This window comes from Lysobacter sp. CFH 32150 (genome assembly GCF_022758295.1).
Lineage (GTDB): Bacteria > Pseudomonadota > Gammaproteobacteria > Xanthomonadales > Xanthomonadaceae > CFH-32150.
Genome location: NZ_JALDWJ010000002.1, coordinates 460,275 through 516,851, shown reverse-complemented (window position 1 = coordinate 516,851; position 56,577 = coordinate 460,275). Strand labels below are relative to the sequence as shown.

Sequence of the window (56,577 nt, the reverse complement as noted above, 5' to 3'; positions counted from 1 at the left end):
GCTGTCGTTGGCGGTGGCGTCGCGCGGTGTGATCTCCGCGAATTCGCCCTGCAGCGGTTTTGGTTGCGAGGCGCAGGCGCTGAGCAGGGTTGCAGCGATGGCGAGTGCGGGAATACGGAAGTTCATGTCAGGCCTCCCGGTTTGGTCGATGTGCGCGCAGATCGCGAACCAGGCTACGGGCCACGGCCGATCCGCCAGTGGATGCAGCGTAGCGCCATTCGGCGAAACGCGCGCTGAGCGCCGCAAGCGCGGTAGCCTGCGGTCGTGCCTGCAGCACTCTCGTCGCCCAGTCGCCGGCCGGTTCGTGTGGTCCACGACCAAGGCCGAGCTTTGCGTAACGCGCACCAAGTCGATGCCAGGCACGCAGCACCGGATCGGGTTCGCGCGCCTCGCGCGTCACCAGCCACAGTGTGACCAGCAGCGCGAGGATGGCGACCAGGGTGAAGACCAGCAGCAACTGTTGCGGATCGATGTTGTCGATGCCCAGCGGCCGCAGCATCTGGCGCTGGCGCGAGGCATTGAAGCCGAGCACGAAATCGTTCCAGCCGCGTCGCATCCAGTCGCCAATTTCGAAAATCGGCGTCAGCTGCGCCATCACTCCGCCGTCCGCGGCAACGCGATCGGCGAGAGTGTCGAACACGCGTTCAGGTGCGACCGCCGCAGTCGGATCGACCCGCGTCCAGCCACGCCGCGGCAGCCACACTTCGGCCCACGCATGTGCGTCGGAGCGACGCAGGAGCCAGTAATCGCCGATTGGATTGCGATGGCCGCCGACGTAGCCACCTACGACCCGTGCTGGGATGCCAGCGGCGCGCATCAGCACGACGAATGCAGAACTGAACTGTTCGCAGTAGCCGGCTTTCTCCGTGAACAGGAATTCGTCGACTGCATGGCGGCCGGCGATTGGCACCGCGAGCGTGTACGCGAACTCTGCGCGAATCCAGCTCAGCGCGCGCTGCACAATCGCCTGATCATTACTGCCCGCGTCGTTACGCCATTGCCGCGCCAAGGCCAGCGTGCGCGGGTTGAGGCCGGGTGGCAGTTCCAGCGCAATACGCTGCAGGTTGCGATTCAGTTGCGGCTCGAAGGCGACCGGAGGCGCGGATTGCATGCGCCAGCGGGACAACTCCGCCAGCGGTTTGCGCACGCGCAAGCCGTAGTCGCTGGTGAGAATGGTTCCTGCTGGTGCGTCGATCGGCAGATCGAGTGCGACAAGGTGGCGGCGGTCTGTCGGTTCGAGTTCGAGTTCGTAGTCCCAGCGCATGCGGCCAGGACGTACCGGGGGCACTGAGCTATGGAGTTGCCAGCCCGATTGTGACCACGTGCGGCCGTCGAAATGCAGCATGACTGGCCCGCGCCAGTACATCTGATCCTCACGCGGCACCGGCCCGAAAAAACGCACGCGCGCCGCAGGGGTATCGTCGGTGAGCATCTCGGCCCATTGCCCGGGACTCATGCTGTCCGATAACCCGGGTCGCGCCTGCGCGCGTTCCGGTACACCCCACAGCGGTGCGGCCATGCGCGGGAACAGCCAGAACGCGGCCAGCGCCAACGGCAAGCCGATGGCGAGCATGCGTCCCACGACCATCAAGCGTCGCCATATCGGCAACGGCCGTTGGCCATCGCCGGATTCGAGCTCGGCCAAGCGCTGCAACGCGGCCAACGCCAGTGCCACCGCGAGCAGGCCGAGCAGTAGCGACAGTGGCCCCTGATCGAGCAGGAACGTGGCGAAAGGCGCGTACAGCGCGAACCCGACCAGACTGCGCGCATCGCGTAGGCCGACGGTTTCCGCAGGCTTGATCGCCAACATCGCTGCGAGCATGGCGCAGCCGGTATCGCGGCCGAAATTGACACCCATCACTGCCAGCACGCCTCCAACCGCTGCCAGCACCAGCAGCACGCGCAGCAAGGACGGCAGTGGTCGTCGCCAGGTCAGCACGGAGATGGCGAGTCCCGCTGCGCCTATCCCGATCGCCAGGCGTGGCTGCAACTGCAGCAACAACGGCAACAAGCACGCGCCGGCAGCGAGTAGGACCCAGGTGCGGCTGCGTTGATCCAACGTTGTGAGCGACCTAGCCATGTGGCATCAGTGCGAGCGCGCGCAGGCAAGCGTGGCGATGGGCCGGGCCCTGGCCGGGACCGAGCGCCGGGTGTGCTGGCAGATCGAGGCGATAGCGACGACCGTCGCGTTCGGCTTCGTCGACCCAGCGCGCGAGACGGCGGATGCGCGCTTCGTAATCCAGTCCGGTAAGCGTACGCCAGTCAAGCACGATGTCGGCCGCCAGCGGTTGCTCGTATTCGCGCACCAGCAGGCTGCCGTGCCGCGCCGATGGTTTCCACGCGATCGTGCGATGTGGATCGCCGCGACGGTATGCGCGCAGATGATGGACGTCGTCGCCAAGTGGATGCAGGCGTACCTGCGCCGCTTCGCCCTGGCCTTCCGGCAGTGGTGGGCCGTTCGGTTCTGGCGTGGGATAGACCAGCAATGGTTGCTCCGGCCAGACATAGGCCCAGGCGCGCACCAACCCGAGCGGACGTGTCGTGGAAATGCGGAGGCGAGGTACATCGAGCCAGCCGCGGCGCACGGTCGGCAACGCGAACTCGGCAACGCCGCTGCCGTTGTCGAGGGACAGTATCGCCTCGACATCGTCGTCATCGACGCGCAGGCCGCGACGTTCGCGCCCGCCTAATGCCCGTGCATGCAATCTCAATGGCAACGACATGCCGGCGGCGACCGGTTCGGCGCTGAGCGCGGTGAACTGCAGTCCGCTCAGTTGCAGGTGCGCGGCGAGCAGGCTGGTCTGCGCGGCGCCGAACAGCAGCAAGACCAGCAACAAGGCCGGGTTGTTGTTGTAGTTGAGTGCGCCTAGCGCCATCGCGCCCAGCAGCAGTCCGAAGAACAGACCGAAGCCAGTCGGGAGCACGTAGATGCGACGGCGATCCAGCAATACCGGAAACGCCTCCGGAGTCCGTGGGCGCACCCAGGTTTCGACACGCTTGCGCAGGTTGCGCCACCGCTTGCGCATGGTTGAGGCCGCCCTAGTCCACGGGCACCGCGTGCAGGATGCTCTTCGCGATGGCCGCGCCATCACCAGCATCGGTCTCTGCGGTCAGGCGATGCGTGGCCACCGCGGCGAACAGCGCCTGCACGTCTTCCGGGAGAACGTGCTCGCGCCCGAGCAGCAGTGCATAGGCGCGTGCCGCGCGCAGCAGCGCCAACCCCGCGCGTGGCGACAGGCCCACGCGCACATTGGCGTGACGGCGGCTGCGCGCCAGCAGTGCCTGCACATAACCGATCAGCGCTTCGCTGACATACACGTTGAGAACAGCCTCGCGCAGCGCGAGCACATCGCCAGTGCCGAGCAGCGGCGATGCCTGCGCGATCATGGCGCGGCGGTCGGTTCCGGCCAGCAGTTCGCGTTCGGCGTCCTCGCCGGGATAGCCGAGCGTCAGGCGCAATAGAAAACGATCGAGTTGCGAATCCGGCAACGGATACGTGCCGGCGAGATCAACCGGATTCTGGGTGGCGATCACGAAGAACGGATTCGGCAGCGCGTGCGTGGTGCCGTCGACCGTGACCTGGTGCTCGGCCATCGCTTCCAGCAATGCGCTCTGCGTGCGTGGGGGGGCGCGGTTGATCTCGTCGGCCAGCAGTACGTGGGCGAAGATCGGGCCGGGGTGGAACTCGAACCGCCGCGCCTGCGCATCGAACACCGACACACCGAGGATGTCGGCGGGCAGCAGATCCGAGGTGAACTGCACGCGCTGGAAGCCCAGCCCGAGTGTCGCGGCCAGCGCATGCGCCAGGGTGGTCTTGCCCAGGCCAGGCAGGTCCTCGATCAGCAGGTGGCCGTCGGAAAGCAGGGCGACGAAGGCCAGGCGCACTTCCTGCGGCTTGCCCAGCACAAGGGTATTCACCTGTGCCTCCGCGTCGCGCAGGGATGCGCGCAGCGTATCGGGTAGCATCTTCGCGGCTGGGAGTGCGGACATGGGACTCTCGCTGATCGATGCCCGAGTGTACGAGGACGCAGGCGCATGCGGAATGAGTACGAAGACATGACGGCGCAGCGATGGTTCCTGGGCCTGTGGGTTGCGGTCTGCCTGCTCAAGCTGCTGGTCGCGGCGCGCCTCCCGCTGTTCGTCGACGAGGCGTTCTATTGGCAGGAGGGCCGTCACCTCGCGGCCGCGTATTCCGATCTGCCGGGACTGACCGCGTGGCTGACGCGGCTTGGGGTGGCGATTGCCGGTGCGCACCCGCTGGCGCTGCGCGCACCGTTCCTGGTGTTGGCGGCGTTGGTGCCTTGGCTGGTGGTTTGGATCACCCGTCGCGAATTCGACGAACGCCAAGCCTGGCAGGCCGGCATGCTCGCACTGCTACTCCCATTGGCTGGCACGCTGGGCCTGCTGGCCTTGCCAGACGCCGCGATGGCGGTGGCGACCTTGCTTTGCGTCGATGCCGGGGCGCGGTTGTTGCGCCAGGTCGACGCGGGCGCCGCGCTGGAACTCGCCTTCGGCCTCGCCCTCGGCGCGCTCAGCCACTACCGTTTCATCGCCGTGATCGGCGTCGGCCTGGTCGCAATGCTTGCGTTGCCGGAAGGCCGGCGCGTGCTGCGCGATGTGCGGGTGTGGGTGGCGGTCGCGTTCGGTGCTTCGGCGTGGGCGCCGTTGGTGGCGTGGAATTTCGACAACGCCGATGCCGGCTTGCGCTTCCAGTTGATCGATCGCCACCCGTGGGCGTTCCACATCGATGGTTTGTGGTTCGTCGTCGTCCAGGCGCTGCTGGTCACGCCGTTGTTGTTCGCGGCATTGGCGCACGCGAGTTGGCGTGGCGTGACGGGCAGTGCCGTGGCGGCGCGTTATTTCGCCTTGCTCGGTGGACTAGTCGTGCTCGGCTTCTTCGGCCTCGGATTTTTCGCCGACGTGGAGCGGGTGAGCTTCCACTGGCCTTTGCCGGGTTATCTCGCCCTGCTGCCTTTGCTACCCGCGACGCTGGCGCAATGGCCGCGCTGGTTGCGGCGTGCGACGTGGGCGCTGGCGGCACTCGGCCTGGTGCTGCTGCTTGGCTATTACGCCGTGGTTTCCAGTGCCGATCTGCGCGCGCGTTTCGCCGCGCAGAAGTGGTACCCGGCCAATTTCGCGGGCTGGGATTCGCTTGCCGATGCGGTGCGCGCGCAACGCGCCACCATGCCGACGAATACGCGCATTGTTGCCGACAACTTCAAGATCGGCGCCGAACTCGGTTTCGCCCTGGACGATCCACGCATTGCGGTGCTTGATCATCCGCTCAATCGCAAGCACGGCCGCGCGCCGCAATTGCACTTGTGGCGACTGGAAAGCAGAGGCCGTCGCGACTGGGGCGAGGCGCCGGTATTACTGGTGGTCGGTGCCAGCGAAGTCGAATACAAGAACCTGCTCGCGCACTACCACGCGCTGTGCCGCAAAGTCGGGCCACTGCCGCCGCCGCGCGTGGTCAATATCGACCATGGCCGCCAACGCTTCCTGTTGTTCGCGCTGGATGGGGAATCGCCGCAAGCCGCGTGCACTGCACCGGCGATGGCGTATATCGACACGCCGTTACCTGGCGTGCGCATCGGTCGCACGTTCGATGTGCAGGGCTGGGCGTTCAAGGATGGCGTTGGCTTGCAGCGGGTCGAGGTCACCCTCGATGGCACAGTCGTCGCGCAAGCCGAATATGGCCTGTCCAGTCCAGGCACGGGGGCGTACTGGAAAATATCGAATGATCCGAATCATCCCTACGTCGGCTTCGGCGCCCAGGTGAAGGCTGGCGAGGTCGCGCCTGGGCGGCACTGGCTCGGGCTCCGCCTGCACGGGCGCGATGGCAGCGTCGAAGACTGGCCCGAGCAGCCATTGCGCGTGGTCGACAGGCCCTAGGCGGCGTCAGGGCAGCAAATACCCCGCCTGCCGCAACAGACGGGCGGTGGCGATCAAGGGCAGGCCGATCAACGCAGTCGGGTCGTGCGATTCGATCGCGTCGAACAGCGTGATGCCCAGGCCCTCCGACTTGAAGCTGCCGGCGCAGTCGAATGGCTGCTCGGCGTCCACGTAACGCTCGATCTCCGCGATATCGAGCGCACGAAAGCGCACGGTCGTCGTGTCCATCGCCGTGAAGCGGATGTCATCGCGCAACACGCAGACCGCCGTATGGAAGGCGACCGCATGTCCCGACATCGCCTGCAGTTGCGCGATCGCGGCCTCACGGCCACCGGATTTGCCGAGCGCGGCACCAGCCAGATCCGCGACCTGGTCCGAACCGATCACCCAGGCATCAGGTGCCTGCGCAGCGATTGCCGCAGCCTTGGCTAGCGCCAATCGCTGCGCCAGTGCAGTCGGATTTTCGCCGCGCAAGGCCGATTCGTCGACGTTGGGACGGGCGACGTCGAATTCGAGCCGCAGCCGTGTCAGCAACTCGCTCCGATAGCGCGAAGTCGAGGCCAGGATCAGTGCGGGCATCCCGTTCACGAGCAGACCGTTCAAGCCAGTGGCGCCCGGGCACGCTCAATCTGCGTCAGTTGCTGATCGAGACGCAGCCGCGCGTCGTCGAACGACGCTCGCACTTTGTCCAGTTCGACCAGGCTGGCGGTGGCGCCGTGCTGCTGCAACCATAGGCGCTGGCGCAGCATTTCGCGCATCGCAATCCGTACCGGGTCGGCCTCATCGCCGGCCACCGCTTCGATCTCGGCCCGGGCGGTGCGCAGGCGGGCTTCCAGGATGTCGGCGGCATCCAGCAGTTCACGCACCGCGCGTTCGCGCCGGTTGCTGCGGCCACGAAAGGCGAAGGCGAGGACAGCCGCGGCGACCGCGACGAGCAGCAGGAGCAGGATGGCGGTCACGCGCGACACCGGGCAGGAATTCCCGGCAGTCTGCCGCGGCAGCCCGGGGCGCGGCAAATTGATGGCGTGAATGCCTGAATGGGCACCGCATTTCGAGCCAGATCAAGGGTTTTGCTGGCTTCACGGTTTGACAGGGGCCGGGGCGGGGCCTAACATTCCGCGGCTTATGTCCGCTGATTTATCTGCAACCCGGCTGCCCGAGGTGCTGGACGCCTGGCGCATGGTGGCGGCGCGGCGCGGTTTCGAGGCTGTGCTGCCGCTGGCGTCGATGACGCGGCTGCGGGACAGCTTGATGGATACGGAAGGCGATGTGCGCGTGGCGATCGAGTTCGATCGAGATGCGTTGCAGGTGTCTTACGTCGAGTTGCGGATCGAAGCGGAACTGCCGTTGGAATGCCAACGCAGCCTGCAACGGTTCCTGTACCCGGTGCGGTTGGTACAGCGACTGGGCTTGATCCGTGATGAGGCGGACGAGGCCGGGTTGCCAGAGGATTACGAGTCGCTGCTGCTGCCGGAAGACGGCGTGCTGCGGCCGGCGGAACTGGTCGAGGATGAATTGATCCTCGCCATCCCGGTGGTCCCGGCAGCGCCGGGTACCGAGGCGATGGAGCGGGACTGGCCGGCGACCGCCGACGAGGAAGCTGCAAGCAATCCCTTCGCTGCCCTGGCGGCGTTGAAACCGAGCAAAGATTGAAGCGTCACCGCGTCATCCAATTACGAAGTTATCGAATTAGTCGTTACTGAATTGAAGCTGGAGCAATCCCATGGCTGTGCAGAAATCCCGTGTTTCCCCGTCCCGCAAGGGCATGCGTCGCGCGCATGACGCCCTGAGCGCCAAGCAGTTGTCGACCGATCCGACCACCGGCGAGACCCACCTGCGTCACCACGTGACCCCCGACGGTTTCTACCGCGGCAAGAAGGTCATTGCGACCAAGACCAAGGTCGTCGAAGAAGATTGATTGTTATTCCGGCAAGAGCGCCGGAGTAACTCTCGCCGTTGAAGCGGCTTGCGCCGCTTAACGCCGAGCGAAAAATCGGACGTGCGTTGCCGCAAGGACGCCATCGCGTGCCGGACCTTCGTGATCGTCTATCGGCAGGACAGGCATGACTCAAGTCTTTTCGCGTATCGCTGGCACTGGTAGTTACCTGCCGGAAAAGGTGCTGACCAACGACGATCTTTCGAAGATCGTCGATACCAGCGACGAATGGATCCGGACCCGCACCGGTATCCGCGAGCGTCACGTCGCCGCCGAAGGCGAGACCACGAGCGATCTCGCTTACCACGCCTCCGTGCGTGCGCTCGAAGCTGCTGGCGTCGATGCGAAGGATCTCGATCTGATCGTGTTGGGCACGACCACGCCCGACCTGATCTTCCCCTCGACCGCATGCCTGCTGCAGCACCGCCTCGGTGCCGACGGCTGCGCGGCGTTCGATGTCAATGCGGCCTGCTCGGGTTTCATCTTCGCGCTGACCGTCGCCGACAAGTTCATCCGTTCCGGTGCCGCCAAGACCGTGCTCGTGGTTGGTTCGGAAACGCTGACCCGCATGGTCGACTGGACCGAACGTACCTCGTGCGTACTGTTTGGCGACGGCGCGGGTGCAGTCGTACTCAAGGCGGACAGCGAGGCTGGCATCCTCAGCACGCACCTGCATGCGGACGGCGGCAAGAAGGAATTGCTGTGGAACCCGGTCGGTGTCTCGGTCGGCTTCAAGCCGGAAGAGCCGAACTGCGGCGTGCGCATCAACATGAGCGGCAACGATGTCTTCAAGTACGCGGTCAAGGCGCTTGATTCCGTTGTCGAAGAAACACTCGAGGCCAACGGCCTCGACCGTCATGACATCGACTGGTTGATCCCGCACCAGGCCAACCTGCGCATCATCGAAGCCACCGCCAAACGGCTCGACATGCCGATGGATCGCGTGATCGTCACTGTCGACAGGCACGGCAACACCTCCTCGGGCTCGGTGCCGCTAGCGCTGGACGAAGCGGTGCGTTCGGGCAAGATCCAGCGCGGGCAGTTGCTGCTGCTGGAAGCCTTCGGCGGCGGCTTCACCTGGGGTGCGGCGCTGCTGCGCTACTGATTGGCCACATGAAGTCTTCACGCAACGCCTCCGATCATCGGAGGCGTTGTCGCATCAGGCGTTTCAAACGCCAGCTATACGCGGCGGTACAGACGCCCGGGGGCATCGCCCCGTATCATTCGCGCCCCGGCTTTCGAGAAGCTCGCCACAGGATCGTCGATGACCACCTCGTCCTCGCTTGCTTTCGTTTTCCCCGGCCAGGGTTCGCAATCGCTCGGGATGCTCGCCGAACTGGGGGAGTTGCATCCGCTGATCCGCGAGGCTTTCGCCGAAGCCAGCGATGGCGCCGGCGTCGACCTGTGGGCGCTGTCGCAGGGCGGCCCGGAAGAAATGCTCAACCGCACCGAATACACCCAGCCGGCGCTGCTCGCCGCGGGCGTAGCGGTGTGGCGACTCTGGCAACAGCGGGGAGGCACGCTGCCGGCCATGCTGGCTGGCCACAGCCTCGGTGAATATTCCGCATTGGTCGCTGCAGGTGCGTTGTCGTTGAAGGATGGCGCGCACCTGGTGCGCCTGCGCGGACAGCTGATGCAGGATGCCGCTCCCACCGGTACGGGCGCGATGGCCGCGGTGCTCGGCGCCGAAGATGCCCTGGTGCAGGAAGTCTGCAAGGAAGTTTCCGGGAGCGAAGTCGTGGTGCCGGCCAATTACAACTCGCCCGGTCAGATCGTGATCGGCGGACATGCTGCTGCGGTCGATCGCGCCCTGGCGCTGCTGGGCGAACGTGGCGTGCGCAAGGCCGTGAAGCTTGCCGTCAGCGTGCCCTCGCACACCCCGTTGATGCGCGAGGCCGCCAATCGCCTGTCCGAGGCCATGTCGGGCTTGGCCTGGCACGCACCGAAGCTACCTGTGGTGCAGAACGTCGACGCCGAAGTGCACGACAGCACGCAGGCAATCCGCGACGCGCTCGTGCGCCAGCTTTACCTGCCAGTGCAATGGACCGGTTGCGTGCAGGCGCTAGCCGCGCGCGGCGTCACCCGCATCGCCGAATGTGGCCCGGGCAAGGTGCTGGCCGGCCTAATCAAGCGCATCGACAAATCGTTGGATGCGCGCGCGCTCGGTACGCCGGGTGAATTCGAAACGGCAATCGAAGAATGGAAGAATTTATGAGCCACGACTTGTTGAAAGGCGAAATCGTCCTCGTCACCGGCGCCAGCCGTGGCATCGGGGCGGCCATCGCCGACGAACTGGCCGCGCAGGGCGCGACCGTCATCGGTACTGCGACGTCCGAATCCGGCGCGCAGGCGATCGGCGAACGACTGAAGCCGACCGGCGGCCATGGCCGCGTGCTCGATGTCGCCGATGGCGCTGCGGTCGAAGCGCTGATCGAGGACATCGCCAAGGAATTCGGCCCGGTTTCGATCCTGGTCAACAATGCCGGCATCACCCGCGACAACCTGTTGATGCGGATGAAGGACGAAGACTGGCAGGCGATCCTCGACACCAACCTCACCAGCGTCTATCGCACCTCGAAGGCAGTGATGCGCAGCATGATGAAGGCCCGCAAGGGCCGCATCATCAACATCGCTTCGGTGGTCGGCGTCACCGGCAACGCGGGACAGGCCAACTACGCCGCGGCGAAGGCGGGGATCATCGCCTTCAGCAAATCCCTGGCGAAGGAAATCGGTTCACGTGGCATCACGGTGAATGTCGTGGCGCCAGGCTTCATCGATACCGACATGACAAAGTCGCTGCCGGAATCCGCGCGCGAGGGCCTGATCGGCCAGATCGCGCTGGGCCGCCTTGGCGAACCGGCCGACATTGCCCGCGCGGTCGCGTTCCTGGCCGGTCCCTCGGCCGCCTACATCACCGGCGAAACCCTGCACGTCAACGGCGGCATGTACATGCCCTAAGCGTCTGAACCACAAGGGCTTGCGCGTGCGTGCGCGGGCGGCCCGGCTTTCCCTTACACTATCCATCTGAACAGCCTCCCGGGAGGAGCGAGTACCCATGAGCAGCATCGAAGAACGCGTCAAGAAGATCGTGATCGAACAACTGGGCGTCAAGGAAGAGGAAGTCACCAACAGCGCTTCGTTCGTCGACGATCTCGGCGCCGACTCGCTCGACACCGTCGAGCTGGTGATGGCGCTCGAAGAAGAGTTCGAGTGCGAGATCCCGGACGAAGAAGCCGAGAAGATCACCTCGGTGCAGCAGGCGATCGATTACGTCAAGGCTCACGTCAAGGCCTAAGCCTTGCGTGATGCGTAGCAAGCCGGGGCCGCATACGCGGCCCTGTGCATTTGTGTGAGTGCAGGGCCGCCGTCGTGCGGCAAACGGGTCAGGAGTCGTCATGTCCAAGCGTCGCGTTGTGGTCACTGGTCTCGGCATCGTCTCGCCGTTGGGCAACGATCTGGCCAGCAGCTGGGATGGCATCGTCAACGGCCGCTCCGGCGTTGGTCCGATCACCCATTTCGACGCCTCCGGTTTCACCACGCGGATCGCCGGTGAAGTGCGCGATTTCGACGTCACCAAGTGGGTGTCGACGAAAGACGCGAAGAAGATGGATGAATTCATCCATTACGGTGTCGCCGCCTCGCTGATGGCGATGCAGGACGCCGGCCTGACCGTCGATGATTCCAATGCAGAACGGATCGGGGCGCTGATCGGTTCCGGCATCGGTGGCCTGCTCGGTATCGAGGAGCAGACCGGCAAGTACCTCGAGGGCGGCCCGCGCAAGATCTCGCCGTTCTACGTGCCGAGCACGATCATCAACATGCTGCCGGGCCAGATCAGCCTGCTCACCGGCATCAAGGGCCCAAATTTCTCCGCGGTTTCGGCCTGCGCCACCTCGAACCATTCGATCGGCATGGCGATGCGCATGATCCAGTATGGCGACGCCGACGTGATGGTCGCCGGCGGTGCCGAACGGGGTTCGACGCAGACGTCGGTCGGTGGCTTCTGCTCGATGAAAGCCATGTCCACGCGCAACGACGACCCGACCCGCGCCTCGCGGCCCTGGGACAAGGACCGCGATGGCTTCGTGCTCGGCGACGGCGCCGGCATCCTGGTGTTGGAGGAGTACGAATACGCCAAGGCCCGCGGCGCGCGCATCTATTGCGAGCTCGCCGGGTTCGGTGCCAGTTCCGACGCTTTCCACATGACCGCGCCCAGCGAGAACGGCGATGGTCCGGCACGCTGCATGGCGGTCGCGTTCAAGGACGCGGGCATCAATCCCGACCAGGTCGAATACCTCAACGCGCACGGCACTTCGACGCCGCTCGGCGACGTCGCCGAAACCCTGGCGATCAAGCGTGCGCTCGGCGACCACGCCTACAAGACCATGGTCAGCTCGACCAAGTCGATGACCGGCCACTTGCTTGGCGCCGCCGGAGGCGCCGAGGCGATCTTCTCGGTGATGGCGCTGCAGACCGGCATCATCCCGCCGACGATCAACCTCGATCAGCCGGGCGAAGGTTGCGACCTGGACTACGTGCCGAACGTCGCGCGCGAGAAGAAGATCGACATCGCCGTCTCCAACGGCTTCGGCTTCGGCGGCACCAACGGCACGCTGGTGTTCCGCAGGCTCTGACAAGACCACTCTGATGCGAGGACGAGCGCATGCTCGTCACCAGACCACTCGTCCCCGACTTCGACCTGCTGGCGCTGCACCGGCTGGCGCCTGCGCGCTATCCGGTGCTGTTGGAATCCGCTGCGGGTGGCGCGCAAGGGCGCTGGGACTTGTTGCTCGCCACCAATGGCGAGTCTCTGCAGCTTGATGCCGATGGCGTGACGCGTGATCACGCCAGGATCGCGGTTGAGGGCGACTTCCTCGCCGCACTCGATGCGCAGTGGCAATCGCAGCGCATCTCGCGGGAAGAACCGCGTTGGCCCTTCCGCGGCGGTTGGGCCTTGTTCCTTGGGTACGAACTTGCGGCGCAGGTCGAGCCTGTACTGCGCTTGCCGATTGCGCCCGGCAACTTGCCGGTGGCGATGGCATTGCGTTGCCCCGCTGCGGTGTTGCGCGATCACGCGACCGGCGAATGCGTGGCGTTGGCCGAAGTCGGGCAGGAGGCGTGGCTCGATTGCATCGTCACCGACCTCGATGCCGCACGCAGCTTGCCCGAGTTGCCGCAGTGGCGTGGACCGCTGCAACTTGCAGAAGACGAGCCGGCGCGTTTTACCGACGGTGTCGTCCGCGTCCTCGATTACCTCGCTGCGGGCGATGTTTTCCAGGTGAACCTTTCGCGCGGTTGGCAGGCACGCTTCGATGCGCCGCTCGACCCCACCACATTGCACATGCGCCTGCGTGCAGCGAATCCGGCGCCGTTCGCGGGCCTGTTCGCGGGTGATGGCTGGGCAGTGGTGAGCTCCTCGCCGGAACGCCTGGTTTCCGTACGCGGCGACGTGGTCGAAACGCGGCCGATCGCCGGTACCCGGCCTCGCTTCGTCGGCGATGACGATGCCGCGCGCATCCGCGAACTGGTCGGCCACCCCAAGGAGCGCGCCGAGCACGTGATGCTGATCGATCTCGAACGCAACGATCTCGGCCGCGTCTGCACGCCGGGCAGCGTCGAAGTCGACGAGTTGATGACGGTCGAAAGCTATGCCCACGTCCACCACATCGTCAGCAACGTGCGCGGTCGCCTGCGCAACGATGCCACGCCGGGTGCAGTGATCCGCGCGGTGTTCCCGGGCGGCACCATCACGGGCTGCCCGAAGGTGCGCTGCATGCAGATCATCGCCGAGCTGGAAGGCGCGGGCCGTAGTGCCTACACCGGCGCGTTCGGTTGGCTCAACCGCGATGGCGACCTCGATCTCAATATCCTGATCCGCAGCGCCGAGGTCGAAGCGGACACACTGCGCTTCCGGACCGGCGCCGGCATCGTCATCGATTCCGATCCGCAACGCGAATTGGACGAAACCCGCGCCAAGGCGCGGGGGATGTTGCGGGCGCTAGGAGTCGAGTCATGAGCGCGCGCATCTTCGCCGGCACGACCCAGGTCGATGCGATTCCCGCCGATGACCGTGGCTTCGCCTACGGCGACGGCCTGTTCGAAACCATGCGCGTGCATCGCGGCGTCGTGCCGTGGTGGGATGCGCATTGGGCACGGCTCGCACGAGGGGCACAACGGTTGCGGCTCGACTTGCCGGCCCGTGCCTTGGTCGAGAAGCACGCCACGGAATTGTTCGCCGATGCCGCCGATGGCGTGCTGAAGCTGATCCTTACCCGGGGCAGCGGTGGGCGCGGGTATGCACCGCCAGTGGACGCAATGCCGACGTGGGTGTTGTCGCGACATCCCTTGCCTCCGGTGCAGCGTGCAGGCGGATTGGTGCTGCGCTGGTGCGACACGCGCCTCGCACTGCAGCCTGCATTGGCCGGGCTCAAGCATTGCAACCGGCTGGAACAGGTACTGGCGCGCGGCGAATGGGACGATCCAGCGGCCCTGCATCGGGATGCAGACGAAGGCCTGATGCGCAGCATCGAGGGGGACGTGGTCTGTGCGACCGCCGCCAATCTCTTCGTGCTGCACGATGGTCAGTGGCGCACGCCACAGATCGACCGCTGTGGCGTGGCCGGCATCTGCCGCGATTGGGTACTGCACGAAATCGGTGCCGAGCAGGCACGTCTATCTGTGACGGACGTCGAAACCGCCGACGCGCTTGTCCTGTGCAACGCGGTGCGCGGTATCCTCGGCGTAGCGCGGCTGGGTGATCGCGCGTGGTCGCCACATCCGGCGGTGGCCACATTGCGTCGGCAACTGGCGGCGGCGAACCCGGCCTTTACCGAAACTGCGGAGGATGCGTGAGTCGTAGCCGTCGACGCCGGCGTCGTGCCGGGGGAATGTCCAAACTCATCTTCGTGCTGCTGCTGGCTGCGCTCGCCGCCGGTGGCTGGTGGATATGGCAACGCTACAGCGGCTTCGCCGATGCGCCGCTGTCCGGGCTGGAGCCCGGCGAAACCCTGGTCGTCGAGTCCGGCGACTCCTTTGCCGGCGTGCTTGCCAAATTGCGCGCGGCGGGTGTGCGTGAAGGCGAGAAGCTCGAATGGCAGGTGCTGGCCCGGCAACTCGGCGCCGCAGGCAAGTTGCAGGTCGGCGAGTACGCGCTGGCACCGGGAATGACACCGCGGCAAGTCCTGCTGGCGATGCGCGACGGCAAGGTGATCAGCCATCGTTTCACCATCGTCGAAGGCTGGAACATCCGCGAGCTGCGCGCGGCATTGGCGAAGGCCTCGCCGCTGGAACACGACACTGCCTCGATGACCGATGCGACCCTGATGCAGGCATTGGACCATGCTGGCCAGCATCCGGAAGGCCGCTTCCTGCCCGAGACTTATGTTTACACCCGCGGCGATAGCGAACTCGATGTACTCAAGCGCGCCAATGGTGCGATGGAAACGGCGCTCGAAGCGGCCTGGTCCCAGCGCGCCGCGGACACGCCGCTGAAATCGAAGGAAGAGGCGTTGATCCTCGCCTCCATCGTCGAAAAGGAGACCGGCATCGCCGAAGAGCGGCCACAGATTGCCGGCGTCTTCGCGCGCCGCCTCAAGATCGGCATGCGCCTGCAGACCGATCCGACCGTGATCTACGGCATGGGCGCGGCCTACGCAGGCAATATCCGTAAGAACGACCTGCTTGTGGACACGCCGTACAACACTTACACCCGCACTGGCTTGCCGCCGACGCCGATCGCGATGCCTGGCATCGACGCGTTGCGTGCCGCGGCCAATCCAGCTGCAGGAGATGCGCTGTATTTCGTCGCGCTCGGTGACGGCAGTGGACGTCACGTGTTCACAAGTTCACTCGGCCAGCACGAGGCCGCGGTGCGCGAATACATCCAGCGCTATCGCCAGCAGCAGCGCCAGGCGCAATGACTGGGTTGATCGCACAAGCGCGGCTGGTCACGCTGGAAGGCGGCGAGGGCGTCGGCAAGACCACGGTGCTGAATTCGCTGCGTGATGCCTTGCAATCGTCCGGTATGGAAGTCGTGTGCACACGCGAACCCGGCGGTACGCCGCTGGCAGAGCAGATCCGCAACCTGTTGCTGGACACCCATCACGAAGTACCCGCATTCGAGACCGAATTGCTGCTGATGTTCGCCGCGCGTGCACAGCACGTCCGCGAGACGATCCTACCGGCGCTGCAGCGCGGTGCGTGGGTGCTCAGCGATCGCTTCACCGATTCAAGCTACGCATATCAGGGCGGCGGGCGCGGTCTCGATGCTGCATTCATTGCCGAACTGGAACTCCGCGTCGTCGGCATCCAGCCAGGCCTCACCCTGTTGCTCGACCTGGGCGTGTTGCAGGGTCGCGACCGTACCCGAGGACGCGACCTCGCGGGTCATGGTCCCGACCGGATCGAGCGCGAGCGCGACGAGTTCTTCGAACGCGTGCGTGCGGCTTACCTGTCCCGCGCCGCGGCCGAGCCGCAGCGTTTCCGCGTGATCGATGCCACGCCTCCGGCGGATGTTGTCGCCGCGCAGGCAGTTGCATACTTGCGTGCGCACATGGACAGCGTGCAATGACGGCCTTCTCACCTTGGCAACAACGCGCCTACATCCATGTTGCCGCCGCACTCGACAGTGGCCGGCTTGGCCATGGCCTGCTGATATGCGGTCCCACCGGGCTGGGCAAGCGCGCCGTGGCCGAACGTCTCGCACAACGCTTGCTGTGCCGCGAGCGCAGCGCCGACGGCGAACCCTGCGGCCACTGCCGCAGTTGCCAACTGTTCGCTGCCGGCACGCATCCGGACTTCACCGTCATCTCGTTCATCCCGAACAAGGAAGGAACGCGGCTCCGCACCGAGATTGTCATCGAACAGGTCCGTGAACTCTCCGCGCGCATGGCGTTGACGCCGCAATACGGTGGTGCGCAGGTGGTGATCCTCGATCCCGCCGACGCGATCAATCATGCCGCTTGCAATGCCCTGTTGAAGACGTTGGAAGAGCCGCAGCCCGGCCGCTACCTATGGCTGCTCAGCGCCCATCCTGCACGCCTGCCGGCGACGATCCGCAGCCGGTGCCAGCGGCTGGAATTCAAGTTGCCGCCACATGAGGAAGCACTGGCCTGGCTGCGTGCGCAAGGCCATGCGCAATCCGCCGCGGACGAAGCACTCGACGCCGCACGCGGGCATCCCGGCCTTGCCGATGCCTGGCTGCGCGGCGACGGACTGGCGTTGCGACGCCAGGTCGCTGCGGATTTGAGCAAACTCGAACGCGGCGAACTCGGCGTGGTCGAAACCGCCCAAGCATGGGTGGCCGACGATCACGCCGAATTGCGTCTTCGTCATGCAGCGGACTTGGCTTTATCGATGGCCGCGCGCGGCTTGACCGATCCGCTGCGAACCCGCAGGCTGGCCACGTGGTTCGATTCGGCCAACCGCACGCGTGATCTATTGCGGACCACGGTGCGCGCCGATCTGGCGGTGGTGGAACTGTTGCTGGCGTGGCGCGCGGGTGCGCGTGCCCAGATGGCGCAAGGGGGGTAGTGCATGACCGGAGTGGCAGGAGCGGGCGGCGCACGGCAGGGCATCCTGTCGCTGGCGATCAAGGACAAGGCGGCGCTCTACAACGCCTACATGCCATACCTGAAAACCGGCGGCATCTTCGTGCCGACGCCGAAGCGCTACTTCCTCGGCGATGAAGTCTTCCTGCTGCTGACCTTGCTGGAAGAAAAGGACCGTCTCCCGGTCGCCGGCAAGGTGGTCTGGGTCACGCCGCCCGGCGCACAGGGCAACCGTACTGCCGGCATTGGCGTCCAGTTCGCCGACAGCGCCGAGGGCGAAGCGGTGAAAGGGAAGATCGAGGCGATCCTGGCCGGCACGTTGAACGCGGACAAGCCGACGCACACGATGTAAGTGTTATCCGGCCGACTTCGCGGCGGATAACTCGCCGTGTTCGAGCGGCCTTCACTCAACACGGCGAGAATCAAGGACGCAACGCGGGTGAATCCCACCCTGGTCGTGGCGCAAACCGATCGCCGTACTTGGCCTGCAGCGACTTCAACTTCGCCAGCAGCGCATCCGCGCCCACCGCGCGGATATGGGCGATCGGGCCGCCGCGGAACGGGGCGAAGCCGGTGCCGAAGATGACGCCGGCATCGAGCAGGTCCGCGTCGGCGACCACACCGTCGTGCAGTGCAGCGACGGCTTCGTTGAGCAGCGGCAGGATCAGGCGATCCTCGAGGTCCTCGGGGACCTTGTAGTCCTTCGGCACCTCGGGCTTTTTCGCCTTGCCATTTTCCCATGCGTAAAACCCCTGGCCATCCTTCTTGCCGCGCTTGCCGGGCTCGATCTGGCCGGAGAGTGCAGCCGGTATCTCGATGCCAAGGAAGGGTGCCAGTTCGGCGGCAACGCCGGCACCGACATCGAGGCCGACGGTGTCGACCAGCTCGATCGGACCCATCGGCATGCCGAACTTCACCGCGGCCTTGTCGATCACCGGGCCGGGGATGCCTTCGGAATGCGCGGTGACCGCCTCGAGCATGTACGGGAACAGGACGCGGTTGACGAGGAAGCCCGGCGTGCCGGCGACCGGCACCGGCAGTTTGTCGATCGCCTTGCAGAATGCAGCCAGGCGCTTCTCGGTATCGGCGGCCATGCGGTCGTGATGGATGATCTCGACCAGCGGCATCAGCGCGACGGGATTGAAGTAATGCAGTCCGGCGAACTGCGCGGGCCGTGTAATGTGCTCGCGCAATTCGGTCAGCGGGATCGACGAAGTGTTGGTGGTCAGCAGCGCATCGGGTTTCATGCGTGGTTCGACCTGCGCGTACAACTCGCGCTTGGCCTCCGGTTTTTCGATGATCGCCTCGATGACGAGGTCGGCCTGCGCCGCACCGTCGCCGGCGAGGTCGCCCTTCAGCCGCGCAGCCACGGCGGGGCGTTTGCCTTCGTCCTTCACCCGTTTGGCGAACAGTTCCTGCGCGCGCTTGAGCGCGCCGTCGATGAAGCGCTGCTCGCGATCCGACAGCGTCACTTCAAAGCCCTTGTAGGCCGACCACGCGGCGATGTCGCCGCCCATCACGCCGGCGCCGACCACGTGCACGTGGGCGATCCCATGATCCTTGCCACCAAGGCCTTTCAGGCGTTCCTGCAGGAAGAACACGCGGATCAAATTGCGTGCGGTCGGTGTGGAGGAAAGCCGGATGACCGATTTGCGCTCGGCCTCGAGCCGTGCCTGGATGCCGCCGCCGCTGCGGCGCCAGGTTTCGATCAACGCGAAGGGTGCGGGGTAGTGGTCCTTGCGCGCCTTGCGCGCGACTTGCTTGACCAGCATCGGCGCGAGTAATTGCCGCGCCGGCCACGTGTTGGTCAGCCAGGCCATGAAGCGTTGCTTGAACGGGCGCTGCGCGCCTCGCTTGGCGAGTTCCACCGCCGCGTCGACCAACTGCGACGGCTCGACCACCTTGTCGACCAATCCCATCGCGCGTGCAGCCGAGCCCGACAAAGTGCGGCCAGTGAGCATCAAGTCCATCGCCGCGGGCGCGCCCACCAGCAGCGGCAGGCGTACGCTGCCGCCCCAGCCTGGATAAATGCCGAGCTTCACTTCGGGCAGACCGATGCGGGTCGACGGATCGCTGGAGGCGACTCGGTAGCGGCACGCGAGGGAAATTTCGGTGCCGCCGCCCATGCAGTGGCCGTGGATGGCTGCGACCGTGGGGCAGGGCAGCTCGGCGAGGCGCTGGAACACCTGCTGGCCACGACGGATCGCGTCGCCGACCGTGCCTTTCTCGTCGAAGCTCTGGAATTCCTTGATGTCGGCACCGGCGATGAAGCCGGCCGCCTTGGCCGAACGGATCACCAGGCCTTTGGGGGGATCCAGCGCCAGCCGTTCGAGGATGGCGTCGAGCTCCAGCAGCACTTCCTGCGCCAGTGTGTTCACGTTCTGGCCAGCGCGGTCGAAGCTGAGCACGACGATGCCATCCGTGCGTGCTTCGGCCTGCCAATGCTGGAAGCGCAGTCCATCGAGGCCAGCGATCATTGCGGCACCATCCGATCCGGTACGGGTAAGACGGCTATCATCCGGGCCCTGTTTGACTGGCGTCAATGCCGTCCCCATTAAGGTGCCGTGAAGCAAAGTGGCATGGCCCTCTGGAACACATCGGCTGAGCCGTGATTCGTGACCAAGCCCACTGAACTTTCCAGTCGACCCGTTGTCCCACTGCCCGGCCAAGGCCGAGCTGACATGCAGGAGTGCCGGCGCGGAATGGCCGAGGATGAGTCGTTACAGGGACCTGCTCCACAGGATCATGCTCCCCAAGAGCTGGACCAGGCGCTGGTCGTGCGGGTGCAGCGTGGCGACAGTGCTGCGTTCGACCTGCTGGTGCGCAAGTACCAGCATCGGATCGCAGCGCTGATTTCGCGCTACATCCACGATTGGAGCGAGGTCCAGGACGTCGCCCAGGACACGTTCCTCCGCGCCTACCGCGCGATCGGGAACTTCCGTGGCGATGCCCAGTTCTATACCTGGCTACACCGGATTGCCGTGAATACAGCGAAAAACCACCTTGTCGCCCATAACCGCCGACCGCCGACCGATGACATCGACGTATCCGACGCCGAACAGTTCGATTCCGGCATCCGCCTGCGCGACACCGACACCCCGGAGCGCGAACTGATGCGGCAGGAGATCGAACGCACGGTGATGCGCGTGGTCGAACGCCTGCCGGAGGAATTGCGCAGCGCGATCACCATGCGCGAGGTCGACGGCCTCAGCTACGAGGAGATCGCGCAGAAGATGGACTGCCCCATTGGCACCGTGCGTTCGCGCATCTTCCGCGCGCGCGAGGCGATCGACAACGAATTGCGACCACTACTGGATACCGAACCGAAGCGGGAGCGTGCACGCTCATGAGCGAGAAGATCGAACAACATCACCGCCAGCAGTTATCGGCCCTGATGGATGGCGAACTCGCCCCCGACCAGGCGCGCTTCCTGCTGCGTCGCCTGCAGCACGACCACGAACTCGGCGAGTGCTGGGAACGTTGGCAGGTCGTTGGCGATGTGCTTCGCGGGCATGACAACGCGATGCTGCCCGCCGGGTTCGCGGCGCGCGTCAGTGCGGCGATCGTTGCGGATCGTGCGCAGGCGCCGGCAGCGATTTCAGCGCGCGCGCGCTGGGTGCGTTGGGGGGGTGGCGCGGCGCTGGCGGCGTCCGTGGCCGCAGCGGCCTTGTTCATGGCGCAGCAGATGCCCGATACCGCTTCGCCTGCGGGTCCCTCCGACCAGATCGTCGCTGCCAGCAATCTGTCCGTGCTGTTTGGTGGCACCGCCGCGCCGAGTACGCCCGTGCAGTCAGAACGCAACCTGTTGGCGAACGCGAATACGGATGTGGCCGGTGAAACCGAAACGCGGCGCCGTGCTGCCGGGCCGCGCGCCCGCGGACAGCAGCGACCGCGCAGCGTGATGCGCGCATCGCAGCGTGAGGCCACAGCGATCGTGGTGGCCGAAGCCGCGCCGCCCGCGGCGGCGGCAGTCAGTCCGTTCACGGATGTCACCTTGCCGGCCACGCGTCCTTGGCCGCGAACGGTGCTGCCGCAATACAGCGCCAGCGGTGCATTGACCACCGACTTCGGATCGGTTGGCAGCACTCCTGTGTTTCCTGCGTTCGAGTCGTCGCCGTCCTCGCCCTCGACTGAACAAAATGCCGGGCCGACGTCGCCAGACGCAGGTCCGCAACCTTGATCCATCGCGCAACACACGCAGTTGCGCACCAACAACCTGCATTTCCGAGGCCGATTCCATGACACCGCTTCGCACCATCGCCGTGCTCGGCATGCTCGCCCTGCCGATTGCCTGTACCGCACAAACCTCGTCCACCTCCGCTTCCACCCCCACAGGGGCGGCGGCAGTGCCCGTGCAGACCGCACCGATCGTCACTGGTCTGCCGGACTTCACAGGTTTGGTGGAGCAGGTCGGTCCTGCGGTGGTCAACATCAGCGCCGAGGTTGCGGAGCGTCGTCAGGCGCGCATGGAAGTGCCGGATGAGGAGGACCTACCCGAAATCTTCCGCCGCATGTTGCCGCCGGGGGCGATGCCGCGAACGCCGGGCGGCCCGCAGATGCCGCAGGGGCCGCGCGGCGGCGTGTCGATGGGTACCGGCTTCCTGATTTCGAACGACGGCTACGTGCTCACCAACCACCACGTGGTCGATGGCGCCGATGAGGTGACGATCAAGCTGTCCGATCGCCGCGAGTTCAAGGCCAAGGTGGTCGGCAGCGACCAGGCGTCCGATATTGCCCTGCTCAAGATCGCCGCGACGGGCCTCCCGGCCCTGCGCACCGGCGATTCCAGCAAGCTGCGGCCTGGCGAATGGGTGGTGGCGATCGGTTCGCCGTTCGGGCTGGACCAGTCGGTCACCGCCGGCGTGGTCAGTGCCGTGGGTCGTGCCAATCCGTACGCCGACCAGCGCTACGTCCCCTTCATCCAGACCGACGTGGCGATCAATCGCGGCAATTCCGGCGGCCCGCTGCTGAACACCCGTGGCGAAGTAGTCGGCGTCAATTCGCAGATCTTCAGTAATTCCGGTGGTTACATGGGCGTGAGTTTCGCCATCCCGATCGATGTGGCGATGAACTCGGTGTCGCAACTCAAGGCGACCGGAAAGGTGAGTCGCGGGCAACTGGGCGTGTCCATCCAGCAGATCGACAGCGATCAGGCCCGTGCATTGGGTTTGCCTGACGGCGGCGGTGCCTTGGTTGCCGACCTGGTCGCTGGCAGCCCGGCCGCGCGTGCGGGCATCGAACGCATGGACGTCATCCGCGCGGTCAACGGCCGTGCGGTGAATGTGGCCAGCGATCTGCCGCCGATGATCGGCAGCATGCCGCCCGGCTCGAAGGTCAAGCTCACGATCTGGCGGGATGGCAAACCGCGTGAGTTCACGGTGACGCTGTCCGAATTGAACGAAAGCCTGGCCAGCGGTGGCAGCGACCTGCCCACGCCTGACGACGCCCCCGCCGCCACCAGTCGCAGCAACGTGCTGGGCCTCGTCGCACAGGACCTGGCCCCTGCCGAGCGCCAGCGCCTGGGCCTGGAAGCTGGCGAAGGCGTGCGGATCGCACGCGTGGATGGCGCTGCCGCTGCCGCCCAGCTGCAACCGGGCGATGTGATTCTGTCGGTGGGCCGCGCCAGCGTTGGCAATGTCGCCGCCCTCGATCGGAGCCTGGCAGGCATCAAGGATGGTCAGACCGTGATGCTGCTTGTGCATCGCGGCGGACGGACGCAGTTCGTCGCAGTGACGGCGGGCGAGGGACGTGGCGCTGGGTGAGAGGTGCCTGCGAGCCACTGGCTCGTACACCGAGGAACGCTCGCAGGCTGCGCCTGCGGGCGCGGAGGTTCAAAGCGAGTCGCTACCCTCCTGGCTTCAGGGGAGGAAGCTAGGCGGTATGCGATAATTCCGCGTTAATTTCTCGAGAGACGGCGCGATGCGCCGCCCCGCATGCAGCTGATCCGCAACTTCTCCATCATTGCCCACGTCGATCACGGCAAGTCGACCCTGGCCGATCGCATCATCCAGCTCTGTGGCGGGCTTGAAGCCCGTGAGATGGAGGCGCAGGTGCTCGATTCGAATCCGATCGAGCGCGAGCGCGGCATCACCATCAAGGCCCAGTCCGTCTCGCTGCCGTACACGGCCAGGGACGGCAAGACCTACCAGCTCAACTTCATCGACACGCCCGGACATGTCGACTTCAGTTACGAAGTCTCGCGTTCGCTGGCCGCATGCGAAGGCGCGCTGCTGGTGGTCGACGCGGCGCAGGGCGTCGAAGCGCAGTCGGTCGCCAACTGCTACACCGCTGTCGAGCAAGGCTTGGAAGTGGTGCCGGTGCTGAACAAGATCGACCTGCCGACGGCCGACATCGAACGGGTCAAGCAAGAGATCGAAGCGGTCATCGGCATCGACGCCGAAGACGCCGTGGCGATATCGGCCAAGACCGGCCTCAACGTGATCGAGGTGCTGGAAGCGATCGTCAAGCGGATCCCGCCGCCGAAGCCGCGCGATACCGACCGCTTGCAGGCGCTGATCATCGATTCCTGGTTCGACAACTACCTCGGCGTGGTCTCGCTGGTCCGCGTCATGCAGGGCGAGATCAAGCCCGGCGACAAGATCCTGGTGATGTCCACGGGCCGTACCCACTTGGTCGACAAGGTCGGCGTGTTCACCCCCAAGCGCAAGGATCTGCCGAAACTCGGCGCCGGCGAAGTGGGCTGGATCAACGCGTCGATCAAGGACGTGCACGGCGCACCGGTCGGCGACACGCTGACGCTGGCGAGCTTGCCCGCCGCGCAGCCGCTGCCGGGCTTCCAGGAAATGAAACCGCGGGTGTTCGCAGGGCTGTTTCCGGTCGATTCCGATGACTATCCGGCACTGCGCGAGGCGCTGGAAAAGCTCCAGCTCAACGATGCCGCGCTGCGCTTCGAACCGGAATCCTCCGAGGCGATGGGCTTCGGTTTCCGCTGCGGTTTCCTCGGCATGCTGCACCTCGAGATCGTGCAGGAGCGGCTGGAGCGCGAGTACAACCTGAACCTGGTGACCACTGCGCCGACCGTGATCTACGAGGTGCTGCTGACCGATGGCAGCGTGATGCCGCTGGACAACCCGGCGAAGCTGCCGCCGGCCAACAGGCTGCAGGAAATCCGCGAGCCGATCATTCTCGCCACGATCCTGACCCCGCCCGACTACGTCGGCAACATCATCACCCTGTGCGAGGAAAAGCGCGGTTCGCAGCAGGGGATCCAGTATCTCGGCAGCCAGGTGCAGATCAGCTACGAACTCCCCATGGCCGAAGTCGTGCTGGACTTCTTCGACCGGCTCAAGTCGGTAAGCCGCGGCTATGCATCGCTTGACTATCACCTGGTCCGCTTCGATGCCGGTCCATTCGTACGCGTGGATACGTTGATCAATGGCGACAAGGTCGATGCGATGAGCCTCATCGTGCACCGCGCCCACGCCGATCGCCGCGGCCGCGAAATCGCGGAGAAAATGCGGGAACTGATTCCGCGGCAGATGTTCGACGTCGCCATCCAGGCAGCGATCGGTGCACAAGTGATCGCGCGCACCACGGTCAAGGCCATGCGCAAGAACGTGCTGGCGAAATGCTACGGTGGCGACGCGACGCGCAAGAAGAAGCTGTTGGAGAAGCAGAAAGAGGGCAAGAAACGGATGAAGCAGGTCGGACGGGTGGAAATCCCGCAGGAGGCCTTCCTCGCCGTGCTGCAGGTGGACAACAAATAGCCGGGAATGCGGAATCGGGAACAAGGAATCGATAAGCTCGCGGTTCCGGTTCCCTTACCGATTTCCCCTTTCCCGATTCATGCTCCGAAGGAGCTCGCATGCGTTGGTTTGAAATCGCGTTGGTGGCCTTGACCTTCGCCACCGGCATCATCTGGTTGCTGGATCGGCTGTTCCTGGCCAAGCGTCGTGCCGAGCGCGCCGGGTTGCTCGAGGCCAAGGAGCCGGTGCTGGTCGACTATTCGCGGGCCTTCTTCCCGGTGCTGGCGGTGGTGCTGGTGTTGCGCAGCTTTATCGCCGAGCCGTTCCGGATTCCGTCCAGTTCGATGATGCCGTCGCTGCTGATCGGCGATTTCATCCTGGTCAACAAATTCGCCTACGGCCTGCGCCTGCCGATCAACAACCAGAAGATCATCGCCATCGGCGAACCCAAGCGCGGCGACGTGGCGGTGTTCCGGCCACCGCACCATCCGGAACAGGACTGGATCAAGCGCGTGATCGGCCTGCCCGGCGATACCGTGGCCTATCGCGACAACCAGGTTTACGTAAACGGTGAACCATTGACCTACCGGCCGCTCGGACGCTACATCGGCAAAGGCCGAGGTGCGGACATGACCGGCGCGTCCCTGATGCAGGAGGACCTGCCCAATCGACCGCATCCGGTCCTGGAACGCGACGATTTGCCGTTCTTCATTCAAGGGGAAGGGGAGTGGACGGTGCCCGCGGGTCACTATTTCGTCATGGGCGACAATCGTGATAATAGCGAGGACAGCCGGTTCTGGCAGACACACTTCCTGCCGGAATCGAACTTGCGCGGTAAGGCGTTCCTGATTTGGATGAATTTCGACCGCAGCGCCGGGGGCATCGATTTTTCGCGGGTCGGTTCCGGCATTCCGTAATCCAAGGGGAGAGGGGCAGATGAAGCGTTCGCAGAGTGGCATGACCCTGATCGGGTTCATCTTCGTGTTGGCGGTGGCAGGTGTGTTCATCTACACCGGCATGAAAGTGATCCCGATGTACACCGAGTATTACGGCGTCAAGCAGGCGATGAAGGGCATGTCGCTGGAGCCTGGGATCAACAATTCGTCTCCAGACCGAATCCGCAACCTGTTCTTTCGCCGTCTCTACGTGAACTATTCGGAGAACGTCGAAGATAAACACGTCAAGATCGAGCGCATGGAAGGCGGTTGGAAAATGACGGTGAACTATGAAGTGCGCAAGCCGCTGATTTACAACCTGGACGTCGTCGGCAAGTTCACGGCGACCCAGGATCTGGTCCACGGCGGTCCTTCCGATTAACGGACGTAACGATAGCTTCGGTCATGCATTCAAGGATGCGGGCCTGCTTGCGCAGGCCCTCACCCATCGCAGCGCGGCCGCCGTACACAATGAGCGCCTGGAATTCCTCGGCGACGCGCTGGTCAACCTGATCGTCGCCGAAGCACTGTTCGAATACTGGCCCAAAGCCGACGAGGGCACCTTGACCCGCGCGCGTGCAGAGTTGGTGCGCGAATCGGCGCTAGCAGTCATTGCCCGCGAACTCGACATCGGCTCGCGGCTGATCCTCGGCCCCGGGGAACTGAAATCCGGCGGCCACCGGCGCGATTCGATCCTCGCCGATGCGCTCGAGGCCCTGGTCGCCGCAATTCATCTCGATGCCGGCTTCGAAACCTGCCGTGCCGTGGTTTTGCCTTGGTTCGAGGCCTCGATCGCGGCACTGCCGCCACCGAACAAGCTCGGCAAGGATGCCAAGACCCGGTTGCAGGAATGGTTGCAGGCCAGGCAGAAGCCGCTGCCCATCTACGCCCTGTTGTCCGAAAGCGGAGACGAGCACGCCAAGATCTTCCGTGTCGAATGCGGCCTGACTGACCCCGCGATCAGCTGTGAAGGCGAGGGCAGCTCGCGCCGCGCAGCGGAGCAAATGGCGGCGGAAGCGGTGCTGCAACAGGTTGATCGCCACCGATAGACCGCTTCAGCCCTACAATCCCCGCATGAATTCCCCCACTTATCGCGCCGGCCACGTCGCCGTCATCGGCCGTCCCAACGTCGGCAAGTCGACGTTGGTCAACGCGCTCGTCGGCGCCAAGATCAGCATCACCTCCAACCGCCCCCAGACCACGCGCCATCGTCTGCTCGGTATCGCTACGTTCGAGCAAGGACAACTGCTGCTGGTCGATACGCCAGGTATCCACCGCGAACAGAAGAAGGCGATGAACCGTTGGATGAACCGTGCCGCGCGCGGTGCGCTGGAAGGCGTCGATGCCGCGTTGCTGGTGATCGAGGCCGGCCGCTGGGACGACGAGGACACGCTTGCCTACGACGCACTGCGCGCGACCGGCGTTCCGGTGGTGCTGGCCGTCAACCAGGTCGATCGGACCAAGGACAAGACCACGTTGCTGCCGTTCCTGGCGAAGGTCAGCGAAGGGCGTGAGTTCGCCGCGGTGCATCCGGTCTCCGCGTTGAAGCGCAAGGGATTGGAAGCCTTGGTCGACAGTCTCCTGGCATTGGTGCCGGAACAACCGGCGCTGTATGCGGAAGACGAAATCACGGACAAGAGCCAGCGCTTCCTTGCTGGCGAGTTGGTGCGCGAACAGCTGATGCGCCTGCTCGGCGCCGAGTTGCCGTATGCGACGACGGTCGAGATCGAACGCTTCGTCGAAGACGGCCAGTTGCTGCGCATCGGTGCGGTGGTCTGGGTCGAACGGGAAGGGCAGAAGGCGATCGTGATCGGCAAGGGCGGCGAGCGCCTGCGCGACATCGGAACTCGCGCGCGCGAGCAGATGGAGCGGCTGTTCGACCGCAAGGTGTTCCTCGAAACCTGGGTGCGGGTGCGCGAGGGCTGGTCGGACGACGAAGCCGCATTGCGAACGCTTGGGTACCATGACTGATAGAAGCCGCGACTGAAATGCGCATCGAGGCCGAGCCGGCCTACGTGCTGCATGCGCGGCCGTGGCGCGAAAGCAGCCTGCTGGTGGAAGTCTTAAGCGAGCATCACGGTCGCCTTGGCCTGGTCGCGCGCGGCGTGCAAGGGCCGAAACGGCACGTACTACGCGCCGCATTGCAACCGCTGCAGCACATCCGGCTGGACGCCGTGCAACGTGGCGAGTTGGCGCAGTTGCGCGCAGCGGAGGCGCTGGATGCCGCACCGCAATTGCAAGGCGATGCCGCGCTGGCGAGCTTCTATCTCAATGAGCTGGTGTTGCGGCTGGCGCCGCGTTCCGATCCGCATCCGGAACTCTATGCGACGTACGGCGAAACCCGTGCGCGCCTCGGTGCCGGTGAGCCGCTGGCGTGGACGCTGCGCCGTTTCGAGCGTGACCTGCTCGATGCGCTCGGCTTCGGTATCGCATTCGACGTAGATGGCGATGGCGTGCCGATCGATCCGGCGGCGCGTTACCGGCTCGATCCCGAGCATGGCGCGCGCCGCCTGCTCAGCGATCGCGGTCACGGCGACCGCACCAGCGCAGCGACTGGCCGTGCCTTGCTGGCGCTGGCCGAAGACCGCATGCCCGGCGTCGAGGACCTGACCGGCTTGCGCCGTGCCTTACGCTCGGTACTGGAGCATCACCTGGGCGGGCGTGGTTTGAAGTCCTGGGAAATGCTGGCCGAACTCGGTCGGCTGGCACCCGCGCGCTCAGGCTGAAGCCAGCGTGTCCGCTGCCGCGTGCGCGAAGCTTTCGCGCGCAGCGATCGACGCTGTCCCGTCCCGTAACCGCTTGACCGCTGCGCCGAGCCGCACGGCACCGACGAAACTGCAACTGGCCTGCAGTCGATGCAGTTGCGCATGCACGATCCCATCGTCGCTCGTTTGCAGTCCCGCGAGCACGGCATCACGTTGTGCTGCGAGTTCGCCCAGGAAAAGTTTGCGCAAGGCTTCCACGTGCATGCGGTTGCCGTTCATCGCATCGAGCGCGGCTTCCTCATCCCAGGTGGGCAGCTTGCCACAACCGGTCGACGTTGCCTCCTCTGCGACGTCGTCATGACCCAGGATCCGACGCAATGCCCCCTGCAGTTGCGCGGAGCTGAGTGGTTTGATCAGCGCTTCGACGAAACCCGCATCGAGCAGTGGGTCCAGTGCGCTTCGATCGCGTGCCGCGGTATGCGCCAGTGCCGGTGTTGGCGCGCGCTGGCGCAACTGCTGCAGCAACTCGATGCCACTGCCATCGGGCAGGTTCGCGTCGATCAGCCATAAATCGTAAGCGTGCATTGTCGCCAGCGCCCGGGCAGTGGCCAGCGAATCGGCCGTGTCCACGATGGCGGGCAGCGCTTCCGCTGCGGCGGCGAGAAAGGTGCGGCTGGTCGGGTCGTCCTCGACCAGCAGGATATGTGGAAGGCGTGGCTTCATCGCAAGCTCCCTTTGCGTCGGTATGCTTCCTCCATGTCGCGACCGATGTTACCTCTGCTGATCGTCCTGCTGCTGGCCGGGTTCTGGCCGGCGCAGGCGCGGACGCTGCAGGCAAGGATCGCGAAGATCAACACTGCGGTGGCGACGCTCGAAGGCGTCAGCGTGCGCCTGGACTGGCCAGCGCAGGCGACGCAGGGCGATCTCGAGTTGCATGCCCGTCAGATCGACGCCGTCGACCTTGGCTATCACTACCGCGACGTCCATTGGCGATGCCCACTGCAAGGCGATGGGCAGGGCGGTTGGCGCTGCGATGGCGTGTTGCGCAGCGGACGCAGTCAGCCGTTGCGACTGTCGCTGGCTTTGGGCACTGCCAGCACCGATGCCGTACTCACCCGGCGCGATGCGCGTTTCGCCTTGCGCCGGCAAGCAGCGACGCCGGATTTCACCGCGCTGGAACTGACGCGCGTGCCCGTGGCCTGGGTCCAGGCGCTGCTCACCCAGGCATGGCAGGACGCGCGATTCAAATCCGGCACCCTGGATGGCCTGCTCACCGTGCGAGCGCCGACCAACGCGCCCTTGCGCATCGATGGCCAGTTGGTGGCAAAGGCCGTGGGACTCGATACGACCGACGGCAGCATCGCGGCGGAAAATCTCGGCGGCCGTTTCGACATCGACTATCGCAAGCTTCAGGCAACGTCTCTGTTGACGCTCGATGGTGAGCTGCGCGGGGGCGAGTTCCTCGCTGGCAACACTTATGTCGCCTTGCCGCAGTCGCCGATCGCATTGGACATTGCAGGTGAACAACCGATTGGCGAGGGCTGGCGCCTGCCGCGCATCGCCTGGCGCGATGGCAATGCACTCGTGGCCGAAGGTAGCGCGGCGTTCACGCCAGCTGTCGACCTGGGGGCACTCGATCTGCGCATCAGCAGTCGCGATGTCTCGCCGCTGCGCGAACGTTACCTGTCCGGCTGGCTTGGCCTGTTCGGCCTTGGCGATCTCGAACTGGCAGGCGCGCTTGATTTGAGCCTGCGCGTCGATGATGGCCGCCTCGCCGCACTCGATGCCGGGCTGCACGAAATCGCCCTGCGTGATCCACAGGGTCGTTTCCGTTTCGACAGGCTGGATGGCGACGTGCGGTTCTCCGCGAGTTCGGCCACCAGCAGCGATCTGCGCTGGCAAGGCGGTCAACTGTATGGACTCGATTTCGGTGCAGCCACCTGGCCTTTGGCGAGCCGCGACGGCACGCTCCGCCTGCGCGAGGCCGTCACGGTGCCGATGCTTGGCGGCAGCCTGCGTTTCGACGGCCTTGCCTTGCGGCCGCCGGCCGGCGACCAGGGCATGACGATGCGCTTCGGCCTCAGCCTGGATCGCCTCGATGTCGGCAAGCTGGCGCAGGCCCTGGACTGGCCGGCGTTCCGCGGCGAACTCAGCGGACGCATTCCGAATGCGCAATACGCCAATGACCGGCTCGACTTCGATGGTGGCCTCGAGATGCACGTCTTCGATGGCAGCGTGCGGGTGTCGGCGTTGTCGATGGAACGCCCGTTCGGCGTGGCGCCGACGTTGTCCGCGGATCTCGCCCTCGACGATCTGGACCTGCTGGCCCTGACCGAGGTATTCGACTTCGGCAGCATCACCGGCCGTCTCGATGGTCGCATCAGCGACCTGCGCCTGGTCGACTGGAACGCGACCGCGTTCGATGCCGACCTGCATACCGAGCGCAAGCCGGGCGTGCGCCAGCGCATCAGCCAGCGCGCGGTGCAGAATATTTCCAGCGTCGGTGATGCTTCGTTCATCACCAGCCTGCAGGGCCAGCTGATCGGCCTGTTCGACGATTTCGGCTATGCCCGCATCGGCATCACCTGCCGGTTGGCGAACGAGGTCTGCGAAATGGGAGGGCTCCATTCAGCTGATAGCTCTTATTCAGAAGCGAAGGGATTTACTATCGTCGAAGGTTCCGGCGTGCCACGGCTGAACGTAGTCGGCTTCAATCGCCAGGTCGATTGGCCGACGCTGCTGGAACGTCTGGCAGCGGTGGGCAAGGGCGATGTCAAACCTGTGGTCGAATGATTCGTAGTCGAAATAACCGGAAGTCGAATAGGAGAGCGTTATGCGTCGTTGGATGGGGATGCCGATCGCTGCAGCGCTTGCGCTGACCGCGTGCGTGACGATCAATGTGTACTTCCCGGCTGCCGAGGCCAAGGAAGCGGCGAAGGAGTTCGTCGAGAAGGTCATCGGCGACGAGATCAAGGAACAACAACCCGAGGCCAAGCCCGATGGTGGCGGCATGGCGATGCGCATCGACTGGCTGTCGCTGGTCGGCATCAGTAGCGCCTATGCGCAGGGTCAACCGGACATCACCATCAAGACCCCCGCGATCCAGGCGATCCAGGCGCGCATGGCAGCACGCTTCGATAGCGCATTGCGTGCGGGCTTCGACTCCGGTGCGCTCGGGTTCGGCCGCGATGGCCTCGTCGTCGTGCGCGATCCGGCCAAGCTGGCACTGAAAGACCGGGTGAGCGCGCAACAAGCGGTGGCGGACGACAACCGCGATCGCAAGGCGGTCTATAAGGAAGTCGCCGTCGCCAACGGCCATCCGGAATGGGAAGCACAGATCCGTGGCGTGTTCGCCAAGCAATGGGTCGATAGCGCGCGTAGTGGCTGGTGGTACCAGGACGCGAGCGGCGGCTGGAAGCAGAAGTAAGCCTGCACTGTGTCGATACGACGGCCCGCAATCGCGGGCCGTCGTCGTTTCCGGGGTTCTGCGGGTGCGGGCTTCTGAGACAATAGCCGACTCGCCGAAACGCAGTGATTCCGTGGCCCGCATCGACCAGACGCCGTTCCAGATCGACATCCTCAACCTTGGTCACGATGGCCGTGGCGTCGCCCGCCGTCCCGATGGCAAGGCCGTGTTCGTGGCCGGGGCGCTGCCGGGCGAGCAGGTGATGGCGCAACAGACGGCGCGCTCGCGCCACTACGATGAAGCGAAGACGCTGGAAGTCCTGCGCGCATCGGAACATCGGGTCGTGCCGCGCTGCCCGCACTTCGGCACCTGCGGTGGCTGCGTGCTGCAGCATCTGGCCGAGGAGCAGCAGATCCATGCCAAGCAACGCGTGCTGCTGGAAAACCTCGAGCGCATCGGCCATGTCACCCCGGGAACGGTATTGCCGCCGTTGACCGACGTCGCCTGGGGTTATCGGCGCAAGGGGCGGTTCTCGGTGCGTCGCGTCGAGAAGAAGGACAAGACCCTGGTCGGCTTCCGCGAGAACGATCCACGTTTCGTTGCCGACCTGTCCGAATGCCACACCGTGATCCCACAGATCGGCACGAAGGTGTCGGCGCTGGCGGCGCTGATCGATGGCATGGATGGGCGCCGCGAAATCCCGCAGGTTGAATTCATCGCCGGCGACGACACCATCGTGCTGGTGTTCCGTCACCTTGCCCCGCTGAGCGAACGCGACCGCAATGCGCTGGTCGCGTTTGCGCAGGAACATGACTTCGCGATCTTCCTGCAGCCCGGCGGCATCGATTCCGTGCATGCCTTGTGGCCGGACCATCCGAAGCTCGCATTCCGGTTGTCGCAATGGGATGTCGAATTGCAGTTCCGCCCGCTCGACTTCATCCAGGTCAACGCAGGGCTCAACCAGAAGATGATCGCCAGCGCAATGACGCTCCTGGATGCGCAACCGGACGAACGCGTGCTCGATCTGTTCTGCGGTCTCGGCAATTTCACCCTGCCGCTGGCGCGCGGGGTACGCGAGGTGGTCGGCGTCGAAGGCGATGCCGGGCTGGTGCGGCGCGCGCGCGAAAACGCCGCGCACAACGGCCTCGCGAACGCCGAATTCCATGCCGCCGACCTGGCCCAGGACCTGGCGGGGCACACGTGGATGCGTGCCGGCTTCGACCGTCTGCTGATCGATCCGCCCCGTTCCGGCGCCGACGTGGTGTTGAAGCAACTGCCACTCAAAGGCTTGAAGCGGATCGTGTACGTCAGCTGCCATCCTGCTTCGCTGGCGCGCGATGCCGGTTACCTGGTCAACGAGCGTGGCTGGAAATTGCGTGCGGCGGGCGTGATGGACATGTTCCCGCATACCGCGCACGTGGAAAGCATCGCGATGTTCGAGCCCTGAGCCATGGGAATCGAAATCGAACGCAAGTTCCTCGTCACCAGTGACGGCTGGCGCGCAACTGCGCACGAAGTCGTGCCCATGGCGCAGGGCTACCTCAACGACCTAGTTACCGTCGACAGCGGTGCGATGCGGACCTCGGTGCGCGTACGTATCGCCGGCGATGCGGCATTCCTCAACCTGAAGTCGCGCGAGCTCGGGCACACACGACAGGAGTTCGACTATCCGATCCCGGTCGCCGATGCGCGCGCCTTGCTTGAGCTGTGCGTCGGTGGCGTGATCGACAAGCGCCGGCACTACGTCGAACACGCCGGGCACCTTTGGGAAGTCGACGAGTTCCTCGGTGACAACGCTGGCCTGGTCGTTGCCGAAATCGAGCTCAAAAGCGCGGAGGAGCACTTCGCCAGGCCCGATTGGCTCGGCGTCGAGGCCACCGACGCGCTCCGCTACTACAATCTGGCCCTGGCCACGCACCCGTACTCGCAATGGAGCGAGGCCGAGCGCAACGCCATGGATCTGAAGGAGTGATGCAATGCTCGTGATCGGCATCGCCGGTACCGAATTGAATGCGCAGGAGCGCGACTGGCTGCAGCACGACGCCTGCGCCGGCGTGATCCTGTTTACCCGCAACTTCGCCTCGAAGGCGCAGGTGGCCGAGTTGTCCGCCGCCATCCGCGAAGCCGCGCCACGGCCGCAACTGATCTGTGTCGACCAGGAGGGCGGTCGCGTCCAGCGCTTCCGCGAGGGCTATAGCGCGCTGCCGTCGCTCGAAAATTTCGGACGCCTGTATGAGCGCGATCCGGTCGCCGCGCTCGAGCTCGCGCAGGAACACGCCTGGTTGATGGCCAGCGAAGTGCGCGCCAGCGGCGTGGATCTCAGTTTCGCGCCGGTGGTCGATCTCGGCCGCGGCAATCGCGCCATCGGCGATCGCGCGTTCTCGGCCACCCCGCAGGTCGTCGCCGAATTCACCCGTGCCTATGTACGCGGCATGCACGCTGCAGGCATGGCGGCGACGCTCAAACATTTCCCGGGCCATGGCTCGGTGCTGGAAGACACGCACTTCGACGACGCGGTCGATTCGCGTTCGCTGGACGAGATCCGCGCGCTCGACCTGGTGCCTTTCGTCGCCGGCATCGAGGCCAAGGCCGAGGCAGTGATGATGGCGCACGTCGCCTATCCGCAAGTTGCGCCGGAACCGGCCGGTTATTCGAAGCGCTGGATCGAAGACATCCTCCGTACCGAAATGGGTTTCGGAGGCGTGGTGTTCTCCGACGACATCGGCATGGCCGCGGCGTTCTCGGCCGGTGGCATCAAGGCACGCATCGACGCGCACCTCGATGCCGGCTGCGATGTGGTGCTGGTCTGCCATCCGGAACTGGTCGTCGAGTCGCTGGCTGCGGTCGAAAATCGCAAGCTCGACACCACGGTGGTGACCGGGCTGATCCGGCGCGGTGCGATGGGGTGGGACAGCTTGCTCGCCGAAGCACGCTACGGGCACGCGCAGGCGCGATTGTCGGGTGGCCTCGCATGAGCCAGGCGCACGAGCTCGCCGTCGCGCTGGCGAATGCCGACGTGGTGCACGATCGCCCTGCCATCGAGCGGGTGATCGCAACGATGGCAGTGGCCATCTGCAACGACTATGCCGGCGATGTGCCCGCTACGCACGACGGCGCGTGCTCCAGACCAGTATTCCTCACCGTAATGCACGGCGCCCTGCCATTCGCCGGGCAACTGGCACTGGAATTGGGGGCGCGCGGACTCGACCTCGAGTTCGACTACCTGCATGCAACGCGCTATCGCGGCGCGACCTCCGGCGGCGAACTCGCCTGGAAGCATCGTCCGGCCACGCCGCTGCGTGGCCGCCGCGTACTGCTGGTCGACGACATCGTGGACGAAGGCCACACCTTGGCCGCAGTGCGCGAGTGGTGCCTGGGCGAAGGTGCGCGCGAGGTGCGCATCGCCGCGCTCGCGGTGAAACGCCACGACCGCTGTGTCCCTGGCCTATGCGCGGATTACGCCGGCCTGGACGTCCCGGATCGCTACGTCTTCGGCTATGGCATGGATTACCACGAACAAGGCCGCAATCTGCCCGCGATCTACGCGCTGAAGGACTGAGCATGGACGACATCGCACTGGCGGTGATCGGCGGTACCGGCGTCTACAAACTCGCCGCGCTCGAACAGGTCGAAAGCCACCTGCCGGAAACGCGCTATGGCTTTCCGTCGGGTCCGGTGCGCGTGGGCATGCTCGCCGGCAAACGCGTGGCGTTCCTCGCCCGACATGGCGAAGGCCACAGCGTGCCGCCGCACAAGGTCAATTACCGCGCCAACCTGGTCGCGTTGCAGATGGTCGGCGCCAGCCGCGTGCTCGCGCTCAATACCATCGGCGGCATCACAGAGGCCTATGGCCCGCGCGTGTTGGCCTGTCCGGACCAGTTGATCGATTACACCTGGGGGCGCGTCTCCACGCTCAGCGAGGAAGAGGGCAGCGAAGTGCTGCACGTCGATTTTGGTGATCCGTACACCCCCGCGCTCCGTGCGCAGATTCTTGCTGCGGCGCAGCGCGCGCAGGTCGCCGTGGTGAATGGCGGTTGCTATGGCGCCACCCAGGGACCGCGCCTGGAAACAAAGGCCGAAATCGCGCGGATGAAGCGCGACGGCTGTGACCTGGTCGGCATGACCGGCATGCCGGAAGCGGGCCTGGCGCGTGAACTGGGTCTCAGTTATGCCTGCCTGGGAATCGTCGCGAATTGGGCTGCAGGTTGCGGGGATAGCGCTGAAATCACGATGGAAGAGGTGCTGGCCAACGTGGACGCAGCCTCTGCAGGCCTGTTGCCCCTGTTGCAGGAATTGTTGGCAGACCGCTAGGTCTGCGCAGGACAGGGATGTCCTGCCCGCGGTCCGGCAGGGCCGCGTGGGCGAGTCCGGAGCTGTGCCGGACTCGTGATGTCGGGATGCTGCAGGAAGCAGCATCCCGACAAATGAGACGCAAGTAATTGTCAGCGGCGCGCGCGCTTTGCATACTCGCGCCGTGTGCCATGGCCGCCCCCGCGCCAGCGCACGCATACCGCACACAGACGAGGTCACACAGGATATGCAGTACGGCACCGTGAAATGGTTCAACGACGCCAAGGGATTTGGCTTCATCGCTCCCGAGGATGGCAGCGCCGATGTGTTCGTGCATTACTCGGCGATCAGCGCAAAGGGCTTCCGCAGCCTGCAGGAAGGGCAGCGCGTGAGCTACGAGGTCACCCAAGGCCCGAAGGGCGCACAAGCCGCCGGCGTAGTGCCTGTCGCCTGAAGAAACGCCAAGACGACTCTTTCAAGCCCCGCTCCGGCGGGGCTTTTTTATGGCCGCAGGCGCACAATCGCCGCAGTTGCAACGGAGTCGCCGATGCCTACGCCGCCGCTTGAAACACATGCGTTTGAAGCGAACACATTCGAAACGCACCTCGTCGACAACCAGCCACCGGAGTTCGCACCACGCGACTTGTGGGCCGACGACATGGCGCTACGCGAGGCGGTGCAGCGCGAAGGCGGGATGGAATTCGCCGAACGCATCGCACGCTACGGCGCCGTGGCCGGCGACGAACTCTACCGGCTGAGCTTCGACGCCCACCGCGACAAACCCCGATTGCGCACGCACGACCGCTTCGGCCAGCGCATCGACCGGGTCGAGTTCCATCCGAGCTACCACGCGGTCATGCAGGCCGCGATCGAACACGGCGTTGCTGGCCTGTCGTGGACCGCATCGCAACCGGGCGCGCATGTCGCGCGCGCGGCGCTGAGCTATCTGCACCACCAGGTCGAACCCGGCACGAGTTGCCCGTTGACCATGACCCACGCCGCGGTGCCGGTGCTGCGGCACGAGCCTGCGCTGGCGGAATGGGCGGAGAAAGCCGCCGCGGCGCATTACGACCCGCGCGAAGTGCCGATCGCCGACAAGCGTGGTGCCACCGTCGGCATGGGCATGACCGAAAAGCAGGGCGGCAGCGACGTGCGCGCCAATACGACGACCGCGACGCCGCTCTCCATCGATGGTGCTGCTTCAAACGGGGAATACAACCTCGTCGGCCACAAGTGGTTCTTCTCCGCGCCCATGTGCGACGGCTTCCTGGTGCTGGCGCAGGCGCGCGGTGGGCTCAGCTGCTTCCTGCTGCCGCGGCGTTTGCCCGACGGCACGAAGAATGCCTTCAGGCTGATGCGGCTGAAGGACAAGCTGGGCGACTGGAGCAATGCGTCGTCTGAAGTCGAATTCTGCGGCGCATGGGCGCGACGCATCGGCGAGGAAGGACGCGGCATCGCCACCATCCTCGAGATGGTGATGCTCACGCGCCTGGATTGCATGCTCGGTTCCGCCGCCGAGATGCGCATGGCGCTGGCGCAGGCCCTGCACCATTGCCGCAATCGCCGCGCGTTCGGCAAACGCATCGCCGAGCACGCGCTGATGCAGAACGTGCTGGCCGACCTGGCGATCGAGTCGGAAGCTGCGTTGGCCTTGTCGATGCGCGTGGCGCGCGCGGTCGACGCCGCGCCGCGTGATCCGGCCGAGGCCGCGTTCGCGCGCATCGCCACCGCGATCGGCAAGTACTGGATCTGCAAACGCGCGCCGGCTTTCGTCAACGAAGCGCAGGAATGCCTCGGGGGTGCTGGTTACGTCGAGGAGTCGATCCTGCCGCGCCTGTACCGGCAGGCACCGTTGAATTCGATCTGGGAAGGCAGCGGCAACATCCAGTGCCTCGACGTGCTGCGCGCATTGCACCGCGAGCCGGAAACGGGCGTGGTGTTGCTGGCGGAACTCACGGCTGCATCGGGTTTGTCGCCATCACTCGACGTCGAGACCGAAGCGCTGAGGAACACGCTGGCCAAGCCGGGTGATCTCGAAGCCGGCGCCCGCTTCCTGGTCGAACGCATTGCACTGGCTTTGCAGGCTTCCGTCCTACTGCGTGCATCGAGCCCGGTCGCCGAAGCGTTCTGCCGCAGCCGGCTCGCCGGGCAGCACGGACTCGCCTTGGGCACCTTGCCGACCGATATCGATTTCAAGGCAATGCTCGGCAGGGGATTGCCGCCCGAATGAGGCATGTCCGCTACGGTCTGCTGCTCGCCTTGCTTCTGCCAGTGGCGGTGCTGGCCCGGCAAGCGCCCGATATGGCCAAGCCGTCCGAGTTCGCCGATCGCATCGTCGTCGACAAATCCGAACGGCGCATGCAGCTGTTCCGGAACGGCCGGGTGATCCGCAGCTACCGCATCCGGCTCGGCGACGCGCCTGCCGGGCCCAAGCGCCAGCAGGGCGACGAGCGTACGCCCGAAGGTGAATATCGCATCAGCGGTCGCAACTCCAACAGCCGTTTCCATCTTTCATTGCGCGTGTCGTATCCGAATGCGGCGGACCGCCGGCAGGCGCGCAGCCGCGGCGTCGATCCGGGCGGCGACATCATGATCCATGGTGGTAACTCATCGGCATGGCCGTTCGATTGGACCGACGGTTGCATCGCACTGACCGACGCCGAGATCGAGGAAGTCTGGAGCCTGGTGCCGACAGGCATCCCGATCCGCATCGATCCTTGAGGTCTTTTTACCGCGCGGTGTGGGCACTGCTTGAAGACTGTCGCTTGAGTTCGGCAAGCAGGCTCATGCGCTACTCGCAGACGTATTCGCGTGGCGCCACCCGTTTGCACAGGTCCGGCGGGCCGTACTTCTCCCATAACTCGATGAAGCCCATCGTCTTCAGCAACGCGGGGAACTCCGGCAGCGCGCGTAGCGGTTTGCCGGCCGGGCTCCACATCAGCGCGAAGAAATCGCTGTTGTCGGTGCCTTGCGTGGTGCGCAGCAGTTCCAGCGCGCGGCTCGGTTGGCCAAGCTTGATCAGGGTCAGCGGAATTTGTCCGGGCACCTGCTTGTGCGGCTTGGACAGGAACGTATCGAGCACCGCCAGGGCGCGTTGCCGCGCGGAGGCATCGCCGAACATTCCCTCTGCAAGCACTTCCGTGCTGCCTGACGGTAGCGCGCGCAACAAGTTACGCGACCCTTCGGGCCAGATCCGGATCGCCGTGGCGGCATCGCCGCGATCGAAAGCGATCTCGGCCAGCTCGCGGTTGGCCAGTGGCAGGCCGGCCGATCTCGCCTGCTTGAGGTATTGCTCAGCGCGCTCGATGTCACCCGCGTAGCGGTACATGTTGCCGCGCCAGCGCACCACGTTCGGCATCATCGGGTCGACCGCCAGCGCGTGGTCGAGCAGGGCGACGCCGCGTTCGTGGTAGCCGGTCATGATCAAGCTCAGGCCGTACCAGAAGTTGCTGGTGACATCGTCCGGATCGATCTGCAGCGCGCGATCGAAGGCCTCGCGTTGCTTGAGATAGCCGCCGCGCAGCTTGCCGTAGGACAGGCCCATGGCGGCGTACGGCTCGGCCAAGGTCGGATCGAGCGCCAGCGCTTCGCGCGCGTGCTCCAGCACATCGGCATGTGCCTGCGACAGATCGATGTCGCTGTAGGAACTCGTGACGACGGTCAGCGCCGCCAGGCGCGAATAGGCGCGGGCGAATTTCGGATCGAGTTTGATTGCCTGGTGCAGATCGGCAAGGGCGTCGGGGAAGCGCGGATAATCGCGCCGGTCGAAGATGGCGGTGGCCTGCAGGTACAGCGAGTAGGCGTCCGGGTTGCTCGTCGCGACCGGGACCAGGCGCGCACGCTGCTCGCCTTCCAGCACCACTTGCAGCTGGTCGGTGATCGCGCGCGCGATGTTCTCCTGCAGTTGGAAGACATCGCTAAGGTCGCCATCGTAGGCATGCGACCACATGTGGGTGCCATCCGATGCCTGGATCAGTTGCGCGGTGATGCGCACCTTGTCACCTTGCTTGCGCACCGAGCCTTCCAGGATGTGGGCTACACCGAGCGTTCTACCGATCTCACGCAGGTCCTCGTTACGACCTTTGAAATGGAACGACGACGTGCGACCGGCGACTTTCAGATCCTTCACCTGCGCGAGCGCGTTGAGGATTTCCTCGGCCATGCCGTCGGAAAAATATTCCTGGTCGCGATTGGGGCTGAGGTCGGTGAAGGGCAACACGGCGATGGACTTGCTCACCGTCGCAGGCACTGGTTTCGCGGCCGAAGCCGCCGCCGAGGCGACCATCACTGCGGCACGACGCGGTGCGAGCACGAATTTGTCGAAGCCGAAGTAGGCCAGCGCGAGCGCCAGCAGGACCAGGATCATCCGCTCCATGCGCCGCGCCGTCTGTGGCGCAATGGATTCCTCCGGCTTCACGTCGGCATCGCGTTTCAAGCCTTCCGGCGTCAACTCGAACACCCAGGCGAAGATCAACGCGGGCAGGGCGCCCAGCGCCAGCAGAACCACGATGCTCCGCGGCAACCACCCGGGCGCTCCGAACATCGGCAGCACCGTGCCCGCCACCTGCACGATCAGCCACGCACCGACCAGGTACAGCCCGGCCATGCGGATGACGTTGCGGCGCTTCAGTTCTGCGATCAGGGGCATGTTCGGTCCTGCTTCGCGCCAACCGTGGCGATGCGGCCCGATGCGTGAGCAATCCGATCGATCAACGCCCTTCCCCGGTTGAGTCCTGCCGGACTGATTCCAGCCACCCAGCCAAACGCCTAAAGCACGGATGTGCGGTCAGTCCGAGTGGATCGCTTGGTTGGGGGGGCGGTCAATCCAGGAACTGCAGCTTCGCCAGCTCCGCGTACAGCCCATCCTGGGCCATGAGTGCGTCGTGGGTGCCTTCGGCGATGATGCGGCCGCGATCCATGACGACGATGCGGTCGGCCTTGAGCACCGTGGCGAGGCGATGGGCGATGACCAGGGTGGTGCGGCCCTGCATCAGGTTTTCGAGCGCATGCTGCACCGCGCGTTCGCTCTGCGCGTCGAGCGCGGAGGTGGCTTCGTCCAGCAACAGGATCGGCGCATTCTTGAGCAGGGCACGCGCGATCACCACGCGTTGTTGCTGACCGCCGGACAACCGCGCACCGCGTTCGCCGAGTTCGCTGGCGTAGCCATCGGGCAGTTCCGACAGGAATTCATGCGCCTCGGCCGATTTCGACGCGGCGATGAGCTCCCCATCGCTGGCGCCGAGGCGGCCATAGCGAATGTTGTCGGCGGCGGTGGTGGCGAAGATGGTCGGCGACTGCGGGACCAGGGCGATGTGTTCGCGCAATGCGGCCGGATCGAGTTCGCGCACGTCGACGTCGTCGACGCGCACGTGGCCGGACTGCGGATCGTGGAAGCGCAGCAGCAACGAGAACACCGTGCTCTTGCCCGCACCGGAGGGGCCGACCAGCGCCACGGTTTCGCCGGGCCGTACGTGCAGCGTGAAGCCATCCAGCGCAGCTGCATCCGGACGCGACGGGTAACGGAAGACGACGTCATCGAAATGCAATTCGCCACGCAGTGGTTGCGGCAGCGCAGCGGGTCGTGCGGGGCCGACGACGTGGGCGCGTTCGTCCAACAGTTCGCTGATCCGTCCCATGCCGCCAGCAGCGCGTTGCAACTCGTTCCACACTTCCGCCAGCGCGCCAACCGATCCGCCACCGAACAAGGCGTACAGCACGAACTGGCCCAAGGTGCCGGCGCTGAGACGACCGGCGATCACATCGTGCGCGCCAGACCACAGCACGATGGTGATCGCGCCAAAAATCGCAGTGATGGCAACCGCGGTGACGATCGCCTGCACGCCGATGCGCTTGCGTGCAGTGGCGACTGCGCGCGCGACCGCGTCGCCAAAGCGACCGCGTTCGTAGGGCTCGCGTGCGTGCGCCTGCACAGTGCGGACCGCGCCGAGCACTTCGCTGGCGAGCGCATTGGCGTCGGCCACGCGATCCTGGCTCTGTCGCGAGATCTTCTGCAACCGGCGTCCGCCCATCACGATCGGCAGCACGAACAACGGAATCCCGACCAGCGCGTAAGCGGCCAGGCGCGGACTGGTCACGACCAGCATGACGATGCTGCCCAGCACCATCAGGAAGCTGCGCAGCGCCACCGACATGCTCGAACCGACCACGCTTCTCAGCAGCTCGGTATCGGCGCTCAGGCGCGACACCAGTTCGCCGCTGCGGGTGCGCTCGAAGAACGCCTGGTCGAGCGCGAGCAGGTGGCCGTACAGGCGTTGTCGCAGGTCGGCAACGACGCGCTCGCCCAGCAGAGAGACGAAATAGAACCGCGCCGCGGTCGCCAGTGCCAAGGCAACGGTGACCAGGAACAGCAGCATGAAGGCCGCGTCGACGTTGCCTGCACTGCTGAAACCATGGTCGATCATCCTGCGCACCGCCAGCGGCAGGCTCAGCGTCGCGGTCGACGAGGCGGCAAGCGCGATCAGCCAGGCGATGAACAGGCCGCGCTGGCGCTGCACGAACGGCCACAACGCGCGCAGGCTACTGAGGGGGGCTTTGGTCTGGCTCGGATCGGGAGCGTCGGGCATCAGGCATTGTCGTCGAAGCGCACCCGGTTACGGGTGGCGTCGCGCAGCTGCAGTTTCAAGCCTTCGACGCGATCGGCGGGCAAACGCACGCGCAGGCGCAGGCCTTCGGCAGTGAAGGATTCGTCGAGCTTGTCGCCGCCATGCGCGGCGAGTGCAGCATGCAAGGCACCGATATCGTCGAAGCCGGCACGCAGTTCCAATTCACGCATGGCGATCAACGGCCGGCGAGGCGCCGTACGCAGGCATTCGGCAGCAGCGCCCCCGTAGGCACGCACCAGGCCGCCTGCGCCGAGCTTGACACCGCCAAACCAGCGTGTGACCACGACCATCACCTGATCGAATCCCTGGCCGTCGATGGCGGCGAGGATCGGGCGTCCGGCAGTGCCTGCGGGTTCGCCATCGTCGCTCGAACGGTATTCGCCACCGATCCGGTAAGCCCAGCAGTTGTGCGTCGCCGCGTCGTCCGCGACCTGCGCGAGGAAGGCGAGGGCAGCTTCAGGCGTGGTCGCTGGCGCGGCCTGTGCGAGGAAGCGGCTGTGCTTGACCTCGATGGCGTGCGAGACGGGTGCGGCGAGCGTGTCGCTCATTCCGCCAGCGCACGCAGATCTTCGGGCAGGGTGTGCGCGGGGTAACGATGACGGAACTCGCGCAGGCTGGCGCGCGCTTCGTCGGTCTTGCCGGCTTCTGCGAGTTCGCGGATGCGCTGCAGCCAGGCCTCGCGCACCTGTGGGCTGTCCGCGGTGGCGGGCGGAACGACTTCCTCGTCGGCTTCGAAGGTATCCATTGCTGCATCGGCTGCGACGTTTTTTTGCCGGGCGAAGCCCTGCGCGTTGTGGCTTTCGCGGGCAGCGGCAGGCGCGGCCAGTCCTGGCGCCGCAGTCGTCGCGGCAGAGGCGGGGGGCGGTGCAGGGGGTGCAGGTACCGCGACGGGTGTCGGCTCGTCGAACACTACCGCCGTTTCCTCAGGAGGAGGAGCGACCGGCTGCGGAAACGCCTGCGGCTCGGCTTTGGCGGCAGTGCCAGCCGCTGCGGATTCGACAGGGGGAACGCCGCGCTGGAGGACCTTCCGCGCTCTGCGTGCTTCGACTTGGGCGGCCGGAGGCTTGCTGAAGTCCGCCGAAGGCAACTCGACCTTGGGTTGAGCCGCCGTGTCGGCGGCGCTCTCGGCCGTCATTCCGCTCGATTCCGCCTGCACCGACGCTGCGCTGGCCGCTTCGTCGTACACCGTGGCTTCCGGCAACGGCCGCAACTGCCAAGCGATGCCGACCGCCAGCGCCAGCGAGGCGGCGATGCCGAACGCGACTGGCCAGCGCGGGGTCCGCTTGCGTGCCGGCGTCGTCGCGGCGTGCGCGGCGGCGAGGATGCGCGCATCCAGCGCCGGCGAGGGCTCGCCATGCGGGCCGAGTCGCGCCAGGCGCTGTGCCAGCACGCGCTCTTCAGGCGTCAGCGGTTCGTCGTGGATGTTCATTCGTGCAACCTGGTGCGCAGCTTGTCCATCGCGTAGCGCAATCGCGATTTCACCGTTTCGCGACCGACGCCGGTGATGGCGCCGATCTCCTCCAGCGTCAGTTCCTGCTCCAGCCTGAGCAGCAGGACCTCGCGCTGTTCCTCCGGCAGTTCATCGAGGGCGAGTTGCAGCCGTCGGCGTTGTTCGAATTCCGACAGGTTGCGCTCGGGGGTGTCGGGATCGGGTATACGGGCGGCGCGCTCGTCGCCGTCCTCGGGTACGGGCGGGCGGTATTTCAATGCCCGCCAGTGATCGGTGAGGCGATTGTGGGCGATCCGGTACAGCCAGGTACCGAATGGGGCGTCCGGCACCCAGCCGGCGCGGGCGGCGATCACCTTCTGCCACACGTCCTGGAACAGCTCGTCGGCCAATGCCCCGTCGCGCAGATGCCGCAGCAGGAACCGGTACAGCCGGAGGCGGTGGCGCGCATACAGCTGCTCGAAAGCGGCAGTCTCACCGGCCGCCCAAGCCAGCATCAGGCGCTCATCGCTGGCTTCGGCGCTGTCGTTCATGCCGAGCAGGGTAAGGGCTGGCGCGGGCGGCGGGAAGCCGGGACCGGCCATCGGGTAGGGTTGGCAGAGGAGCATGTCCTTACCAACGGTCGGATCGAGGGGGTGGGGTTGCCGGAGCAGGACACCAAACCACGTTATCCTGCCGATATGAGGGGTAAGGCATCCGCGCGCAGCCTCGGAGAGGCAGGCACCGACACGCCAACGGCGGATTCCGCTGGTTCGGCGCTGGCGGCCGCACAAGCGCGCATCGCTTCGCTGCAGAAATCCGAGCGTTTGCAGCAGGCGTTGTTCGAGATCGCGGACCTCGCCGGTTCCGACCTCGAGATGCAGGACATGCTGCGCCGTATCCACGCCGTGGTCGGCGGGCTGATGTATGCCGAGAACTGCTACATCGTCCAGTACGACAGCGAGCGCCGCAGCGTGCGCTTCCTGTACTTCGCCGACAGCAGTGACCCCTACGTCGCCGATCCCGAGCATGAGATCCCCGAAGATGAGCTGCCCAACAGCCTGACCATCGCGCTGCTGCATCACGGCGCACCGCTGCGCGGGCCGTCCGAGGTAATCCGCGAGACGCTCGGCGTGCCGCGCGACTCCAGCCACGGCCCGGACAGCGAGGACTGGCTCGGCGTGCCGATGCACCGCGACGGCAGGGTTTGCGGCGCGATCGTGGTGCAGAGTTACAACCGCCAGGTCGGCTACAGCGACGAGGATCGCGCGCTGCTGGCTTATGTCGCCCAGCACATCCTCACCGCGCTCGACCGCAAGCACGCGCGCGCCGAACTCGAGCAACGCGTCGAGGAACGCACACGCGAATTGCAGCAGGCGAACCGGGAACTGCAAGCGGAGATCGTCGAACGCCAGCGCGCCGAGCGTTTGCAGCGCGCGTTGTTCCGGATCGCGGAACTGTCGATCACCAGCGAAAGCCTCGAGCGTTTCTACGCGGAGGTCCACGACATCGTCGGCGACCTGCTGTACGCGCGGAATTTCTACATCGCGCTGCTCGCAGGCGAGAGCGACATGATCGAGTTCGCCTATTCCGTCGACGAGCGCGACGCAAAGCGCGTGCCGCGCAAGGTCGGCCACGGCCTGACCGAATACGTCCTTCGCACCGGCAAGCCCCTGTTGGCCGACCGGGCCCGGATCGAGGCGCTCGCAGCGGAAGGCGAGGTGCAAATCATCGGCACGCGCTCCAACTCCTGGTTGGGCGTCCCACTGCTCCGCGAAGAAGCCGTGGTGGGCGTGATCACCGTGCAGAGCTACTCGCCGGCCATCACCTTCAGCAAGCGCGACCAGGAACTGTTGACCTTCGTCGCGTACCACATCGGCAGTGGCCTGGCGCGCAAACAGGCGCAGGAACGGCTCAAGGGCGCCCATGTCGAACTCGAGCGGCGGGTCGAGGAACGTACCCGCGAACTTGCCGCCGCGAACGACGAGCTGCTGTCGCAGATCGGCGAACGCGTGCGCGCCGAACGCCGCCTCACCCACCAGGCCCAGCACGACGCCCTGACCGGACTGCCCAATCGCAGCCAGTTGCTCGAACGCCTCGGCGCAGCGATCGCGCGTGCGCGCCACGGCGGCGAGAAGAAGACGTTTGCTGTGCTGTTCCTCGATCTCGACCGCTTCAAGCTGGTCAACGACAGCGTCGGCCACGCCGTTGGCGACGAATTGCTGATCGAGACGGGGCGCCGCATCGTGGCCACGGTGCGCTCCGAAGACATGGTGGCCCGACTCGGCGGCGACGAATTCGCCATCCTGGTCGAATCGATCGATGGCCTGCCGATGGCCGAGGAGCTCGCCAACCGCATCCTGGGCGCCCTCGGTGCACCGGTGTGGGTGGCCGGACGCGAATTGTTCCCGACCGCCAGCATCGGTATCGCGCTATGGCTGCCGCGTTACCGCAGCGGCGAGGAAATGTTGCGCGATGCCGACGCGGCGATGTATCGCGCCAAAGGGGCCGGCCGCGATCGTTGCATCGTGTTCGACGAAGTGATGCGCGAGGAAGCCACGCGCATCCTCGACCTCGAGGCCGACCTGCGCCGCGCGATCAACAACGACGCATTCGAGCCCCACTACCAGCCGATCATCCACATCACTGATGGCACCGTCGTCGGCCATGAGGCGTTGCTGCGGTGGCGCCACGAGCGCCGCGGTTTGCTCGCGCCGGGCGAGTTCATCAACGTCGGCGAGGACAGCGGCCTGATCGAGCAGGTCGACTGGCTACTCTATGCACGGGTGATCTCCGACATGGCGCGTCGCGACACCGGCTACGTCTCGATCAACGTTTCGCCGCGGCATTTCCGTTCCGCCGATTTCGCCGATCGCCTGCTCGGCTTGCTCGAAGCCGAAGGCATGGATCCGGCGCGATTGCGCATCGAGATCACTGAAGTCGCCCTGCTCGACGACGCCCCGCGCGCGCTGCGCACCCTGCGCGTGCTGCGCCAGCAGGGTGTGCTGGCGCAACTCGACGATTTCGGCACCGGTTTCTCGGCGTTGTCGTACCTGCACCATTTCCCGATCGAATGCCTGAAGATCGATCGCAGCTTCATCGCCGGCCTCGGCGGATCGCAGCCTGAAAGCGTGGCGGTGATCCGCGCGATCCTTGCGCTTGCCGTGACACTGGGCATCGAGACCATCGCAGAAGGCGTCGAAACCGAAGCGCAGCGTGATGCACTGGTGCAACTCGGTTGCGTGTATGGCCAGGGCTTCCTGTTCGGCCGGCCGGCGGCGCTGACGCAGTTCGATTGACCGACTTTGTCGGGTGGAGTGCCCACCCGACGTTGTTTGCAGAACCTGCTCGGCCCGCACCTACTCGGCCCGCACCTACTCGGCAATCGTCGTCACCGCTGCATCGCCATCGGCTGCCGTGGTTTGCCGTGCCTTTGCGATGAGCTCGCGCAGTTCTGCACGCAGGCCCCATCGATCGTTATCGGCGCTGCCCGCAGCAGCGGCAATCTCATTCCAGTTCCAGCCTTCCAGGTGCGTGCCGCCACGCAGCGCATCGGCGAAAGCGGCCACGGCCGCGGCGAAGCGCAACGTGGCGCTCGGCTGGGCGCGCAGCTGCGTGCGCTGGATCGGGGTCTCGATCAGACGGCTCGCGTCTTCGCCAGGGCGCTTGTAACGCAGGCGCAGGTGGGCGAGTTCGCCGGTCCTGGCAATCGTCGCGACGGATTTGCCGTTGCCGTAACGCAGCGGCGGCAGGCGTCGTGCGCCGGAACCGACCGGAGTGATTTCGTACAGGGCCGTCACTTCGTGGCCTGCACCGATGTCGCCGGCATCGACCTTGTCGTTGGCGAAGTCCTCGCGCTGCAGTACCCGGTTTTCGTAGCCGATCAGACGATATTCGGCGACCGCGGCAGGATTGAATTCGATCTGGATCTTGACGTCGCGGGCGATGGTCAGCAGCGTCGACTGCATTTCCTCGACCAGCACCTTGCGGCCTTCCTGCAAGGTATCGATGTACGCATGGTTGCCGTCGCCGACATCGGCCAGCTTCTCCGCCAGCGCATCGTTGTAGTTGCCCTGGCCGAAGCCGAGCGTGGTCAACGCGACGCCGCTCTTGCGCTGGTCGGATACCAGCGTTTCCAGTGCGCCCTGGTCGATGGTGCCGACGTTGAAATCGCCGTCGGTGGCGAGGATCACACGGTTGACGCCATTCTTCACGTAGGCCTGCTTCGCCATCGCGTAGGCGAGGCGGATGCCGTCGCCGCCGTTGGTGCTGCCACCGGCGGCGAGCCGGTCGAGCGCGGCGAGGATCGTTTCATGCTGATCGCCCGGCGTCGGCGACAGCACCAATCCCGCGCTGCCGGCATAGACGACGATTGACACCCGGTCTTGCGCGCGCAGCTGCGGCACCAGTTGGGCGAAGGACTGCTTGAGCAGCGGCAACTTGTCGGGTGAATCCATCGAGCCCGAAGTGTCGATCAGGAACACCAGGTTCGACGGCGGCAGCGTCGCCTTCGGCACGTCATAACCCTTGATCCCGATCATCAGCAGCTGGCGTTTCGCGTTCCATGGCGCCGGCGCGAGCTCGGTCGTGACCCGGAACGGCACGTCCTTCGTCACCGGCGCGGGGTGGCCGTAATCAAAGTAGTTGATGAACTCCTCGGCACGCACGGCATCCGCGGGTGGGCGCGTGCCGTCGCGCAGCATCCGGCGCACGTTGGCGTAGCTGCCGGTATCGACATCGATGGAAAAGGTCGATACCGGCTGCTCGCTGGCGCGATGGACCGGGTTGTCGTCGTGCTGCGCGTATTTCTCGGTGTTGGCGGGCTGCTGGTAGCCGTCGTTGGCCTGGCGCGCGCGCGCGTAGCCCATCGAGGCCGGCGCGGCCATTTTCATCTGTGCGGGAGGTGGCGGGGTTGCGAACTGTGCTGCCGCCATGTCCATGACGGCTGGTTCCGCAGGCGCGATTCCGGATGCGATCGCAGACGGATCGGCTTCCTCATTGGCGCTGGCGACAGTTTCCTTCGTAGTGCTGCAGCCGCCCAGCGCGAGCGCGCAGAGCAGGGCGGTGGCGAGGACTGCGGTGGTCTGGGTCGTGCTGGTCTGGGCATGGCGTGGCATGGGGCATCTCCCGTGGTGGACGGGAGGGGGAACGCACCGCCTGTGCCGATGGGGTTACGCGGAGTCTCGGATCACCAGCAGCCGTTGCTCGGTCATATCCTCGATCGCATAACGGACGCCTTCACGGCCCAGGCCGGAATGCTTCACGCCGCCATAGGGCATGTTGTCGACGCGGAAGCTGGGGACGTCGCCGACGATCACGCCGCCGACATCGAGCCGGTCCCAGGCGCGCATCGCGTGTGTGAGGTTGCCGGTGAACACGCCGGCCTGGAGGCCGAAGTCGCTGTCGTTGGCGCGCGCGATGACGTCGTCGAAATCGTCGAACGCTTCCAGCGTTGCGACTGGGCCGAAGGCTTCCTTGCGGTAGAGATCGCAGGTACGCGGCACGTTTTCCAGCAACGCTGCCGGCAGCATGTTGCCGGCGCGCTTGCCGCCGGCGATCTGCTTCGCGCCGCCCTTGACCGCATCGGCGATCCACTGCTCGATGCGCCTGGCGGAGGCTTCGTCGATCACGGGGCCGATGAACACGTTCTCATCGCGCGGATCGCCCATGCGCAGCTTGCCGACTGCGGCCTTCAGTTTCTTGCGTAGCTTGTCGTAGATATCAGCGTGCGCGTAGATGCGCTGCACGCTGATGCAGCTCTGGCCGCTCTGGTAATAGGCGCCGAACACCAGGCGTTCGACCACGTGGTCGAGCGGCGCGCCCGGATCGGCATCGATGATGCACGCGGCGTTGCCGCCGAGTTCCAGCGTGACTTTCTTGCGCCCGGCGCGAGCCTTCAGGTCCCAGCCGATCAGGCCGCCGGTGAAGCTCAGCAATGCGATGCGCTCGTCCTCGACCAGCAGGCCGGCGTCTTCGTTGGAGCAGGGCAGGATGGAGAACGCGCCCTTCGGCAGGTCGGTTTCGGCCAGCACTTCGCCGATGATCAATGCACCGATCGGCGTGCGCTCCGCCGGTTTCAGCACGAACGGACAACCAGCGGCGAGTGCCGGCGCGACCTTGTGCGCCACCAGGTTGAGCGGGAAATTGAATGGGGTAATGAAGGCGCAGGCGCCGATCGGCACGCGCTTGACCATGCCGCGGTAGCCGCGCGTGCGTTTGGAGATCTGCAGCTCGATGATCTCGCCGTCGATGCGGGTGGCTTCGCCGGCCGCGATGCGGAACGTGTCGATCAACCGGGTGACTTCGCCGCGCGCATCCTTGATTGGTTTGCCGGCTTCGATGCACAGCGCCAGGGCCAGTTCTTCCTGGCGCTCGGTGAAGCGGCGCACGCAGTGTTCGAGCACGTCGCGACGCGCGTCCGGGGTGAATGCCGCCATGGCTTCGCGCGCCTTGTACGCTGCCACGATCGCCTTGCGCACGGTGGCCGCATCGGCGAAGGCCACGCGGGTGGCGCGCTTGCCGGAATACTTGTCCAGTACCTCGAGGTCGGTATTGGCCGCGACCGGTTTGTTGGCGAGGTAGTAGGGGTAGCGCTTGTTCAGCATTGCAGGCTCCTTTGCCATAGCGTCCTCCATGTGATGTTAAATCGCGGCATCGCCTTGTGATCGCGGCATCCCTGTGTAGGAACGGCTTACAGCCGCGAGCTCTAGCTGCCGATGTCGAAAAGCTCGCGGCTGTAAGCCGCTCCTACAAAAACTACGACTTGCCTTCTACCCGTACGCGCAAGTGGCCATCGCTCACGCGCGCGTCAAGTGCATCGCCAATCGCAGCTTGTTCAACGCTGCGCACGATGCGGCCATCCGCGTGCTGCAGGATGCTGTAACCACGCGCCACCGTCGCCAGCGGACTCACCGCCTCGAGCGAGCGCGCCAAGCCGCGCAGATGCAGCGCGTCGTGTTGCAGGCGCCACGCGATCGCCGCCTGCGGGCGCGCCGACACGCCGGCAAGGCGCTCGCGCAGGCGCGCCAGCCGGCGTTGCGGGTGCGTCGCACGCAGCACCGCGTCGGCATGGCGCAGGCGTGCGCGTTCGCGCAGGAGTCGCTGCCGCCACGCCGCAGTCAGGCGGCGCAACGCTTCGGCCTGGCGCCGGCACAACAGGTCCAGTCGTGCACGCGGCCGCATGGCCTGCAATCGCAATGCCGCGCGATCGGCGCGTTGCATCGCCTGTCGCAATCGCTGCGTTTGCAGGTTTACCAGGCGCGTATCGAGCGCGCGCAGGCGACGGCGCAGGTCGTCGCGATGCGGCACCAGCAGCTCGGCCGCCACCGACGGCGTCGGCGCGCGCAGGTCGGCGGCGAAATCGCTGAGGCTGAAGTCGGTTTCGTGCCCGATGGCCGAAACCACCGGCATCGGCGCCGCAGCGATCGCACGCACCAGCGCTTCGTCGTTGAACGCCCACAGGTCCTCCAGCGAACCACCGCCACGCGCAAGTAGCAGCGCGTCGTAGCGACCAGAACGTATCGCGCGTTGCAGCATCCTCGCGATCTGCGCCGCAGCGGTCGCGCCTTGCACCGGTACCGGCAACACGTCGACGTCGACGAGCGGGAAGCGCCGCGCCAGCACGCTGAGCACGTCGCGCACCGCCGCACCGCTGGGCGAGGTCAGCACACCGAGCCGGCGTACGTACGCTGGCAGTGGTCGCTTGCGTGCGGTCTCGAACAGACCTTCCGCGGTCAACCTGGCCTTTAATTCTTCGAACGCGCGCCGCAGCGCACCTTCGCCGGCTTCCTCCAGCGAATCCAGCACCAGCTGGCAATCGCCGCGCGCTTCGTACAAGGTCAGCCGGCCGCGCGCGAGCACGCGCAGGCCCTCGCGCGGCACGAAATTCAGCCACTGGCTCTTCGGCTTGAACAGCGCGCACCGCACCTGCGCACGCGCGTCCTTGAGGGTGAAGTACAGGTGGCCGGAGCCCGGCCGCGTCAGGTTGCCGAGTTCGCCTTCGACCCAGACCAGCGGGAAGGCGCCTTCCAGCAGGTCGCGCGCCAGCGTGTTCAGCTGGCTGGGGGTCAGGATGTCCCGCTGCGGGGGTGTGTAGGCGGCATCGGTCGGCACCGCGCCAGACTAAACTATGCGCATGACCAAGCACGAACTTCCCTGCGCCAGCCTGATTCCTGAAGACAGGTTCGGACCCGCACCGCGCCGCGCGACGCGCCAGGTGCGCATCGGCAATGTCGTGGTCGGCGGCGATGCGCCCGTCGTGGTGCAGTCGATGACCAACACCGACACCGCCGATGTCGCCGCGACCACCAAGCAGGTCGCCGAGCTGTGGCGTGCGGGTTCCGAAATGGTGCGGATCACGGTCAACACGCCGGAAGCCGCAAGCGCAGTGCCGAAGATCGTTGACCGCCTGCTGATGATGGGTGTGGAGGTGCCGATCATCGGCGACTTCCACTACAACGGCCACCAGTTGCTGGCGAACGAACCGGCCTGCGCCGAAGCGCTGGCGAAATACCGGATCAATCCCGGCAACGTTGGCTTCGGCAAGAAGAAGGACCTCCAGTTCGCACAGCTGATTGAGTTCGCGATCAAGTACGGCAAACCGGTGCGTATCGGCGCCAATTGGGGCTCGCTCGATCAGGCATTGGCGACGCAGCTGATGGACGAGAACCATTTGCGCGCAGAGCCGTGGGAGGCAGCGCGCGTGCTGCGCGAAGCGCTGATCCGCTCCGCGCTCGATTCTGCACATCGTGCGCTCGAAATCGGTTTACCCGCCGATCGCATCGTGCTGTCGTGCAAGGTCAGCGGCGTGCAGGAACTGATCTCGGTGTACCGCGACCTCGCCACGCGTTCGGATTTCGCCCTGCATCTCGGCCTGACCGAAGCCGGCATCGGCAGCAAGGGCATCGTCGCTTCCTGTGCAGCGCTCGGCGTGCTGTTGCAGCAAGGCATCGGCGACACCATTCGTATCTCGCTGACGCCGGAGCCCGGTGCGCCGCGCACGCACGAAGTCGTGGTCGCGCAGGAATTGCTGCAGACGATGGGCCTGCGTGCGTTCACTCCGATGGTCACCGCCTGTCCGGGTTGCGGCCGCACCACCTCCGAGTTCTTCCAGGAATTGGCGAAGACTGTTCAAGAGCATGTCCGCGCCAAGATGCCGGAGTGGAAAATCAAGCACCCCGGCGCGGAAAACCTCACGCTGGCGGTGATGGGTTGCGTGGTCAACGGTCCGGGCGAATCGCGTCACGCCAACATCGGCATCTCGCTGCCCGGCACCGGCGAAGCACCGGCGGCGCCGGTATTCATCGACGGAGAGAAGAAGGTGACGTTGCGCGGCGAGAACATCGCTCGCGAATTCGTCGCGATCATCGACGATTACGTCGAGCGCAAGTACGACCGGCCCGTCGAAGCCGGCTGATGTCGAACCCGGCTGCTTCGAAGCAGGCTGATCCTGCCGCTGCCGTCCGCGCCGAGGCGCGTTTCGGCGCTGCGTTCCTGCGCAAGTACCGCTGGCGGTTGCTGCTGCTGTTCATCGGCCTGCTGCTGCCGCTGTGGGCTTTCGCCGAACTCGCCGACGAAGTGCGCGAGGCAGAGGCATTCCCGTTCGATGAGCCGATCCTGCGATTTGCGCACGCACTGGCCCGGGATGGCTTCGACCAGGCGTTCGTGCTGTTGTCCGCACTAGGCTACCAGTATGGCGTGGTGCCGTTCGACGCGCTGCTGGTGCTGGGCCTGGCGATCAGGCGCCGCATGCGCGAAGGCTTGTTCGCCGGTGTCGCCATCATCGGTTCGGCGTTGTTGAACCTCGCAGCGAAGCCTTCCTTTGCGCGGGCACGGCCGAGCCTGTGGGAATCGATCGCGCCGGAAACCACTTTCAGCTTTCCCAGCGGCCACGCCATGGGCTCGATGACGCTCGCCTGGGTCGTGGTGTTGCTGTGCTGGCACACCCGATGGCGTTTGCTGGTGACGCTCGCCGCGGCGATGTTCACGCTGCTGGTCGGACTGTCGCGCGTCTACCTCGGCGTGCATTACCCGTCCGACATCGTCGCCGGCTGGGCCGCGGCCTCGGTATGGGCGGTCGGCATCTATCTGCTGGTGTTCCGCGGCAGTTTGCGGCCGTGGCGACACGCACAGGCTGAGTGACTACTCGCCGGGCTTGGCTGCGGCGACCGGCGCTTCGCTGGCGTCGCGGCGCGCGAGCTGCGCCTCGCGGTGGGCGATGTAGGCATTCGCGGCGAAGATGATCACGGCACCGATGACGGTCCAACGGTCGAGCCGCTCGTCGAACAGCAGGTAGCCGAACAGCGCCACCACCACCAGTTGGACGAAGCTGATCGGGGTGAGCGCGGAGACATCGCCGAGCTTGATCGCGCGCGTCCACAGCAGATGGGCACTGGTGCCGAGCACGCCACTGGCGATCACCCACAACCATGCGATCCCGCTCGGCCATTCCCACACGAACAGCGCTGGCCCCAGCGACATCGGCACCCACAGCAACGTGGTCCACAACACGATGCGATCGGCGGGTTCGGTGCTGGAGAGCTGCTTGATCTGGATCGCGACGGCCGCGCTCAACACGGCGGCCAGCACCGCGACCAGGCTGCCGGTCGTGAAGCCTTCCGTACCCGGCCGCACGATCACCAGCATCCCGACGAAGCCGATGGTGACGGCGATCCAGCGCCGCGCACGCACCTGCTCGCCCAGCCACCACACCGCAGCGACGGTGACGAACAGCGGCGTCGAATACGACAGTGCGATCGCCTGCGCCAGCGGCAGGTTGCCGATCGCCCAGAAGCCGCAGAACATGCCGAGCACGCCGATCACGCTGCGGAACACATAACGCGGCAGGCGATCGGTCTTCAACAGCTCCGGACCATGCCGGATGAGCAGCGGCAAGGTTGCGATCAGGCCGAAGAAGTTGCGGAAGAACGCGACTTCGAAGGTGTGAAGCGAGCTGGAAGCGAGTCGGACCGCGACGGCCATCAGTGCGAACAGGATGGTGCCACCAAGCATCAGCAGCGCGGCGCGGGTGTGGCTATTCACGCACTTCACTCCAGGCTTGTTCTGCGCAATCAGCGGGGGTAAGGAGCAGGGCGATCACCACTGCGCGCCGATCACCCGTGGTTCCGGCTCCAGTGCGACGCCGAAACGTTCCTGCACCGAGGCCGCGATGCGTCGCGCGAGATCGAGGATCTGCATACCCGTCGCATGGCCATGGTTGACCAGTACCAGGGCGTGCGACGCCGCCACGCCGGCATCGCCATCGCGATGGCCTTTCCAGCCGCATTGGTCGATGAGCCACGCGGCCGACAGCTTGCGCGTGGTGTCGTCGTTGCCGCGGAACACCGGCAACTTCGGATGCGCGGCTTGCAGGGTCTCGGCCTGCGCGGCCGGCAGGATCGGATTCTTGAAGAAGCTACCGGCATTCCCGAGCACAGCCGGATCGGGCAGCTTGCGCTGGCGGATGCGGATCACGGCTTCGGCGACCTGCGAGGCGCGTACGCTGCCGATGTCGATGCCCATCGCCGCGAGTTCGTCCCCGAGGCCGGCGTAGTCGAGTTTCAGCGTCGGTGTGCGTGACAGCGCGAACTCCACCGCAGTGACGACGTAACGGTCGGGTTCGCGCTTGAACAGACTGTCGCGATACGCGAATGCGCAAGCCGTCGCGTCGAGGCGATGCAGTTCGCGGCTGCTGCGCTCGAAAGCTTCGACGCGGTGGATGCAGTCGCGGACCTCCGTGCCGTAAGCGCCGATGTTCTGGATCGGGGCGGCGCCGACCGTGCCGGGGATCAGGGCCAGGTTCTCCAGTCCGGCGAGACCGTGGCCGAGCGTCCACAACACCAGCGCATGCCATTCGACGCCGGCGTCGGCGCGGACGATGGCATGTTCCCCGTCGTCCTCGATAATCGAAATCTTCTGGCTGCCCAGTGCGAGCACCGCGCCTTCGGCATCGCCGGCGAACAACAGGTTGCTGCCGCCGCCAAGCACCAGCAGCGGGCCATCCCGTAGCAGTGCATAGCCGAACAATTCCGGCAGCGCCGCGGCATCGCTCACTTCCACCAGCATCGGCGCGCGCGCGGGCACGCCGAAAGTATTGCGGCCATCGAGCCGGG

General features: G+C 65.7%; 54 protein-coding genes (2 of these 54 running past the window's edge). 36 read left to right on the top strand and 18 right to left on the bottom strand.

Annotated features, from left to right (window positions below; genetic code table 11):
* The 4 genes in view from MO486_RS05855 to MO486_RS05840 are tightly spaced (at most 13 nt apart) and all read right to left on the bottom strand, a layout consistent with a single transcriptional unit that may run on beyond the window.
* Positions 1-126 carry the start of a Slp family lipoprotein gene (locus MO486_RS05855; protein WP_242905244.1) on the bottom strand. It extends 360 nt beyond the left edge of the window, so the window shows 126 of its 486 coding nt (coding positions 1-126); it begins with the start codon at positions 124-126; its stop codon lies beyond the left edge, outside the window.
* Position 127: 1 nt separating this feature from the next.
* Positions 128-2,080 (bottom strand): DUF3488 and transglutaminase-like domain-containing protein, encoded by a 1,953-nt coding sequence (locus MO486_RS05850; protein WP_242905243.1) that lies wholly within the window; start codon positions 2,078-2,080, stop codon positions 128-130.
* Positions 2,073-3,026 (bottom strand): DUF58 domain-containing protein, encoded by a 954-nt coding sequence (locus MO486_RS05845; RefSeq protein ID WP_242905242.1) that lies wholly within the window; start codon positions 3,024-3,026, stop codon positions 2,073-2,075. The genes MO486_RS05850 and MO486_RS05845 overlap by 8 nt, the downstream gene beginning before the upstream one ends.
* 13 nt (positions 3,027-3,039) lie before the next feature.
* Complete coding sequence (locus MO486_RS05840; protein ID WP_242905240.1) at positions 3,040-3,990, bottom strand: AAA family ATPase; 951 nt, start codon at positions 3,988-3,990, stop codon at positions 3,040-3,042.
* A 66-nt stretch (positions 3,991-4,056) separates the two neighbouring features.
* Here MO486_RS05840 and MO486_RS05835 point away from each other — a divergent pair, with 66 nt between their 5' ends.
* Complete coding sequence (locus MO486_RS05835) at positions 4,057-5,892, top strand: glycosyltransferase family 39 protein (protein ID WP_242905357.1); 1,836 nt, start codon at positions 4,057-4,059, stop codon at positions 5,890-5,892.
* Between the two features lie 6 nt (positions 5,893-5,898).
* Here the strand turns inward: MO486_RS05835 and MO486_RS05830 are convergent, their stop codons facing one another.
* Both MO486_RS05830 and MO486_RS05825 read right to left on the bottom strand, forming a co-directional pair.
* Positions 5,899-6,471, bottom strand: a complete 573-nt coding sequence (locus tag MO486_RS05830) for a Maf family nucleotide pyrophosphatase (protein ID WP_242905236.1) — start codon at positions 6,469-6,471, stop codon at positions 5,899-5,901.
* Between the two features lie 20 nt (positions 6,472-6,491).
* Positions 6,492-6,851, bottom strand: a complete 360-nt coding sequence (locus MO486_RS05825) for a hypothetical protein (RefSeq protein ID WP_242905234.1) — start codon at positions 6,849-6,851, stop codon at positions 6,492-6,494.
* 166 nt (positions 6,852-7,017) lie between these two features.
* Here MO486_RS05825 and MO486_RS05820 point away from each other — a divergent pair, with 166 nt between their 5' ends.
* The 13 genes from MO486_RS05820 (at position 7,018) to MO486_RS05760 (ending at position 17,728) form a co-directional block, all read left to right on the top strand.
* Positions 7,018-7,545, top strand: coding sequence for a YceD family protein (locus MO486_RS05820; RefSeq protein WP_242905232.1), 528 nt, complete (start codon positions 7,018-7,020; stop codon positions 7,543-7,545).
* 70 nt (positions 7,546-7,615) lie between these two features.
* The gene (rpmF, locus tag MO486_RS05815) at positions 7,616-7,810 is read left to right on the top strand and encodes a 50S ribosomal protein L32 (protein ID WP_242905230.1); all 195 of its coding nucleotides are present in this window, start codon (positions 7,616-7,618) and stop codon (positions 7,808-7,810) included.
* A 145-nt stretch (positions 7,811-7,955) separates the two neighbouring features.
* Entirely contained in the window at positions 7,956-8,933 is a 978-nt protein-coding gene (locus MO486_RS05810; RefSeq protein ID WP_242905228.1) for a beta-ketoacyl-ACP synthase III, read from the top strand.
* Positions 8,934-9,092: 159 nt separating this feature from the next.
* Positions 9,093-10,043, top strand: a complete 951-nt coding sequence (fabD, locus tag MO486_RS05805; protein WP_242905226.1) for an ACP S-malonyltransferase — start codon at positions 9,093-9,095, stop codon at positions 10,041-10,043.
* Entirely contained in the window at positions 10,040-10,786 is a 747-nt protein-coding gene (fabG, locus tag MO486_RS05800; protein ID WP_242905224.1) for a 3-oxoacyl-ACP reductase FabG, read from the top strand. The genes fabD and fabG overlap by 4 nt, the downstream gene beginning before the upstream one ends.
* A gap of 97 nt (positions 10,787-10,883) precedes the next feature.
* Positions 10,884-11,123 carry an acyl carrier protein gene (gene acpP / locus MO486_RS05795; RefSeq protein ID WP_242905223.1) on the top strand — a complete coding sequence of 80 codons (240 nt, stop codon included), beginning with the start codon at positions 10,884-10,886 and terminating at the stop codon, positions 11,121-11,123.
* Between the two features lie 100 nt (positions 11,124-11,223).
* Positions 11,224-12,462 (top strand): beta-ketoacyl-ACP synthase II, encoded by a 1,239-nt coding sequence (gene fabF / locus MO486_RS05790; protein WP_242905222.1) that lies wholly within the window; start codon positions 11,224-11,226, stop codon positions 12,460-12,462.
* Positions 12,463-12,491: 29 nt separating this feature from the next.
* A complete protein-coding gene (locus MO486_RS05785; RefSeq protein ID WP_242905221.1) occupies positions 12,492-13,844 on the top strand; it encodes an aminodeoxychorismate synthase component I in 1,353 nt (450 codons plus the stop codon).
* A complete protein-coding gene (gene pabC / locus MO486_RS05780) occupies positions 13,841-14,680 on the top strand; it encodes an aminodeoxychorismate lyase (protein ID WP_242905220.1) in 840 nt (279 codons plus the stop codon). Before MO486_RS05785 ends, pabC begins: the two co-directional genes overlap by 4 nt.
* 35 nt (positions 14,681-14,715) lie before the next feature.
* Positions 14,716-15,747 (top strand): endolytic transglycosylase MltG, encoded by a 1,032-nt coding sequence (gene mltG, locus MO486_RS05775; RefSeq protein WP_242905219.1) that lies wholly within the window; start codon positions 14,716-14,718, stop codon positions 15,745-15,747.
* Positions 15,744-16,397 (top strand): dTMP kinase, encoded by a 654-nt coding sequence (gene tmk / locus MO486_RS05770; protein WP_242905218.1) that lies wholly within the window; start codon positions 15,744-15,746, stop codon positions 16,395-16,397. Before mltG ends, tmk begins: the two co-directional genes overlap by 4 nt.
* A complete protein-coding gene (locus MO486_RS05765; protein ID WP_242905217.1) occupies positions 16,394-17,359 on the top strand; it encodes a DNA polymerase III subunit delta' in 966 nt (321 codons plus the stop codon). The genes tmk and MO486_RS05765 overlap by 4 nt, the downstream gene beginning before the upstream one ends.
* Before the next feature lie 3 nt (positions 17,360-17,362).
* The gene (locus MO486_RS05760) at positions 17,363-17,728 is read left to right on the top strand and encodes a PilZ domain-containing protein (RefSeq protein WP_242905216.1); all 366 of its coding nucleotides are present in this window, start codon (positions 17,363-17,365) and stop codon (positions 17,726-17,728) included.
* 70 nt (positions 17,729-17,798) lie between these two features.
* On the opposite strand, the gene MO486_RS05755 is transcribed toward MO486_RS05760, so the two are convergent.
* Positions 17,799-19,853 carry a 3-hydroxyacyl-CoA dehydrogenase NAD-binding domain-containing protein gene (locus MO486_RS05755; protein WP_242905215.1) on the bottom strand — a complete coding sequence of 685 codons (2,055 nt, stop codon included), beginning with the start codon at positions 19,851-19,853 and terminating at the stop codon, positions 17,799-17,801.
* A 225-nt stretch (positions 19,854-20,078) separates the two neighbouring features.
* On the opposite strand from MO486_RS05755, the gene rpoE reads away from it, so the two are divergent.
* From rpoE to recO, 9 genes are all read left to right on the top strand, one after another.
* Positions 20,079-20,726 carry an RNA polymerase sigma factor RpoE gene (rpoE, locus tag MO486_RS05750; protein WP_242905214.1) on the top strand — a complete coding sequence of 216 codons (648 nt, stop codon included), beginning with the start codon at positions 20,079-20,081 and terminating at the stop codon, positions 20,724-20,726.
* The gene (locus MO486_RS05745) at positions 20,723-21,556 is read left to right on the top strand and encodes a sigma-E factor negative regulatory protein (RefSeq protein WP_242905213.1); all 834 of its coding nucleotides are present in this window, start codon (positions 20,723-20,725) and stop codon (positions 21,554-21,556) included. Before rpoE ends, MO486_RS05745 begins: the two co-directional genes overlap by 4 nt.
* A 58-nt stretch (positions 21,557-21,614) precedes the next feature.
* The gene (locus MO486_RS05740; protein ID WP_242905211.1) at positions 21,615-23,138 is read left to right on the top strand and encodes a DegQ family serine endoprotease; all 1,524 of its coding nucleotides are present in this window, start codon (positions 21,615-21,617) and stop codon (positions 23,136-23,138) included.
* A gap of 171 nt (positions 23,139-23,309) precedes the next feature.
* Positions 23,310-25,103: a translation elongation factor 4 gene (lepA, locus tag MO486_RS05735; RefSeq protein WP_242905209.1), complete on the top strand. Its 1,794-nt coding sequence runs from the start codon at positions 23,310-23,312 to the stop codon at positions 25,101-25,103.
* Between the two features lie 98 nt (positions 25,104-25,201).
* Entirely contained in the window at positions 25,202-25,999 is a 798-nt protein-coding gene (gene lepB, locus MO486_RS05730; RefSeq protein ID WP_242905208.1) for a signal peptidase I, read from the top strand.
* Positions 26,000-26,018: 19 nt separating this feature from the next.
* Positions 26,019-26,399: a DUF4845 domain-containing protein gene (locus MO486_RS05725; protein WP_242905207.1), complete on the top strand. Its 381-nt coding sequence runs from the start codon at positions 26,019-26,021 to the stop codon at positions 26,397-26,399.
* On the top strand, positions 26,395-27,066 hold the full coding sequence (gene rnc, locus MO486_RS05720) for a ribonuclease III (protein WP_242905356.1): 672 nt from the start codon (positions 26,395-26,397) through the stop codon (positions 27,064-27,066). Before MO486_RS05725 ends, rnc begins: the two co-directional genes overlap by 5 nt.
* A 25-nt stretch (positions 27,067-27,091) precedes the next feature.
* Positions 27,092-27,988 (top strand): GTPase Era, encoded by an 897-nt coding sequence (gene era, locus MO486_RS05715; protein ID WP_242905206.1) that lies wholly within the window; start codon positions 27,092-27,094, stop codon positions 27,986-27,988.
* 17 nt (positions 27,989-28,005) lie between these two features.
* Positions 28,006-28,743 (top strand): DNA repair protein RecO, encoded by a 738-nt coding sequence (gene recO / locus MO486_RS05710; RefSeq protein ID WP_242905205.1) that lies wholly within the window; start codon positions 28,006-28,008, stop codon positions 28,741-28,743.
* Here the strand turns inward: recO and MO486_RS05705 are convergent.
* Positions 28,735-29,445 carry a response regulator gene (locus MO486_RS05705; RefSeq protein WP_242905204.1) on the bottom strand — a complete coding sequence of 237 codons (711 nt, stop codon included), beginning with the start codon at positions 29,443-29,445 and terminating at the stop codon, positions 28,735-28,737. The genes recO and MO486_RS05705 overlap by 9 nt on opposite strands.
* Positions 29,446-29,478: 33 nt before the next feature.
* Between MO486_RS05705 and MO486_RS05700 the strand changes: the two genes are divergently transcribed.
* The 10 genes from MO486_RS05700 (at position 29,479) to MO486_RS05655 (ending at position 39,139) form a co-directional block, all read left to right on the top strand.
* On the top strand, positions 29,479-31,515 hold the full coding sequence (locus MO486_RS05700) for a hypothetical protein (RefSeq protein ID WP_242905203.1): 2,037 nt from the start codon (positions 29,479-29,481) through the stop codon (positions 31,513-31,515).
* A gap of 40 nt (positions 31,516-31,555) precedes the next feature.
* Positions 31,556-32,149: a YdbL family protein gene (locus tag MO486_RS05695; RefSeq protein WP_242905201.1), complete on the top strand. Its 594-nt coding sequence runs from the start codon at positions 31,556-31,558 to the stop codon at positions 32,147-32,149.
* A gap of 112 nt (positions 32,150-32,261) precedes the next feature.
* The gene (rlmD, locus tag MO486_RS05690; protein ID WP_242905199.1) at positions 32,262-33,575 is read left to right on the top strand and encodes a 23S rRNA (uracil(1939)-C(5))-methyltransferase RlmD; all 1,314 of its coding nucleotides are present in this window, start codon (positions 32,262-32,264) and stop codon (positions 33,573-33,575) included.
* 3 nt (positions 33,576-33,578) lie between these two features.
* On the top strand, positions 33,579-34,100 hold the full coding sequence (locus MO486_RS05685) for a CYTH domain-containing protein (protein WP_242905198.1): 522 nt from the start codon (positions 33,579-33,581) through the stop codon (positions 34,098-34,100).
* Positions 34,101-34,104: 4 nt separating this feature from the next.
* Entirely contained in the window at positions 34,105-35,103 is a 999-nt protein-coding gene (gene nagZ, locus MO486_RS05680) for a beta-N-acetylhexosaminidase (protein WP_242905197.1), read from the top strand.
* Positions 35,100-35,687, top strand: a complete 588-nt coding sequence (locus MO486_RS05675; RefSeq protein WP_242905196.1) for a hypoxanthine-guanine phosphoribosyltransferase — start codon at positions 35,100-35,102, stop codon at positions 35,685-35,687. Before nagZ ends, MO486_RS05675 begins: the two co-directional genes overlap by 4 nt.
* Positions 35,684-36,439 carry an S-methyl-5'-thioinosine phosphorylase gene (locus MO486_RS05670; RefSeq protein ID WP_242905354.1) on the top strand — a complete coding sequence of 252 codons (756 nt, stop codon included), beginning with the start codon at positions 35,684-35,686 and terminating at the stop codon, positions 36,437-36,439. The genes MO486_RS05675 and MO486_RS05670 overlap by 4 nt, the downstream gene beginning before the upstream one ends.
* A gap of 226 nt (positions 36,440-36,665) precedes the next feature.
* Complete coding sequence (locus MO486_RS05665; RefSeq protein WP_242905194.1) at positions 36,666-36,872, top strand: cold-shock protein; 207 nt, start codon at positions 36,666-36,668, stop codon at positions 36,870-36,872.
* Positions 36,873-36,965: 93 nt separating this feature from the next.
* Positions 36,966-38,648, top strand: coding sequence for an acyl-CoA dehydrogenase family protein (locus tag MO486_RS05660; protein ID WP_242905192.1), 1,683 nt, complete (start codon positions 36,966-36,968; stop codon positions 38,646-38,648).
* Positions 38,645-39,139 carry a L,D-transpeptidase family protein gene (locus MO486_RS05655; protein ID WP_242905191.1) on the top strand — a complete coding sequence of 165 codons (495 nt, stop codon included), beginning with the start codon at positions 38,645-38,647 and terminating at the stop codon, positions 39,137-39,139. The genes MO486_RS05660 and MO486_RS05655 overlap by 4 nt, the downstream gene beginning before the upstream one ends.
* A gap of 70 nt (positions 39,140-39,209) precedes the next feature.
* Here MO486_RS05655 and MO486_RS05650 read toward each other — a convergent pair whose 3' ends face one another.
* The 5 genes from MO486_RS05650 to MO486_RS05630 all read right to left on the bottom strand — a co-directional run bounded on the left by MO486_RS05650 (position 39,210) and on the right by MO486_RS05630 (position 45,021).
* On the bottom strand, positions 39,210-41,066 hold the full coding sequence (locus MO486_RS05650) for a tetratricopeptide repeat protein (protein WP_242905190.1): 1,857 nt from the start codon (positions 41,064-41,066) through the stop codon (positions 39,210-39,212).
* 172 nt (positions 41,067-41,238) lie between these two features.
* Entirely contained in the window at positions 41,239-43,002 is a 1,764-nt protein-coding gene (locus tag MO486_RS05645) for an ABC transporter transmembrane domain-containing protein (RefSeq protein ID WP_242905189.1), read from the bottom strand.
* Entirely contained in the window at positions 43,002-43,589 is a 588-nt protein-coding gene (locus tag MO486_RS05640; RefSeq protein ID WP_242905188.1) for a YigZ family protein, read from the bottom strand. The genes MO486_RS05645 and MO486_RS05640 overlap by 1 nt, the downstream gene beginning before the upstream one ends.
* On the bottom strand, positions 43,586-44,470 hold the full coding sequence (locus MO486_RS16440) for a hypothetical protein (RefSeq protein WP_305037357.1): 885 nt from the start codon (positions 44,468-44,470) through the stop codon (positions 43,586-43,588). The genes MO486_RS05640 and MO486_RS16440 overlap by 4 nt, the downstream gene beginning before the upstream one ends.
* Positions 44,467-45,021, bottom strand: a complete 555-nt coding sequence (locus tag MO486_RS05630) for an RNA polymerase sigma factor (RefSeq protein ID WP_242905187.1) — start codon at positions 45,019-45,021, stop codon at positions 44,467-44,469. The genes MO486_RS16440 and MO486_RS05630 overlap by 4 nt, the downstream gene beginning before the upstream one ends.
* Before the next feature lie 147 nt (positions 45,022-45,168).
* Here MO486_RS05630 and MO486_RS05625 point away from each other — a divergent pair, with 147 nt between their 5' ends.
* Positions 45,169-47,766 carry an EAL domain-containing protein gene (locus MO486_RS05625; RefSeq protein ID WP_242905186.1) on the top strand — a complete coding sequence of 866 codons (2,598 nt, stop codon included), beginning with the start codon at positions 45,169-45,171 and terminating at the stop codon, positions 47,764-47,766.
* A gap of 75 nt (positions 47,767-47,841) precedes the next feature.
* Here the strand turns inward: MO486_RS05625 and MO486_RS05620 are convergent, their stop codons facing one another.
* The 3 genes from MO486_RS05620 to xseA all read right to left on the bottom strand — a co-directional run bounded on the left by MO486_RS05620 (position 47,842) and on the right by xseA (position 52,579).
* On the bottom strand, positions 47,842-49,584 hold the full coding sequence (locus MO486_RS05620; protein WP_242905184.1) for a VWA domain-containing protein: 1,743 nt from the start codon (positions 49,582-49,584) through the stop codon (positions 47,842-47,844).
* A 54-nt stretch (positions 49,585-49,638) separates the two neighbouring features.
* A complete protein-coding gene (locus MO486_RS05615; RefSeq protein ID WP_242905182.1) occupies positions 49,639-51,072 on the bottom strand; it encodes an aldehyde dehydrogenase family protein in 1,434 nt (477 codons plus the stop codon).
* A 151-nt stretch (positions 51,073-51,223) separates the two neighbouring features.
* Positions 51,224-52,579: an exodeoxyribonuclease VII large subunit gene (xseA, locus tag MO486_RS05610; protein ID WP_242905180.1), complete on the bottom strand. Its 1,356-nt coding sequence runs from the start codon at positions 52,577-52,579 to the stop codon at positions 51,224-51,226.
* A gap of 22 nt (positions 52,580-52,601) precedes the next feature.
* Here xseA and ispG point away from each other — a divergent pair, with 22 nt between their 5' ends.
* Both ispG and MO486_RS05600 read left to right on the top strand, forming a co-directional pair.
* Complete coding sequence (gene ispG, locus MO486_RS05605; protein ID WP_242905178.1) at positions 52,602-53,882, top strand: flavodoxin-dependent (E)-4-hydroxy-3-methylbut-2-enyl-diphosphate synthase; 1,281 nt, start codon at positions 52,602-52,604, stop codon at positions 53,880-53,882.
* Entirely contained in the window at positions 53,882-54,607 is a 726-nt protein-coding gene (locus MO486_RS05600; RefSeq protein WP_242905177.1) for a phosphatase PAP2 family protein, read from the top strand. Before ispG ends, MO486_RS05600 begins: the two co-directional genes overlap by 1 nt.
* Here MO486_RS05600 and MO486_RS05595 read toward each other — a convergent pair whose 3' ends face one another.
* Together MO486_RS05595 and murB are read right to left on the bottom strand one after the other, a co-directional pair.
* The gene (locus MO486_RS05595) at positions 54,608-55,507 is read right to left on the bottom strand and encodes a DMT family transporter (protein ID WP_345779197.1); all 900 of its coding nucleotides are present in this window, start codon (positions 55,505-55,507) and stop codon (positions 54,608-54,610) included. It lies immediately after the preceding gene.
* Between the two features lie 54 nt (positions 55,508-55,561).
* Positions 55,562-56,577: the 3' portion of a UDP-N-acetylmuramate dehydrogenase gene (murB, locus tag MO486_RS05590; RefSeq protein WP_242905176.1), read on the bottom strand. The gene runs 31 nt beyond the window's last position; only the last 1,016 of its 1,047 coding nucleotides appear in the window; its start codon lies off the right edge, out of view; its stop codon occupies positions 55,562-55,564.

Bases quoted from the DNA above. Each gene is read 5' to 3' on its own strand.
- MO486_RS05675 (WP_242905196.1), top strand. From the start codon at position 35,100: ATGAGCCAGGCGCACGAGCTCGCCGTCGCGCTGGCGAATGCCGACGTG.
- MO486_RS05640 (WP_242905188.1), bottom strand. From the start codon at position 43,589: ATGAGCGACACGCTCGCCGCACCCGTCTCGCACGCCATCGAGGTCAAG.
- MO486_RS05850 (WP_242905243.1), bottom strand. From the start codon at position 2,080: ATGGCTAGGTCGCTCACAACGTTGGATCAACGCAGCCGCACCTGGGTC.
- MO486_RS05650 (WP_242905190.1), bottom strand. From the start codon at position 41,066: ATGCCCCTGATCGCAGAACTGAAGCGCCGCAACGTCATCCGCATGGCC.
- MO486_RS05685 (WP_242905198.1), top strand. From the start codon at position 33,579: ATGGGAATCGAAATCGAACGCAAGTTCCTCGTCACCAGTGACGGCTGG.
- pabC (WP_242905220.1), top strand. From the start codon at position 13,841: ATGAGCGCGCGCATCTTCGCCGGCACGACCCAGGTCGATGCGATTCCC.
- lepA (WP_242905209.1), top strand. From the start codon at position 23,310: ATGCAGCTGATCCGCAACTTCTCCATCATTGCCCACGTCGATCACGGC.
- fabD (WP_242905226.1), top strand. From the start codon at position 9,093: ATGACCACCTCGTCCTCGCTTGCTTTCGTTTTCCCCGGCCAGGGTTCG.
- MO486_RS05785 (WP_242905221.1), top strand. From the start codon at position 12,492: ATGCTCGTCACCAGACCACTCGTCCCCGACTTCGACCTGCTGGCGCTG.
- rpmF (WP_242905230.1), top strand. From the start codon at position 7,616: ATGGCTGTGCAGAAATCCCGTGTTTCCCCGTCCCGCAAGGGCATGCGT.
- MO486_RS05755 (WP_242905215.1), bottom strand. From the start codon at position 19,853: ATGATCGCTGGCCTCGATGGACTGCGCTTCCAGCATTGGCAGGCCGAA.
- fabF (WP_242905222.1), top strand. From the start codon at position 11,224: ATGTCCAAGCGTCGCGTTGTGGTCACTGGTCTCGGCATCGTCTCGCCG.
- MO486_RS05830 (WP_242905236.1), bottom strand. From the start codon at position 6,471: ATGCCCGCACTGATCCTGGCCTCGACTTCGCGCTATCGGAGCGAGTTG.
- MO486_RS05695 (WP_242905201.1), top strand. From the start codon at position 31,556: ATGCGTCGTTGGATGGGGATGCCGATCGCTGCAGCGCTTGCGCTGACC.
- MO486_RS05835 (WP_242905357.1), top strand. From the start codon at position 4,057: ATGACGGCGCAGCGATGGTTCCTGGGCCTGTGGGTTGCGGTCTGCCTG.
- lepB (WP_242905208.1), top strand. From the start codon at position 25,202: ATGCGTTGGTTTGAAATCGCGTTGGTGGCCTTGACCTTCGCCACCGGC.
- rpoE (WP_242905214.1), top strand. From the start codon at position 20,079: ATGGCCGAGGATGAGTCGTTACAGGGACCTGCTCCACAGGATCATGCT.
- nagZ (WP_242905197.1), top strand. From the start codon at position 34,105: ATGCTCGTGATCGGCATCGCCGGTACCGAATTGAATGCGCAGGAGCGC.
- MO486_RS05600 (WP_242905177.1), top strand. From the start codon at position 53,882: ATGTCGAACCCGGCTGCTTCGAAGCAGGCTGATCCTGCCGCTGCCGTC.
- MO486_RS05745 (WP_242905213.1), top strand. From the start codon at position 20,723: ATGAGCGAGAAGATCGAACAACATCACCGCCAGCAGTTATCGGCCCTG.
- MO486_RS05840 (WP_242905240.1), bottom strand. From the start codon at position 3,990: ATGTCCGCACTCCCAGCCGCGAAGATGCTACCCGATACGCTGCGCGCA.
- tmk (WP_242905218.1), top strand. From the start codon at position 15,744: ATGACTGGGTTGATCGCACAAGCGCGGCTGGTCACGCTGGAAGGCGGC.
- MO486_RS05660 (WP_242905192.1), top strand. From the start codon at position 36,966: ATGCCTACGCCGCCGCTTGAAACACATGCGTTTGAAGCGAACACATTC.
- acpP (WP_242905223.1), top strand. From the start codon at position 10,884: ATGAGCAGCATCGAAGAACGCGTCAAGAAGATCGTGATCGAACAACTG.
- MO486_RS05765 (WP_242905217.1), top strand. From the start codon at position 16,394: ATGACGGCCTTCTCACCTTGGCAACAACGCGCCTACATCCATGTTGCC.
- MO486_RS05845 (WP_242905242.1), bottom strand. From the start codon at position 3,026: ATGCGCAAGCGGTGGCGCAACCTGCGCAAGCGTGTCGAAACCTGGGTG.
- MO486_RS05655 (WP_242905191.1), top strand. From the start codon at position 38,645: ATGAGGCATGTCCGCTACGGTCTGCTGCTCGCCTTGCTTCTGCCAGTG.
- recO (WP_242905205.1), top strand. From the start codon at position 28,006: ATGCGCATCGAGGCCGAGCCGGCCTACGTGCTGCATGCGCGGCCGTGG.
- MO486_RS05665 (WP_242905194.1), top strand. From the start codon at position 36,666: ATGCAGTACGGCACCGTGAAATGGTTCAACGACGCCAAGGGATTTGGC.
- MO486_RS05615 (WP_242905182.1), bottom strand. From the start codon at position 51,072: ATGCTGAACAAGCGCTACCCCTACTACCTCGCCAACAAACCGGTCGCG.
- MO486_RS05645 (WP_242905189.1), bottom strand. From the start codon at position 43,002: ATGCCCGACGCTCCCGATCCGAGCCAGACCAAAGCCCCCCTCAGTAGC.
- MO486_RS05625 (WP_242905186.1), top strand. From the start codon at position 45,169: ATGAGGGGTAAGGCATCCGCGCGCAGCCTCGGAGAGGCAGGCACCGAC.
- mltG (WP_242905219.1), top strand. From the start codon at position 14,716: ATGTCCAAACTCATCTTCGTGCTGCTGCTGGCTGCGCTCGCCGCCGGT.
- MO486_RS16440 (WP_305037357.1), bottom strand. From the start codon at position 44,470: ATGAACATCCACGACGAACCGCTGACGCCTGAAGAGCGCGTGCTGGCA.
- ispG (WP_242905178.1), top strand. From the start codon at position 52,602: ATGACCAAGCACGAACTTCCCTGCGCCAGCCTGATTCCTGAAGACAGG.
- era (WP_242905206.1), top strand. From the start codon at position 27,092: ATGAATTCCCCCACTTATCGCGCCGGCCACGTCGCCGTCATCGGCCGT.
- fabG (WP_242905224.1), top strand. From the start codon at position 10,040: ATGAGCCACGACTTGTTGAAAGGCGAAATCGTCCTCGTCACCGGCGCC.
- MO486_RS05630 (WP_242905187.1), bottom strand. From the start codon at position 45,021: ATGAACGACAGCGCCGAAGCCAGCGATGAGCGCCTGATGCTGGCTTGG.
- MO486_RS05705 (WP_242905204.1), bottom strand. From the start codon at position 29,445: ATGAAGCCACGCCTTCCACATATCCTGCTGGTCGAGGACGACCCGACC.
- MO486_RS05760 (WP_242905216.1), top strand. From the start codon at position 17,363: ATGACCGGAGTGGCAGGAGCGGGCGGCGCACGGCAGGGCATCCTGTCG.
- MO486_RS05820 (WP_242905232.1), top strand. From the start codon at position 7,018: ATGTCCGCTGATTTATCTGCAACCCGGCTGCCCGAGGTGCTGGACGCC.
- MO486_RS05740 (WP_242905211.1), top strand. From the start codon at position 21,615: ATGACACCGCTTCGCACCATCGCCGTGCTCGGCATGCTCGCCCTGCCG.
- MO486_RS05810 (WP_242905228.1), top strand. From the start codon at position 7,956: ATGACTCAAGTCTTTTCGCGTATCGCTGGCACTGGTAGTTACCTGCCG.
- MO486_RS05725 (WP_242905207.1), top strand. From the start codon at position 26,019: ATGAAGCGTTCGCAGAGTGGCATGACCCTGATCGGGTTCATCTTCGTG.
- MO486_RS05620 (WP_242905184.1), bottom strand. From the start codon at position 49,584: ATGCCACGCCATGCCCAGACCAGCACGACCCAGACCACCGCAGTCCTC.
- MO486_RS05700 (WP_242905203.1), top strand. From the start codon at position 29,479: ATGTCGCGACCGATGTTACCTCTGCTGATCGTCCTGCTGCTGGCCGGG.